Genomic DNA, 57,671 nt, shown 5'->3' with positions numbered 1-57,671 from the left:
TCCCACAATGTTTCGATAAGTCCTATTCGAGAATTGTTTATCAAAACATTTTCAATGGTGATATCAGAATCTTCTACAACAAGGGCTGCAACAATTGGAAAAGCAGCAGAAGAAGGATCTCCGGGAATATGAATCGTTTGTCCAGTAAGATGAGGAAAACCATTAAGATGAATCAAACGCGCACCTTCTTTATCTCTTTCTATTTCAAGTTTAGCACCGAATGCTTTTAACATTTTTTCCGTATGATCACGTGTGAGAACTGGTTCAATAACCGTTGTAATGCCAGCGGTATTCAGTCCAGCGAGGAGAACCGCTGATTTAACTTGAGAGGAAGCTATTGGAACACGATAGCGAATCGGATTAGCCATTTTGGGACCATAAAGCGTTAAAGGAAGGTGATCGCCATCTGTTGCTTCAATTTCCACCCCCATAAGACGCAGTGGATCGAGGATACGTCGCATGGGACGTTTAGAGAGAGAAGCATCACCCGTAAAAGTTGTTTTCATATGATAGGGACCAACCATTCCCATAATCAAGCGAGCACCTGTTCCAGAGTTTCCAAAGTCTAAAGGTTTTTGTGCGGCTAAGAGACAACCATTCCCTGTTCCTCGTATGATCCAGAAGTCGTCTTTCTTAATCATACAGGCGCCCATAGCCTTCATAGCAGCAGCTGTATTGAGTACATCAGCGCTTTCAAGTAATCCGTGGATATATGTTTCACCATTTGCTAACCCTCCCAGTATAAGAGAGCGGTGAGAGATTGATTTATCTCCTGGTATTCGAATTTTTCCAGAGAGACTACTCGATTTATAGGCCGTTATAGGGATTGCTTTTTGCATGGAAATTCTATTTAATTCTATCTAACCTTTATGAAATTATGCATCCTTTAGCACATGCTTTAAAGGGCGTCATGAAAAAATCTGCGTGGAACAGTGTATTTATCTTTGACAAAGGCATTATTTTTCGATTAAGCACCATAAAATTTATCTTTTAATGGAATAGAATTAATCAAAGAGGCACGGTTTATGGCAAAACAGGAACTTGGAACGAAACGTGTTGATCCAGAAACAGGAAAAAAATTTTACGATCTAAATCGCGACCCTATTGTGTCACCTTATACAGGAATCTCTTATCCGCGTTCTTATTTTGAGGTTGCGGCAGCTGAAGCAAACAATGAAGAAGAAGTAGATACTGAAGAGCTTGATACAGCACTTGAAAAGTCTGCTTTTATGCTTCTTGAAGAGGATGATGACGGTTCTAAAGATGACGATCTTCCTGATTTAGAAGATAGTGATGTGGATCTTGGTGATGACGATGATACATTTTTATCTCACGATGAGGACGATGAGGATGATGACGTTACCGATATTCTCGGAGGCGGCGTTTCTAATGATGACGATGCTTAAAAGAAGTAAAAGAAAATATCTTTTCTGTTAAATGCAAATTCTTCTTGATCTTCAATTTTTATCGTTTTAAAAAAATTGAAATTATAGGCTGTCTTTTGGGGAAAAATTTGTTTTTAGGGGCTATAGCTCAGCTGGGAGAGCGCTTGCATGGCATGCAAGAGGTCAGCGGTTCGATCCCGCTTAGCTCCACCAAAAGAACCAACTCTTCTATCAAGAAGAATCAATTTGGGAAGTTTATGTGCTTTGTAACCTTTCCTGTGGTGTTGTATAGCCTGTGTTTTAACGCTCTTATAATGCCCTTTTAATTGTTCGTTGGATTGTAAATTTTACTTTCATGACAATAAAAAGCGATATTATATTTTAGAATTTTTCTTCAGCGCTCTCTAGTATTTCGCCCAGAGTCAAAAGCGAGTGCCAAATGGAGGATTGTGTTCATTGTAAATTTTTCGAACAAAGGGGAACAAAAATATCGAGAGTATCTTCAAATGTATTGTATACTGCAAAAGTGTTCTGTCATTTTAGTTTATTAAAAAAATAACAACTTATTTCATTTCGACAATTGGACAAACGATACAACCTTATCACCCTATAAGAAATTTTGCTCTCAAATTAATTTTATCCCATCAATTCCTTAATTGGGATTTTCAAAAATCTTCCCTAATGCCATCCACATCTCCTTAATTGCTGTTCATAGAGCCTCGATATTCTTGCCATGCGCTGTGCTGCCTGTGAAAGCGCAGCATTAACATTTCCACCACTCCGCGCATAAGCGCCATGCCCCATATGATAATTTAGATAAAGGCTATAGGCATCATCAAACCTCACTCCATTGCGTTGAACACTTTGACGATGATACCAAGCAACAAAATCAGCAGCATCTGCAAAATTAGTACGCCATGCAAAAGACTTTCCTGTAGAGCGCAGATACATTGCCCATGTACTGTCAAGCGCTTGAGAATAACCATAAGCTGTCGATCGACGCTTCCATGGAATAAAACCAAGTAGTTTTTTGCGTGGAGGACGTGCATTACGACGAAAGCCCGATTCCATATTAATGGTCGCAAGAATAATAGGCATAGGAATTCCATAGCGCCTTTCTGCTCTTTGAGATGCCCTACCCCAATTGTCAAAAAAACCATTTTTTTGTGCTAGAATAGCACAAGCATTGTTTGTGTGGAGGGGAGTAGTTGTTGCACACCCCCCTAGCAGAAACACCAGTGCCCCTAAAAACAAAAGGTGTCGCATATTCCCTATTCCTCTCATTTAAGAAATAAAACAAGATAGAGATACTAAAAAATTATTACCAATCAATAAAGAACATGATCCTAACTTGTGATCGTTGAGAAGCTTGATTTACTTTATTCTTCATCAACCAAACGCAATATTTGCGACTGAGTTGATGTTGTCATTTTTGCTGGTTCAGAATAATTTTCTTTTAATTCGACAGTTTCAATGCGATTTGCCCGTTTCATAATTTTAGAGGACGATATTAAAATTCCCTCTATATCTTCTCCTGCTTTGTGAAAGTGCTTCTGTAGTGCGCGAACACGGCTATCCATTCGTCCAAAATCTTCCATCAATTTTGCTACTTCTGATTGAATTAAATGCGCTTGTTCACGCATCCGCGCATCTTTCATAATGGTTTGTACAACTTGGACAGAGAGCATCAACAAAGACGGTGAAACAATAATCACATGGGCTCTATTGGCTTTTTGTACCAATGGCTCAAAATCCTCATAAATTGTCGCAAAAATCGATTCCGATGGTACAAAGAGAAAAGCGGTGTCATGGGTTTCTCCAGGAATTAAATATTTTTGCGCAATATCACGGATATGGACTTCCATATCCGTGCGAAATTGGCGTTCTGCCTCTTGACGTTCTTGAGCTGTTGTTGCTTTACGCATGGTATTCCAAGCTTCCAGAGGAAATTTAGCATCCACAACAAGAGAAGGCGCTTTATTTGGCATGTGAATGAGACAATCTGGCCGCTTTCCATTTGAAAGAACAGCTTGAAAAGCATAAGAATTTAGTGGTAGAGCATCAGCAATAATTGCTTCCATCCGCCCTTGACCAAAAGTACCACGCGTCTGCTTATTGCTTAAAATGGATTGCAGTTGAACAACTTGTCCCGTAAGTGACTGAATATTATTTTGCGCTGCATCAATGACCGCTAAACGCTCTTGCAAACGATTTAAATTCTCATAAGTTGATTTTGTCTGTACCTGAAGTGTTTGACCTATATTGGCTGTCATGCCATTGAGTTGCTCACTGAGTGACTTATTCAATTCAGCCTGTCTTTGACCGAAAATTTCAGCCATCGTTTGCATTCGCCCTTGCATTTCAGCTTGTGTTTTGAGCAATGTAGCCATCTGCTCTTGTGCCTCACGCGCACGCTTGGCAACTTCACTTTCCAAAAATGCCTTTTTTCGATGAGAATAAATCAACATAAAAAATGCTAAGCAAAGGAGTATCAATAAAAGCAGGGCGCTCAGTTTCGTAAACGACTCATCAGCAAGTATAAAAGAAAAAAACGAATCAAACATGAGAAGTAATATAACGCCCTCATCATAAAAAAGCGCAAGAATTTGTTATTCAATATTGACCCATAACAAAGCATTGATTAATCTATTCCGCATGCCAATAAAATCTTTAGTGACTTTACCAGATCCGATTTTACGGGAAGTATCCAAACCCATCGACCAAGTCGATACAGCTCTCCAGAAGCTCGCGGATGATATGCTCGAAACTATGTATAATGCTAAAGGTATTGGTCTTGCTGCTATTCAAATTGGCATACCACTACGCATGTTGGTTATAGATGTCTCTGGAAATTCTGAAGATAAGCAGAAAAAGCCCTTTGTTATTATCAACCCTGAGATTTTATGGCTTTCAGATGAGCGCAATATTTATAAAGAAGGTTGTCTTTCTATTCCTGACTATTTTGCGGAAGTTGAACGCCCTAAACGCCTGCGTATTCGCTATCAAAACCGTGAAGGAAAACAGACAGAAATTGAAGCAGATGACCTCTTGGCAACTTGCTTACAGCATGAAATGGATCATTTAGATGGGCGTCTTTTTATTGATTATATCTCAAAAATCAAACGCGATATGGTGATACGAAAATTTAAAAAACGCGCAAAAGAAAAAAATACTCAGGAAGCAATTTTGTAATGGCATTACGGTTGAGTTTTATGGGAACACCGAATTTTTCTGTTCCCATTTTGCATGCTTTATTGGATGCGGGGCATGATGTTGTTGCTGTTTATAGTCAACCTCCTCGCCCAGCAGGGCGTCGTGGTCTTAAACTCATCCCCTCACCCGTGCAAAATGCAGCAGAAGAAAAATCTATTCCTATCTTTACGCCTCAAACACTCAAAACAGCCGAACAGCAAGCCCAATTTGCAGCATTTTGTGTTGATGCTGCTGTTGTGGTTGCCTATGGACTCCTCTTACCGAAAGCTATTCTTGAAACACCGCGTTTTGGATGTTTTAATGCCCATGCTTCGCTTTTACCACGGTGGCGTGGTGCTGCACCTCTCCAGCGTGCGATTATGGCTGGAGATAAGGAAACGGGGATAATGATCATGAAAATGGATGAAGGGCTTGATACAGGGCCTATTGCCCTCTCACGCTCTATTCCCATCACTGATACCACCACCACAGATGAACTTTCAAATAAGCTTTCATATATCGGTGCAGAACTTATGATAGAAGCTCTATCAACTCTGGAAAAAGGACAACTCAAACTGACTCCCCAATCAGAGGAAGGCATAACCTATGCTGCCAAAATTAAAAAAGAAGAAACCCGTATTGATTGGACAAAACCTGCAGAAGTTATTCATAGGCATATTCGTGCGCTCTCTCCCTCTCCTGGCTGCTGGTGCAATATGAATATCGGTGGACGAGAAGAACGCGTAAAAATTCTTGGAAGTTGTTTAATAAAAGGTCCTTCTCTTGAAATTGGGCGGATAGAACCAAATTCTTTGATTGTCCATTGTGGACAAGGGCGCCTTGAAATAACCCATCTACAAAGATCTGGTGGTAAAGTCCTTGAGAGCGCAACTTTTTTACGAGGCGCTCATATTTCTGCTGTTTTTTAATATGCCCCGTTTTAAACTTACTCTTGAATATGATGGATCAAATTATGCTGGCTGGCAGCGTCAAACAAAGCTTCACACGATACAAGGAGCTCTTGAACAAGCGATTTTTCGCTTTAGTGGAGAACAATTAACCATAACAACAGCAGGACGAACAGATGCAGGGGTGCATGCGACAGGACAAGTTGCGCATGTTGATTTCATAAAAAACTGGCCTTCATATACTGTACGGGATGCGCTCAATGCTCTTTTGCGTCAACAGAGAGAAGCCATTTCAATTTTAAACGTAGAAAATGTCCCTGATGACTTTGATGCACGATTTTCTGCTATCAAACGCCATTATCTTTTTAAAATTCTCAATCGTCGCTCTCCACCAGCCTTAAATGCCAAACGTGTGTGGTGGTTGCCAAAGCCTCTTGATGCTGAAGCGATGCATGAAGCCGCTCAAAAGCTTGTAGGACAACATGATTTTACAACTTTCCGTTCAGCACATTGCCAAGCCAAAAGCCCTATTCGAACCCTTGAACGCCTCGATGTGCAAAGAGAAGGTGAAAAAATCTTCCTTTATGCGCAAGCCCGCTCTTTTCTTCATCATCAAATTCGTTCATTTGCAGGAAGCCTCATGGAAGTGGGGATTGGACGTTGGACAGCTCAAGATCTTGAAGCAGCTCTTCATGCTAAAGATCGTAAACGTTGTGGTGTTGTTGCTCCCCCTTCAGGACTTTATTTAACCAAAGTAGAATATTAACTGTCTCACAAAAATGGCTTTTTCAAAAGAAATTAAGGCAATTTATAAAAAGAACGAATTTCTTTGAAAGCTTCTGCTGCTGTATTGACAAATTTCACCAAATTAACATCCGTAGGAGCGATTGTACCTTGCGAAGCCAAATATTCAAGATTGATCGCATTGCTCCAAAATTCTTTGCCAAACAATAAAATTGGTACCTGTTTCATACGTCCTGTTTGTATTAAAGTTAACGTCTCAAACAACTCATCCAAAGTCCCAAATCCTCCAGGAAAAATAGCTAATGCTTTTGCCCGTACTAAAAAATGCATTTTTCGCATCCCCAAATAGTGAAAATTGAAACACAAATGCGGAGAAATATATGAATTAGGCTCTTGCTCATGCGGTAAAATAATATTCAAGCCAACCGTTGGCGCACCAACATCACAAGCACCACGATTTCCTGCTTCCATAATCCCTGGTCCGCCTCCTGTGACAACCACAAATTCACGGTATTCTGTTTTTGCCGAATAGAGGGAACACAAACGTGCAAATTCTCTTGCTTCATCGTAATAATGTGACATAGCGCACAAATTTTTCTTTTGTGTTTCATTTTTTGCAGCCCACGCTGCTTGCCCAGGTTCAGGAATACGTGCACCACCGAACAAAACAACTGTTGATTGAATATTATATTCTTTAAGTGTTATTTCCGGCTTTAAAAATTCAAGACCAATACGTTGTGAACGCAGCTCTGGACGCATCATAAAATCTTGATCGATATAGGCTAAACGATAAGTCGGAGAACACATTTGCGCTGAATTAGAGACTTTATGGATCTGTTGTAGAGCTTCCTTCGTATGAAGAAGGGGAGTCCAATTTTCTCGTTCTTCTTTTCTTTTTTCTTTACAGCCCTTTTTCATGCACCTGTCCTACTTTCTCATCGTTTTATTGACTGAAAACATTTCTTCGCGTAGGTCATAGAGAATAAATCTTGAAGCTTTCAACTTGTTTAACGGAACTTTCGTCATGACCCATCTCACACAACTTGAAATCATTATCGAAAAAGCATTTGATGATCGCGATTCTATTAATACTACCACAAAAGGTGAAATTCGTGAGAGTGTCGAACACACATTGAACCTTCTTGATAAAGGTGAAATCCGTGTTGCAGAACGGCAAAAAAATGGACAATGGCATGTTCATCAATGGTTGAAAAAAGCTGTTCTGCTCTCTTTTCGCCTCAATACCATGCAAATTATTGCTGGTGGAATCAATGGAACACATTGGTGGGATAAAGTTCCCTCAAAATTTTCTGGTTGGAAAGAAGATGATTTTCAAAAAGCGGGGTTTCGTTCTGTTCCTGGAGCGATTGTACGCCATTCTGCCTATGTTGCACCAAACGTCATACTCATGCCATCCTTTGTTAATCTTGGTGCCTTTATTGATGAAGGAACAATGATTGATACATGGACAACCGTTGGTTCTTGTGCACAAATTGGTAAACATGTTCATCTTTCTGGTGGTGTTGGGATTGGAGGTGTTTTGGAACCTCTGCAAGCAAATCCAACAATCATTGAAGATCATTGCTTTATTGGTGCACGCTCTGAAATTGTTGAAGGCTGTATTATTCGTGAAGGGACTGTTTTAGGAATGGGAGTCTTTATTGGGAAGTCTACAAAGATTATTGATCGTACAACAGGGGAAATTTTTATCGGTGAAGTACCAGCCTATTCGGTTGTTGTTCCAGGATCTCTCCCTGGAAAACCACTCCCAAATGGTGAAGCAGGCCCAAATCTTTATTGTGCTGTTATCGTAAAACGGGTTGATCAAAAAACACGAGAGAAAACATCCATTAATGAGCTTTTACGTGATTAGACACACTGTTAATTTATAATGATCATTCATTGTTTTTCAACTTGAATAACACTATAAAATACAAGGATTCTCTTATTTTAAATCCTTTCATGATGAATCTAGTCATTCTCATTTCCTTGCACGTTACAAATGCCGTTAGTGTAGGGGAAAAAATACTTTAAGAAAAAAGCAAAAATGCCTTTAATGAATTCTCTCAAGTGCCAAGGATTATCATAACATTTTGCACTGGAAAAAAGTATGATGGGTGAACCTTGTGTCTTTATGAGGCGGAAAGAAAGTGATGCCAAATGGTGGGTTTTATATCATTCACAATCGATTTTGCATTATACCTTTCACGGTCCCCATTATAAAACGGAGTTTGATACAGTGAGAGATGATTCTTTAAAACAAGAACGTAAACGTGCAACACAAATGTATTTTGTTTAAAATATTCTGTTTTACGTGAGAAACATGACACTATCACGCAAGACACAAAAGTGTGAAACACTTTACAATCTCCATTTAAAAGTGTTCTTAAAAAACTGAACTCATCGACAAAAGCAAGAGCGCGATCAATGAGAGAAAATGTTTCTTTTTTCATCATTTATTCATTTTAAGCGCTTGAATAAAGGCCGACTGAGGAATTTCTACCTTTCCAAATTGGCGCATCCGCTTTTTACCTTCTTTTTGCTTTTCCAAAAGTTTGCGCTTACGCGTTACATCGCCTCCGTAACATTTCGCTGTTACATCTTTACGCAAAGCACGAATCGTTTCGCGCGCTATAACTTTACCACCAATAGCTGCTTGAATTGGAATCTGAAACATATGCTGGGGAATAAGATCTTTCAGTTTTTCACACATGGAACGCCCGCGCTTTTCTGCAATCGTGCGGTGCACAAGCATCGACAATGCATCTATAGACTCTCCATTCACCAAGATAGACATTTTAACTAAATCCCCCTCTGCATAATCCGTCATCTGATAATCAAAAGAAGCATACCCCTTTGAGATTGATTTTAGGCGATCATAAAAATCAAAAACCACTTCATTGAGTGGTAAATCATACGTCACCATAGCACGCGTTCCAACATAGGATAAACCAACCTGTATTCCACGCCGCTCTTGGCACAGCTCTAAAATTGACCCAAGATAACTATCAGGAGTCATGATTGTCGCTCGGATCCACGGTTCTTCGATAGAAGAAATTTTAACCACATCAGGCATATCCGCTGGATTGTGCAACTCTTTAACAGAACCATCATTCATATTCATGCGATAAACAACTGAAGGTGCCGTCGCGATTAAATCCAAATTAAACTCACGCTCTAATCGCTCTTGAATAATTTCAAGATGAAGAAGTCCCAAAAAACCACACCGAAAACCAAACCCCAAAGCTGCAGATGTTTCCATTTCAAAAGAAAAACTCGCATCATTTAAGCGTAATTTTCCCATGGCTGCACGCAAATCATCAAAATCGGCAGCATCAATTGGAAAAAGTCCACAAAAGACAACGGGTTGCGCAGGCTTAAAACCTGGCAAAGCATTTTCACAGGGACGACGCTCTTCAGTAATCGTATCGCCAACCCGTGTATCGGCTACCTCTTTGATAGAAGCAGTGATAAAGCCAATCTCGCCTGGGCCTAATTCATCAATCTGCACCATTTTAGGTGTAAAAACCCCAACGCGCTCAACAGGATATTTTGCCCCTGTCCCCATCATACGAATGGTTTGGCCTTTTTTTAACACTCCATCAATGACTCGTACCAAAACGATTACACCAAGATATGCATCATACCAGCTATCAACCAACATTGCTTTCAAGGGATTTGCACCATCGCCTGTACGTGGAGGTGGTAATTGTGTAACAATTGCCTCCAAAACATCAGGAACACCCAAACCTGTTTTTGCTGATATTTCTACCGCTTGAGATGTATCAATACCTATCACATCTTCAATTTGTTCTTTAACACGCTCAGGTTCTGCTGCTGGAAGATCAACTTTATTGAGTACAACAACCAATTCATGCGAATTATCAATAGCTTGATAAACATTTGCTAATGTCTGTGCCTCCACCCCTTGACTCGCATCTACCACCAACAGAGAACCTTCACACGCTGCCAGTGACCGCGAAACTTCATAAGCAAAATCCACATGACCTGGTGTATCCATAAGATTTAAAATATAGGTTTCACCATTCTTTGCTTTATAGTGCAAACGTACCGTTTGTGCCTTAATGGTAATCCCACGTTCACGCTCAATATCCATGGAATCAAGCACTTGTTCTTTCATCTCACGTGTGTCAAGCCCCCCTGTTATTTGAATCAAACGATCCGCTAAAGTGGACTTGCCGTGATCAATATGCGCCACGATGGAAAAATTACGAATATAATTACGATCTATTGTCATATAAGGCGATTTAGCAAAGAATAATACAAAACGCAAAGACCAATTATGTCTTATCTAGAACCTTTCAAAAGAATATTAACCAAAAGAGCTTCTCAAAACATGAACTTCTCATAACCTAAAAAATAAGGCTTTTATCTACTAAATTAAATACCAAAGGGACCTAAAATGATCTTTTTGCACCTTGTTTGATGACTCATCGGCTGGATAAGCCGGTATGTGTTCCATCACACACTTTGCCAACCTCCAATGTTGCGATAGTCCTTAATATTTGAAAGAATTTATAGAAGGCATGCCGTTTTTATGCAATTTTAACCACATGGTTCCCGTTTATGACATGTAAGCAAATGATTTGGATTAATTTAATATGAAAAACATTTGAAATGAGAAAATTTTAACAGTCTTCAGAGTTCTAACTCAATATGAATAATGTTATATTATCATTATAAATCAATATGTTGCATGAACATCGGGTGAACGCGTATATCACTTAAACTTTCGATAAAATTTGCGAGAAATGCTTTTTATTTGTATGCAATAATTTGCCTTTTTAGCAATCTTATATAAAATAAGTGTGTGTTGAAAGGGATCGTCTTCTTTTTAACGTTTAAAACTGTAGAAATAAGCTCTATTGTATAGAGTTTTTATGTATTTTTTGTACAACTCCTTTCTTCCTCCATTAAAGATAAAAACATCAACTCTCTTCGATCAATTGGATAATACATTGATTTATAATGAATTAATTATTGTTTTGCAATTTAAATGAAAACGCTGCAAGCAAAAAACGCATGCAATAAAATCATGATAGAAAAGGTGCATCGCTAATCAATTTTTTCAATTGCTTTATTTTTTTTACGCCATTGTGAAGGTTGTAATTCAGCCACAATGATCCCAATCAAAATCAGTAAGCCGCCTAATAAAGCTAAAGGAGATAAATGCTCTCCAGCCAAACGCCCAACAATACCAGCCCATACCGGTTCACCTGCATAAATGAGTGTCGCACGCGTAGGGGAAATAGACTTTTGTGCCCAATTCATAGCCAATTGAATAATAGCACTCATTAATGCCAATCCCATACCAACACTAAACCATACCCACGAAAATGCAGGAATGCTTTCACCCATCAAAGGCATACAAGCAAATGAAAAAAAACCACTAAAGAATAACTGAATAATGGTCACACGCCGACTATCAACCTTGTTGGCAAAAATTCCGATGAGTATGACTTCTCCAGCAATCGCTAAAGCGCCCAACAAAGTCAAAATTTCACCTTTTGAAAAATCAAAACTTCCCGGCTTTTGTCCTGAAACAAGGACAAGCCCAATAAAAGCGAAAATAATACCAACCCAACAGGCAAAACGGGGAGGTTTTTTAAAAACAATCCATTGCAAGATTGGAACCATCGGAACATAAAGCGCTGTGATAAAAGCCGACTGACTACTAATAATCGTTTGAAGTCCAGCTGCTTGAAAAGCATAACCAAAAAACATGGATAAACCAATTGCCATCCCAGCGAAAACTTCATAAACAGTTATACCTTTTATAGAGCGCCAAAAAATTGCTCCACATATGAGAGATGCAACAATAAAACGAAATCCAACAAAAAACAGAGGACCGCTATAGCGTACCGCAATGTGAATGACTAAAAATGTAATCCCCCACAATATTGTTGCAGCAAATATTGCCAATTCTGGTTTACTTAATAAAGGATATTTAAACTGTTTTATATTCGTCATGAAAGGCCTTCTTCTCCAATTTTCCGCACAATTTATGAAACAATAAGCGTTCCAACTCCCTGTTCGGTAAACAGCTCTAGTAAAACAGAATGAGGGGTTTTTCCATTTAAAATGACAACACCTTCCACACCATTTTGAAGGGCTTTCACACAAGTTTCTACTTTTGGAATCATGCCTCCTGAAATTGTTCCATTTTTGATAAGTTTCTCAGCTTCAGAAACCGTCAATTCTTTTAAAAGTTTGCCCTGTTTATCCAAAACACCAGGAACATCCGTGAGGAATAAAAGACGTTTTGCCTCTAATGCACCAGCAATAGCTCCAGCAAAAATATCAGCATTAATATTATAGGTTTTACCATCCCGACCTGGAGCCACAGGAGCAAGAACTGGTATCATTTCAGAACATGCTAAAAGATCCAGCAATGTACGATCCACTTCAACAGGCTCACCAACAAAACCCAAATCTAAAACACGTTCAATATGCGAATCAGGATCAATGACAGTTCTATAAGCCTTTTCGGCAAAAACCATATTGCCATCCTTACCGCACAGCCCTATTGCCCATTCACCCTCAGCATTGATGAGAGCAACAATTTCCTTATTGATGGAACCCGCTAAAACCATTTCAACCACTTCAACGATCCGCTCATCGGTTACCCGTAAACCGTTTTCAAATCGTGATTCAATCCCCATTTTCATTAAAATTTCAGCAATCTGAGGCCCTCCACCATGAACTACAACAGGATTAATCCCCGATTGCTTTAATAGAGCAATATCACGCGCAAATGCTCGTCCCAAAGCAGGATCACCCATAGCATGACCGCCATATTTTACTACAACCGTTTCATTTTCGTATTTTTGCATATAAGGTAAAGCAGACGATAAAAATGCTGCTTGTTTTTCCAAAACATCTACAGCCCCGTTTTTAGCATCATCCATTAATAGAGCCTCCTCATCATTTTTTACCCTCTCTTAAGTAGAATTTAGGAAAAATGAAAACAATAAAACAAAGCTTTATTCTATCTTTCCCCCTGAAAATCATCAATTTCCCTGTAAATTACGAAAAAGTAATAACGAGATGAAACAAGAAAACAACTTCCTCAAATAAAATTAATAGCAAAAAATTAAACAAAATAAGCGCAAAAAAAACGCCACTATTTTATGATCTTATGTATAAAGTTGAAAAGCAAAACTTTTAAGCTACGCTGTACATTCAACTCACGAGTTTACCCTTATCGGTAATTAACAATGAATAGAAGTATATACAAGCATTGATTTTATAAGATAAAATTAAAATTTTCTTATAATAATAAAATCAATAAATTACCGACATAGAAATCGCTCAATTGCTTTATTTATATCTTATCTAAAATAGAACCTATAAAATCAATCATGAGAAATTACATTATTCGAAATAAGATAGATTGCCTAACAGCTTTTTTAGCCTTACTTGATAAGATTTTGCCATTTTAAAATTTCTTATTATGGAGCTTTTAAAAAGAGTTTTGAGTAAAAAATCACAGACAAGAAAGATAAACACAAAATTTGGGACCTTTCCTTTAAAGAAAAAGGTTCTTAAGAGGTTTTGCCTGTAAAAAAATCTGGATTCTTACTGGATTGGTTCCACCTGATAGTCGCTCATGTGATTTATTCACATAAGACTCTACGAACAAGCCTCATAACCTCCCACTTCTAAAAAAACACTTCATGTGCACAAGAGGCTTACATAGCTTGTATTACCCCCTGAAATGATGATTTTTTATGGCACAAAAAGATAAATGCCGTTAACACTGGAAATATTTCAGTCATTCAATGCATCCTTCTATGGATAAGCCCTTTTTAAAATGTTATAGACATTCAAAAGAAAGACTTATCCATAAAATGTAAAAAACTCTGCGCAGCAGGAGCTTACACTTAAATTAATTGTTTCTCTTTTTTCTTTTCAAACCAAAAGAATGCTTCTCAAAGATGATAAGACAATCGAAAGTTTAATGAAAATAACCTTCCTAAAATGTTTTCTCATTTACTCTGAAAACATTCACCTATTTTAACCAGAAATATTTTCAAAAAATTCTTTCATCCGTGAAAAAAAACCATGTGATTGTGGTGAATTCTCATGATTGGAAAGCTTTTCAAATTTTTGCAATAGTTCACGTTGTTCTTGCGTAAGTTTCTGCGGTGTCTCAATCGTGATATGGATATAAAGGTCACCCCTTGCTTGCTGACGACGCAACATGGGCATGCCTTTGCCTTTAAGGCGGAATTGACGTCCATTTTGTGTCCCTTCTGGGATCTTAACACGTGCTTTAACACCATCAAGGTCAGAAACTTCAAACTCTCCTCCTAAAGCCGCTGTTACCATCGAAATAGGAACGCGACAGTGAAGATCTGCTCCTTCTCTCTGAAAAAATTCATGCGGTTTAACGGAAAGAAAAATATAAAGATCACCATTGGGACCGCCACGAATACCAGCATCACCCTCACCAGAAAGACGAATACGTGTTCCATCTTCAATACCAGCTGGAACATTCACGCTTAATGAACGTTTTTTCTCTACGCGTCGTGTCCCCTGACATTTGGGGCATGGATCCGTAATCGTTTCACCACGTCCATGACATGAAGGACATGTTCGCTCAATAGAAAAGAAGCCTTGTGCAGCACGCACTCGACCAGATCCATGACATGTCCCACAAACTTGCGGACTAGAGCCCTTTCTCGCTCCTGAACCTTCACAAACATCGCACGTAACGGAACTAGGAATATTAATTTCTGCAGTTTTTCCTGAAAATGCCTCTTCTAAAGTCACTTCCATATTATAACTCAGATCTGCACCACGCTCGCGACCATCACCACGCTTACGGTGTGCACTTCCCATCATCTCACCAAAAAAATCCTCAAAAATATCAGCAAATCCACTACCGGCAGCAAAACCGCTAAAAGGATTGCCTCCCCCTTGACCACCGCTATTTTCAAAAGCCGCATGACCAAATCGGTCATAAGCAGCACGCTTTTGGGGATCTTTAAGAACTTCATAGGCTTCGCCAATTTCTTTGAATTTTCGCTCTGCCTCTTTATCCCCGGCGTTGCGATCAGGATGATATTGCATTGCCAACTTACGAAAAGCAGATTTCAATTTTTTATCATCACATTCACGAGTTACGCCAAGAATTTCATAATAGTCAACCTTCATCATGTATTCCTGATAGTTTTTCTATCATCCATCTTTATGGATAATATCGCTTTTAATTTATATTTTTAGCAACAAACTTGCAACTTATCTCAAATAATAAAGCCCAGCCTTATATTTCAAAGGCCGGGTTTATAAATTAATCAACACATATGCTGACACTATTTCTTCTTATCATTAACTTCTTCAAAATCAGCATCGACAACATCATCATTCTTTGTCTCTGTTTCAGTGTCAGTGCTCGCTGTTTGTGACGCTTCATACATCGCCTGCCCAAGCTTCATACTGACTTCTGCTAATTTTTGCATCTTTGTTGTTACTTCTTCCGTATCACTGCCTTCAAGCGCAGATTTCAAATCAGATATTGCTGTTTCAATCTGTCCCTTTTCTTCAGCTGATACTTTATCGCCATATTCATTGAGTGACTTTTCCGTTGAATGAATAAGAGCTTCCGCTTGATTTCTGGCTTCAACACCTTCACGGCGTTTTTTATCCTCAGCTGCGTGCTCTTCCGCATCCTGCACCATTTTTTCAATATCAGCATCACTTAAACCACCCGATGCCTGAATACGAATTTGATGCTCTTTACCAGTTCCTTTATCTTTGGCCGAAACATTAACAATACCATTCGCGTCAATATCAAAAGTAACTTCAATTTGAGGTATACCACGCGGTGCTGGGGGAATACCAACAAGATCAAATTGAGCCAATAACTTATTATCACTGGCCATTTCCCGTTCACCTTGGAAAACACGAATTGTTACAGCACTCTGGTTATCATCAGCTGTTGAAAAAACTTGCGATTTTTTCGTCGGGATCGTGGTATTGCGCTCAATGAGACGTGTGAAAACACCCCCCAATGTTTCAATCCCCAAGGATAAAGGGGTTACATCTAGCAGCAACACGTCCTTAACATCGCCTTGTAAAACGCCCCCTTGGATGGCAGCACCCATCGCAACCACTTCATCAGGATTAACACCTTTGTGTGGATCCTTGCCAAAGAAGTTCTGCACAACTTGCTGAATCTTAGGCATACGTGTCATACCGCCCACTAAAACAACTTCGTCAATCTCACCAGCCTTTAATCCAGCATCTTTCAACGCAGCTTTACAAGGCTCGATGGTACGCTGCACTAAATCGTCAACGAGAGATTCAAATTTTGCCCGAGTTAGCTTCATTGTTAAGTGCTTGGGACCTGATTGATCTGCCGTGATAAATGGCAAATTGATTTCTGTTTGCTGTGATGAAGAAAGCTCAATCTTTGCTTTTTCTGCCGCTTCTTTTAAGCGCTGTAAAGCAAGTTTATCATTCTTTAGATCAATTCCTTGCTCTTTTTTGAATTCATCGGCAAAATAGCCAACCAAGCGCATGTCAAAGTCTTCACCCCCTAAGAATGTATCTCCATTGGTTGATTTAACTTCAAAAACGCCATCTCCAATTTCAAGGACTGAAATATCAAATGTACCACCACCAAGATCGTAAACAGCAATTGTTTTGCCGTCCTTTTTGTCCAAACCATAAGCTAAAGCAGCAGCAGTCGGCTCATTAATAATCCGTAAAACTTCAAGTCCAGCAATTTTACCCGCATCTTTAGTTGCTTGACGTTGTGCATCATTAAAATAAGCAGGAACAGTAATAACTGCTTGCTCAACTTTTTCACCAAGATAAGATTCAGCTGTTTCCTTCATCTTTTGCAAAATCATCGCTGAAATTTGCGATGGAGAATATTTCTTACCTGCTTCTTCAACCCATGCATCGCCATTGTCACCTTTAACGATTTTATAAGGCACAAGTGCTTTATCCTTTTCAACCATAGGGTCATCAAAACGGCGCCCTATCAAACGCTTCACTGCAAAAACTGTCCCTTCAGGATTTGTTACCGCCTGACGTTTAGCAGGCTGTCCAACAAGCCGCTCTCCCCCATCCGTAAAGGCAACAACGGAAGGTGTTGTCCGCGCTCCTTCTGAGTTTTCGATAACTTTTGCGTTTTTGCCATCCATAACAGCCACACAAGAGTTCGTCGTCCCCAAATCAATACCAATTACTTTTGCCATATTATAATCTCCATTCAGCAAGCTACCTCAACCTTCATAAAGCATCTTTTTAAGATAGCTCCTCATAACACTCAAAGCCCGTATTCTGCTTCAAGCAACATAAATAATAACAAACCGCAAGTCACAACAAGCCTCGCTGTCTCGTATATAAGAACAGGATTTTATTGCTACAAGAGAATAATGAGAGAAACATCTCCAAAATAAAAAATTTCTTTTAAAATAGGCACTCTAATAACTCATAAATACCATATTTATGAAAGACTCGAAATCATAATACATTTTCCCCGCAATTCTCAACAAACATATCTGTCTATAAAAATAAAAAGAATCATTGAACACGCGCTCTTGATCTCTCATTATGAATTAAAAAATACTGACACAAAAGCTTTTAAAAAATATCACTTAAAAGCGAATAACTTATATCATAAAATAGTATAAACCTTCCTTAAGACTATATAAAATAGCCGTCATATCTTATGAACCTATTTTTTTATGAGCACCCTTCAAGTATTAAACGGTGCTTTTCCAAATGCTCATATTGATGACGGTATCATTGATCGATCTCCTTTCAAAAATTCTTCTTCTAATAGCCTCATCGTTCATTGCTATTTGAAAGCTGTGCTTTAAATGCACCGAAAAAGCTTTTTCTTGAATGTATCCTTCTAAAATTCGACAGTAATATAATAATGTCTCTGTATAAACGCTTTAAAGGACCAAGAGCTGTCGTAATATTAAGAGTTGAGCAAGTGTATGATCTTTGTTTATTGTATCTTTATTCAGTAAAATAATGGTGGATCGTAAATTTTTATCATTTACAAATACTTTTGTGAGATGAACACAGAAATGTTGAGAGGTGTTTTGTCTTTGTAAACATGACTCTCTTTATTTAAAATGCAAGAGTTCTATGATTTTTGTTCTCATATTATATCAATTTTATTTTAGTAATTCTTTGCTTTTATTTTAAATAAAAAATCTGCTAAAATAAAAAAACAATTTAAATTGTGAGTCTTGTGAAGGAGGGTAAATCAATGTTGACATCTATTATCAAGAAAATAACAAATCCCATCTTTAAGAATACAATACATGCAAAATATTCATACAAAAAGGTTATCGCAAATATCATATGTGCTCTTCTCTTTGCGGGTATAACCCTACCAGCAAGTGCCCAGCAATATAAACTTGGTGACATAGAAATTCTCAATCCTTGGGCACGCGAAACACCTAAAGGTGTAAAAGTTAGTAGCGGTTATTTCTATATTATTAATCACAGTAATACACCAGACCGTTTAGTGTCTATTTCCACAAACGGCGTAAAAACAACGGAAATGCACACTATGGCCGTCGTTAATGATATTATGAAAATGGAAAAATTGCATAATGGCATTGAAATTCCGGGAAATGGTGAAATAACCCTTAAGCCAGGCGGTGACCATGTTATGTTTATGGGGCTTTCACAACCCTTCAAGCTAGGTGATAAAATTAGTGCAAAATTGACATTTGAAAATGCAGGAACCATTGATGTTGATTTCTCTGTAAATGCTATGAAAACAACCTCTCCTTCTAAATCCACTCCTGCTCACTAATTATTATAAACACACATTTTACAAAATGAAGAAGCGTGAAATTTTTCACGCTTCTTCATTTTATTTAATGCCATAACATAAGCAAAAAACTATCCTCTTTTATGCGTTAAATATGGTCAACTTCAGGAATACGCAAAACTTGTCCAGGATAAATTTTATCAGGAGATTTTAGCATTGGTTTATTGGCTTCAAAAATAAATGTGTTTTTATTCCCTTGCCCTTTTCCATAAACCTCTTCAGCAATTTTCCAAAGATTATCACCAGACTTAACCTCATAAAAACGAGACGTTTTTTTAGGCGTCGTATCGATAACCTTTAATTGCTCAACATCCACAGAAGAAATACCTTGTGAATTGCCAACAACCAGAAGAGCTTTTTCAAGTGTTTCCCTATCTGGAACCTCACCGCTTAAAATAGCTTTACCATCTTCAACTTGAATATTGACTTTTTCTGTATCGAGTTGAAAATGATCAAACGCGGACTTAAAGTCTTTTTCTTTTGGCTCATGGTCCCCTATACCTAACTTTTCCCCTACAGTTTTAACGAAATTAAAAAATCCCATTATGACCTCCTTTCGTGTAGCAGAAACAAATTTTTGTGCATATATTGCCACATTCTTGTCTTTGCTCTTAAAACACATAGGCGGATTTTCTAAACTTCAACAATCAAAACTAAATCTGTTCAATTTTGGGACAAATACAAGAATAAACTTTGCAATAAATTTTAATAAAAAAAGCCTTTATACAAATTTTCTCTCAAACGAAGGGATCTTAATAGACGAAGAAACATTATAAATTATGAAAGCAAAACAAGATTTTACAGGAATGATAAAAGGTTTTTTACTTTGCTACAATTTGTATCATATTTGTTTTGCAAAAAAAATGTGAACTCCCATATAAATAAGTGTGGGTAATTTGCTACCGCAGCAATAGAAAGGTCTAAGAAACCATGAAAGATACACCAACAATCACACAAACGATTGTACTTGTTGATGATGATCGCAATATTTTGACATCTCTATCTTTTGCGCTTGAGACAGAAGGATATCGGGTTGAAAGCTATACAGATGGAGCATCTGCACTCAAAGGTCTCACACTTCATCCCCCACATTTAGCTATTTTTGATATTAAAATGCCCCGAATGGATGGGATGGAGCTCTTGCGTCGTTTACGTCAAAAATCTGATCTTCCCGTTATTTTTCTTACCTCTAAAGATGACGAAATTGATGAATTATTTGGTCTCAAAATGGGCGCTGATGATTTTATTACGAAACCTTTCTCCCAACGCCTTCTCATTGAGCGTGTAAAGGCTATTTTGCGCCGTTCCAATGCACGTAACCAACCACTTTCTACGGGAACTTCTTCCACCTCTTCTCTTAAACGTGGAGATCTTGTCATGGATCAAGAACGTCATACCTGTACATGGAAAGATAAACCTGTTATTTTAACTGTTACGGAATTTTTGATTCTGCAAACTCTCGCACAAAGACCAGGCGTTGTAAAAAGTCGTGATGCCTTAATGGATGCTGCCTATAGTGATCAGGTCTATGTAGATGATCGTACCATTGATAGTCATATTAAACGTCTGCGTAAAAAATTTAAACAAGTGGATGATGATTTTGCAATGATTGAAACTCTTTATGGTGTAGGTTATCGTTTTCACGAGGTGTAAGACTGCTTTGTCGAAAAAATTTGAACGGCAATCAAATCGATGACAGACAATTCTCAACTGGAAACTCTAAAAAAAACAGCTCCTAACAGTATACCCTCAACGCCATTTCTTATGTTTGCTCGTTTACACCTTCGAATACAACGTCTCTTTAGACAATTGCTTTTTTCCAGTCTCACACGCCGCATTGTTATCTTAAACATTGCTGCCCTTGCCGTTCTAGTTACAGGCATTTTATACCTTAACCAATTTCGCGATGGTTTGATTGAAGCAAAAATTAAAAGTTTATGTACCCAAGGAAAAATTATTGCTGGAGCCATTGCTGCTTCTGCAACAGTAGATACAAACTCTATCCTTATTGACCCCCAAAAACTCTTAGAGTTACAGGCTGGTGAAAGCGTTACACCCGCCCCTCAATCAACCGACTCTTGGGATTTTCCCATTAACCCTGAACAAGTTGCCCCTCTTTTACGACGTCTCATCACACCTAAAACGACACGAGCACGTATCTATGATCGTGATGCTACTCTCCTTCTTGATTCGCGGGTTCTTTATTCGAGTGGAGAAGTTTTTAGCTATGATTTACCCCCCCTTAAAACAGAACAAAACATGTGGGATCGTCTTACTTCATGGTATTCAAACACATTTTATGGCAAAGGTATTGCTCTTGATAGAGAACAAACTAAAAACCGTGGAATTGCTTATCCAGAAGTATACCGAGCATTAAACGGATCTCTTTCTACCGCCAAAAGACGCAATAGACAAGGTCAACTCATCGTTTCTGTTGCCGTGCCTGTTCAACGCTATCGCGCAGTGGTTGGTGCTCTTCTTCTTTCAACCACTGGATCGGATATTGATAACATTGTAAAAGCCGAAAGACTGGTTATATTTAAAGTTTTTGCCGTTGTGGGCAGTGTACTTTTGGTTCTTTCGCTCTTTTTAGCCCATACGATTGCCCATCCCTTAAGCAAATTATCTGCCTCTGCTAACCGAGTGCGGAATGGCAATAATCAGCGTGTAGAAATTCCTGATTTTTCAATGCGTGAAGATGAAATTGGCCATCTCTCAACCTCTATTCGTGACATGACCAATGCCCTTTATATGCGTATTGAAGCCATTGAACGCTTTGCGGCTGATGTAAGTCACGAATTAAAAAATCCCCTTACGTCTCTCCGCAGTGCTGTTGAAACCCTCCCTCTGGCTAAAAATGAAGAAGCACAAGAAAAATTGCTTGAAATTATTCAACATGATGTGCGCCGTCTTGATCGGTTGATTACAGATATTTCTGATGCATCGCGGCTCGATGCAGAGCTTGCACGAGAAACCGCAGAGATCGTTGATATGACACCGCTTTTGGAAAGTCTTGTTCATGCCGTTCAGGAAGTATATCGCAATGCACAAACCATCGATGTAAGCCTTAATATTATCCCACGTCCTTATGGAAAAGCTTATCTTGTGTTGGGACATGAGCTCCGTTTAGGACAAGTGATTTCCAATCTTCTCGAAAACGCACGTTCCTTTATTCCTCGTAATCGTGGCAAAATTTGCATTACGATGAAAAGCCATGCTTCAACTCTTATTTTAACCATTGAAGACAATGGCCCTGGTATTCGTTCAGAGAATATTGAACGTATTTTTGAACGTTTCTATACTGATCGCCCCAACGAAGATGCTTTTGGACAAAACTCTGGACTTGGCCTTTCTATTAGTCGGCAAATCATCGAAGCCCACAATGGAACAATTACAGCTGAAAATATTATTGATCCGTCACTTGGAAAATGTAAAACTGGTGCACGTTTTATTATTATGCTTCCCCTCGTTAAATAATCTTTTACCCAAAGTAAAGGACATGAAAACAAAATGTGAAATACTCCACGCAAATTGCCTTCAATTGGGTGGAAAGGGACTGTTAATTACAGGTCCCTCGGGATCAGGAAAATCGACCCTCACCCTTGCTTTGCTTGACCGCGCTGAATGGTCAAAACGTGAAGCAAAACTGATCAGTGATGATTATACAATGCTGCGTGTGGAAAATGGAAAACTTCACGGATACACGCCTGACAACTTACAGGGCGGTATTGAGATTCGTGGTGCTGGTCTTTATATGATAGAATTTCAAAAGCACACACCTATCGACTGTGTTATTTTTCTCGGCCCCGAATATGAACGTTTTTCCACAAATAAAACTTTTCAATTTGAAGATTTGCACATTCCTCTTTTAAAACTTCCTTCTCTTCGTGAAGCCGATTGTACCGCCATTTGTCAAGCTATTGAAGCATTTTTGTTTAGAAAATTATGGCGCAAACCTGTTTAATTTTTTTCTAAAGATAAAAAAATCACACTTTTTGCCTTTTTTTTGCAAATTTTTCTTGGCAGCAAGACAAAGCCTTGTAAAATATCTTTTCCACCAATATGGTCGGATCTTATTAGTTAACAGGAGTTTGCGTAAATGATTGGACTCGTGCTTGTAACGCACGGTGAGCTGGCTGTTGAATTTTTACATGCCGTGGAACACGTTGTTGGAACACAAGAAAAGTTCGCAACAATATGCGTTCATCCCGATGACGATATAGATCAGCGCCGAGGTGATATTATAGCCGCAGTAACCGATACAAATACAGATCATGGCGTCATCATATTAACAGATGTGTTCGGAGGAACACCATCAAATATAGCTATTCCTGCTATTGAAAAAGGACGCGTTGAAATGATTGCAGGGGTTAATTTGCCCATGCTTATTAAATTGATTTCTATTCGAAAATGCCCTGATATTTCATTATCAGATGCGTTAAGAATAGCACAAGAAGCAGGGCGTAAATATATTAATGTACCAAGTATGGTTTTATAGCGGATGATACAATACTGATGCTTTCCAAAGATGCCCTCCCCTCTCAAATAAGCCGTCATTTCAATATCTGTAATAAACGTGGGTTGCATGCAAGGGCTTCTGCAAAATTTGTACAAACTGTTGATAATTTTAATGCCACTGTTGAAGTTGAAAAGGATGGAAAAATCGTTGGTGGATCATCAATTATGGGACTCATGATGCTAGCAGCTTCAGCCGGTTGTAACCTTACCATTCGTGTTTGGGGACCAGAAGCAACAGACGCCATTAATGCTCTTGAAAAGCTCATCAATAACAACTTTGGAGAGGAAAATTAGCACTTTCTCACAATAAACAAGGATGATGATTCTTAGAGAATAAAAAATTTCCATCATTATGAATTTTGATTGCTTTTTCCGTTTTTATGCCAATTTTTTTCACTTTTTTTCTAACATTATTTCGCCAATTTAAATAGTTGTTGCGTATCATGGCTGTTAGATATCTTAATCGTATGATTTACATCTTTATAGAAAAAAGAATTTTGACTTGGACTGAATATGTTGGCTTTTAGGCAAAAGAAAAAGATCAAGATAATTTCACAAATCAGAAATCAGAAATCAATCAACTTTCGTTATTTTCTACTCAATTTGCAGATTTTTATAACACACAAGCAATCCCAGACTTCAAATCATTGTGATGTGGATCATGAAAACGCAATTTTTATCGATATCATAACCATTTTCTTACAACAAATAAGCTTTGTACATTTATAATTATGCTAAGCATTTTTTAGACATGCTTTTTCTATACTATTGCCTTATCTTTTCTAGCATTCTTCCCTTTTAATTTATCTTTCACTGCACTTTATATGATATCTTTTCATTATAAGGAGATAATATTATGGGTCGTCTATTTAGTGCTCTTCAGATTCCTCAACAAACAACACAACAACTTGTATCGTTGCAAAAGGGCTTACCAAATGCGCAGTGGATTAATCCGCAAAATTTTCACATCACTTTGTCTTTTTTCGGTGAAGTTGAAAATGCTACAGCAGATGCACTTAGACATGCCTTTGATACAATAAAGCTCTCTCCTTTTATGCTACAAATAGATGGTTTTGATATTTTTGGTTCAGAAAATACTTCTCCCTCTCTTGTTATTCGCATTAAACCTTGTGAAGCTCTCAATCTTTTACACAAAAAAATGCAATCTATTCGTAGCCATTTAGGTCTAACGCCTGATAAAAGAGAATTTACGCCGCACATTACTATTGCGCGACTGCGCGATACTAAACCTGAAGATCTTGTTCCTTATCTGCTCTTTCGAAGAAATCTTTCATTTTCTCCTTTTGAGGTCGATCACTTTGTTTTATTTTCATCGCCATTTCCCTCAAGCGATGCCGTGTATCTTGTCAAAGGAAATTGGTCACTTCAAAAATAAAAGGGTGTTTGTAACACCCTTTAAAAACTCTTTGAGAAAAGTCCCCAATACATGCAAAATTGTAGGGAATGCTGCATTTACGTTAGAAGCTTTTATTGATGTGAAGCCGAATCAATTTCAACAGAAGCTTCTTTTGTTCCTCCTTTAGCCACACCCACTATCGCTGGACGTAGTACCCTTTCCCCGATAATATAACCGGCCTGAACCACTTGTTGAACAGTGTTATCGGGAACGTCGGCATTAGGAATTTCAAACATCGCTTGATGAAAGTGAGGATCAAATTTTTGCCCCTCTGGATGAATTTTCTGCACCCCATGACGCTCTAATGCTGCCATCATAGCACGTTCAGTCATTTCAACACCTTCTGCCAATGATTTCAAACCAGCATCACTTTCCCGTGCACCTTCTGGAATCGCTTCCAAAGCGCGATTGAGATTGTCAGAAACAGATAACATATCCCGCGCAAAATTAGCAATGGAATAAGCCTTCGCATCCGCTACATCACGCGCAGTACGGCGTCGAAGATTTTCCATATCTGCAGCAAGACGTAAAAGCTGATCTTTCAACTCTTTGTTTTCATCCTGTAAAGACACTAAAGGATCAACCTCTTTACTTTCTTCTTCAACCTCTCCATGTGCTTCTGTTTTATGTGTTTTTAAAAATTCATCCGCGGCTTGTTTAAGTGTATTACGATCAGCTGGATTTTTTAAATCGCAATTTTCAAATGAAGCGTCAGTAAATTTGTTTTTTTCATCAGACATAAAAATTCTATTCCTTCATAAGATTTGTTATTCTCGATATCGAAATTTTACAGACAAAAATCAAGGGGTACAGATGTATATTAATACAATGAGCTTTTATAGTACAAATACTTACCTACATCATTTTAACGCAATAACTGTGACACAAGTTGAGCTGTATAATCAACCATAGGCACAATCCTTGCATAATTAAGCCGTGTAGGCCCAATAACGCCTAAAGCACCAATGACTCTTTGTTGTGAATCTCGATAAGGTGCTACGACTAAAGAAGAACCAGAAAGTGAAAATAACTTATTTTCTGAACCAATAAAAATTCGAACCCCTGACCCTTCATCCGTTAAATCGAGAAGCTGTGCCATACTTTCACGGGTTTCAAGATCATCAAATAAATGACGTAACCGTTCTAAATCTTCTTCTGCTTTCACATCTTCAAGCAAATTACTGCGTCCACGAACAATAAGATGTATTTTATGATCAGCACCTTCTCCCCCCCAAAGAGCTAATCCCGTTTCAACAAGATGATGTGATAAATCATCAAGTGCAGCCCGTGTTTCTGTGCATAGGCAAGCAATTTCCCCTTTAGCTTCACTCAATGTGCGCCCTTGAATATGGGCATTGAGAAAATTCGTTGCTTCTGTCAATTGTGCATGAGTAACCCCTTCTGGCAAATGAACAATACGATTTTCAACCTCACCTTGTTGAGTCACTAAAACAGCAAGAGCATGTTCTCTATCAAGGCGCACAAATTCAATATGTTTCAATGTTCCTTCTTGTTTTGTTGCGAGAACAAGCCCTGCTCCACGGGAGAGATCTGAAAGAACTCGGCTTGCTTGAACAAGAAAATGTTCAACCGATTGTGCATGACCTGCCTCTTTGACTTGCATTTCAATATTTTCTCGCTCTTCGTTTGGCAAATCACCCGCTTCCATAAATGCATCAACAAAAAAACGTAAACCCGATTGAGTTGGCATTCGCCCTGCCGAAACATGCGGTGCATAAATCAAACCGAGATGTTCAAGATCACTCATCACATTGCGAATCGTCGCAGGTGATAAGGTCTGTTGCAAAAGTCGCGAAAGATTGCGTGATCCTACAGGTTCACCATCATTAAGATAAGCTTCAACAATATGGCGGAAAATATCACGCGAACGTTCATCAAGATATTTTAGTTCATTATCAATAGGTTTGTGTTTCATCACAATTGTTTCACTACTTAAAAAACTCTCTTCATCTTATATAAGTTTTGCCAAGGTTTGGTCAAATAATCTAAAGTAGTATCAAAATATATTATCCTATTGAGCCATAAAACACCATCTTTTAGAGTGATGATATAAGGCATATAATTATGCATGATATGTTTTTTATTAGAGTGTGTGATTAGGGTATTTAAGACAGGAATTGGTCTCTTTAAGGGCTTACCAAGAAAAGCTCGATTGTTTATAAACCACGGGAAATAGAAAATTGGATTTTTACCATAAAAAGGCTTTCATAAAAAATCGTTAAAAATCGTTTCTCATATCTTTTCAATCATTGTCATTGTCTTCACAAAATACGAAAAATTTTATTTGAATAAAATATCATAAAACGTGTAAAATAACCCTATCATGTAAAAGCAAGCAGAATGTGTGTGTATAAGCATTTAAGCTGGTTTTTAGCGCAAAAATAGTTCCCCCTTTCATTTTTGGAGAAATCTATATGAGAAGCATAGCAGATAAAAAACTTGTCATTGCGACGCATAACGCCAGCAAATTACATGAAATTACTACTTTGGTTGCACCTTTCGGTTTAATAATACAATCAGCCAAAGAGCTTGGCTTGCCAGAACCAAAAGAAACAGGAACAACATTTGAAGAAAATGCTTATATTAAAGCTTTTGCAGCAGCAAAAAAGACAGGACTTCCTGCTCTCTCTGATGATTCAGGCTTAGAAGTAGATGCATTGGATGGTGCACCGGGCGTTTATACAGCTGATTGGGCAATTCAAGCCGATGGTACACGTGATTTTCCAAAAGCGATGCAAAAAATAGAAAATGAACTTCAAAAAGTCGGAGCACGAGAAAAAAGCCAACGAAAATGCCGTTTTGTATCCGTCATTTGTATTGCGTGGACTGATACTCATACAGATTATTTCCGCGGATACGTTGAAGGAACATTCATTTGGCCTCCACGGGGAGATAAGGGGTTTGGCTTTGATCCTATTTTTTTACCAGATGGATATGAAAATACCTTTGGAGAAATGTCAACAGAGCAAAAACACGGCTGGCAACACAATGATATTCCCCCTCTTTCACATCGCGCACGTGCTTTTAAACTTTTAGCAGAAAACCTTTTGGCATTCTCATGAATGAACCTTTTGGCATTTATATTCATTGGCCCTTTTGTGCTGCTAAATGTCCCTATTGTGACTTTAATTCGCATGTTCGTATCCACGGTGTTGATCAGCTACGTTTTGTCACCGCCTTTGAGCGCGAAATAGAAACACAATACCACAAAATAGGTCCACGCCATATTACGAGTATTTTTATTGGTGGGGGAACCCCCTCTCTTATGGAGCCGAAAACTGTTGATGCCCTCTTGCAAGCACTTGCAAAAAAGTGGATACTTGATGATAAAGTTGAAATTACATTGGAAGCTAATCCATCCAGTGTGGAAGCAGAGCGTTTTCGCGGATACCGTGCTGCAGGTATTAATCGCTTATCTCTAGGGATACAAGCGCTTAATGATAAAGCATTGCGCAAACTTGGTCGCCTCCATAATGTAGAACAAGCTCTTTATGCCATTGATTTAGCAAGGAAAATTTTTCCACGCTTATCCTTTGATCTCATTTATGCTCGCCCCGAACAAACCTTTGAACAATGGAAATCTGAACTTGTACAAGCTATTGATTTGGCAGCAGACCATCTTTCTCTTTATCAATTGACAATCGAAGAAGGAACCGCCTTTAAACGACTTCATGATGCAGGAAGGCTTATCCTTCCCTCATCAGAGCTCGCAGCAGATCTGTATCATCTTACCCAAGAAATAACAGCTCTGTATGGACTTCCTGCCTATGAAATCTCAAACCATGCCATGCCTGGTGCTGAATCAGCACACAACCTTCTTTATTGGCGATATCACCAATATGCAGGCTTTGGTCCAGGAGCACATGGTCGTTTTATTGAGAACATACCAAATCATTCTTCCACCTTTTCAAAAACATCTTTATCACACCTTGAAAACCATGAACGTTATGTCACTATCAATGAAAAGAATCCCGAACAGTGGCTTGAATTAGTCGAAAAAAAAGGGCATGGCTGTATTGAAACAGAACGATTAACTCTTCAGCAACAGGCAAATGAAATGCTTCTTATGGGATTACGCCTTTGTGAAGGCTTGGAACTTACACGCTATGAAACCTTAAGTCCCAAACGTATCCCAATAGAAAAACTTATCGATTTACAAAACCAAGAATTGGTCGAAATGGTGAATAACAAACGCTTAAAAGCAACAACCAAAGGACGTATTGTTCTTGATTACGTCATCAGCCAACTTGCAAATTAAAGTTTTTATAACATTGATTTTATTGATCATAATTATTTGTCATAGCAAAAATAAAACTAAAGTGTCGTAAGATTTTTTCATTTCAAAACTATTTACAATACATTAATGACAACCATTCACTTACCCCTTAAAGGTAAGGGAATTTTTGGATAAAAATGACTTTTATGAACACTTTCAAATGCTAAAAGCTATCGTCATATTTTGAGCTAGAGATGGTCTGATTTTCTTTTTTAGAAGCGATAAAAGTGATGATTCACAAAACTAAAGGCTTTACGAACAAAAATTCCAGCTTTAAAATGCGCACCACGTACTCTAAAACCACTTAATATATTAACACCTCAAATGACAATATTTTATGGGAACAAAAGGGTTCTATGGCAAAATAAGATAAAGATATTATTGGACCAAACAATTATTTCTTTATGCAAAAAAATCAACAATAAAACGCTCATAAATAGCCGTAAGTGTTTCCACTGCATCAAGGGCGACACATTCATCTACCATATGCATCGTTTGTCCTGGTAAGCCAAATTCAACCACGGGGCAATAATCCTTAATAAATCGTGCATCTGAAGTTCCCCCAGACGTCGAGCATTCTGGTGCACTCCCTGTTACACTTTTAATAGCATTGGATAAAATTTGAATAAGTTTATCATTTTTGGTCAAAAAAACATCTCCTAAACTCGGAATCCATTCAAGCTGATAAGAGGGATATTGACCACTATTATTTTTTGAGTGCACCAAAGCAAGACACTTTTCAATTTCCTCCATCAAGGTTTCTTTTGTCCAAAGATCATTGTAGCGTATATTAAAACGAATCGTTGTCTGCGCTGGAATAACATTGACTGCCAAATTACCGGTATCGATGGTTGTTAGTTCTAAATTACTGGGTTGAAAATTCTCTGTCCCTTGATCTAAAGCCGTTTGTGTCAATGCTTGAATAAGCTTACTTGCCAAAGGCAAAGGATTAGCAGCCCGCTCTGGAAAAGCAACATGACCTTGGCGACCTTTCACAGTAATAATCCCAGAAATCGATCCGCGACGACCAATTTTGATAACATCACCAACAGCCTTTACGCTTGTTGGTTCTCCTACAAGAGCAGCAGTCCATTTTTCGCCTTTTTCTTCTGCCCATTGGAGAAGTTTTACCGTACCATTAACAGCAGGCCCCTCTTCATCACCAGTAATCAAAAGGCTTATCGTTCCTTTAATAGATTGTTTCTCAAGAACGCGCGCGAGAGCCGCAATAAAACAAGCGATACCGCCTTTCATATCAACAGCACCCCGCCCATATAATTTCCCCTGATCTATAACAGCTCCAAAAGGTGGATAAGTCCAATCTTCTAATGCACCTGGCGGTACAACATCCGTATGACCTGCAAACATCAGATGGGGTCCTGCCCTTCCCATTTTTGCATAAAGATTTTCAACATTAGCTGTATTTTTATCCGTAAAAATAGGGCGCTCAACATGAAATCCCATTTTTTCCAAAAATTGTTCCAACGCTGATAAAGCCCCCGCTTCATGCGGTGTAACAGAAGGACAACGAATCAGAGCCTGTAATAGCTGAAGTGGATCTGTAAGAACAGACATAAAAACCCCTTCCCATTTATTATAAATTATCGGAACTTAAGGTTATTACGCTGAATGGCAAAAAAGATAAAGTAAAAACATTGAAGACACTCAGCAAACCAAGCAGGGGAGGACAATCGTGCTGAGAGCTTCAATGGCTTCCTCATCATGCATGACGAAGCACACACACAACGAAACACTCAACAAAAAGTTCCGTTAAATATTGCTCTCATTTGCAAATTTTTTACGCCTCTCATTTATACGCTTCTCATTTGTTATATGAATCAAAATTAATGCCGTGCAGTCTATGAGCATTTTCTTTCAACCAAGCACGATGCGTTTTACTATCAGGGCAAAGTTTCTCACAAAGAGCCCAAAATCTTGGTCCGTGATTCATTTCAACAAGATGAGCAACTTCATGGGCGACAACATATTCAACAACTGCTTTTGGAGCCATAATAAGACGCCAAGAAAAAGAAAGACGCTTATCAATTGAACAAGATCCCCAACGACTTCTCGTATCTTTATAACAAATGGATTTGACTTTACGATCTACCTGATGAGCATAATGTGCCACCAAAGGTGTTATAATAAGCGCTGCTTGTTTTTTTAAAACGTCAGCAATGCGTCTTGGGAGATATTCTAATTGACCATAAACAATAATTTGAGGCCCTTGCTCTGCATCTGCTGTAACAATTTCTGTTACTCCACGTCCTTGCTCATGCTTTATGGTATGGGAAACACCTAGAAAAGGAATTGTTGCGCCCTCTTTGAGATAGGTATTTTCATGAGAAATTTGTATACGCTTAAGGCGCGTCTCAATCCAAGACCGATGTTTTTCAATAAAACTTTCAACCGTACAGAGATTTATCGCTGGTGGTGTTGTTACACAAATCTCCCGACTGCTGGCATCAATACGTAAAGTAAGACGGCGCGCGTGCTTATTTTCCCGCAGGCGTATAGGGATAGCGCGATCAGAAAAAATAAAATGCTTTTCAGAAATGCTCATATATTTATCTTCATCATCAATAAATAGCCCCCTTATTTTGCATTAATCTGATTAATTAAAGATCTCAAGGCTGTTTCTAGACAATCTAAATCCTGTGGACGAGAAAAACGGTGATCTGCATCACGCACAAGTGTCAATGTTACGTCATGAAGAGGTAAATGATCAAGTAAAGTCAATGTATGCTGATAGGGTATCTTATCATCTTCCATTCCTTGGAGAATATGAATTGGACAGCCAACATCAATACATCCTCTCATGACACAATTTTCGCGTCCATCTTCAATCAATTTTTTTGTAAAAGGCATCGGCTCCTCATCACCAACAGCAGGTCGTTCAATATAGCCTTTTTCTTCCAAAATTTTCCATTCTTCAGGGCCTAATTCTGGTTCCACCAATGTTTGTGTAAAATCAGGCGCTGGAGCAATTAATATCATACCAGCGAGCTTCTTATTTTTCTGCGCTAGCATCATAGCAAGCCTTAAAGCAATCCACCCCCCCATAGAGGAACCAACCAAAATTTGCGGCCCCTCGCAATAGGTTTCAAAAGCTGCTAAACTTTCGCTCACCCACCGTGAAATCGTTCCTTGAAAAAAATCTCCTTCAGATTCTCCATGGCCAGAGTAATCAAAACGTAAACAAGACAAATCATGCTTTTGAGCAAACTGATCAATCAACATCGCCTTACTTCCCAACATATCGGATTGATAGCCATGAAGCCAAACTAAACCTGGAGAGTGGCGTCCTTTGCGACGGCGTACTGCAAGAGCAGTGTCCTCAAACGAAAAAAACTGGCAAGGAATATTTTGATTCATGATTCTTCTCCTCCATAAAACAATTTCTTTAAATTAAGGGAAAAACTTTTATAATCTAAATTACTTAAAAAAGTAACAAATCAAATAATGAAACAGACACGAATTATAGTTGTTTTTATGTGCATAATTGTATATTAAATTAACTGTAGTTGAATCAAAATTAAGGAGCATAAACCATTCGTAAACCGTTTAAAATGACATCTACCCAAAAAGACGGACCACGTTCAAATCAGGATATTCGGGTGCCTCATGTGCAACTTATCAATGATGAGGGACAACATCAGGGAGTTGTTGCGATACAAGAGGCTCTTGCTATAGCCGCAGAAGCTGGGCTTGATCTGGTTGAAATTGTCCCAAATGCGGAACCGCCCGTATGTAAAATTATCGATTTGGGCAAATTAAAGTATCAAACTCAAAAAAAAGCCGCAGAGACACGTAAAAAACAAAAAGTCATCGAAATCAAAGAGATTAAGATGCGTCCGAATGTTGATGTCCATGATTATGGAGTCAAACTGAGGGCTGTTCATCGCTTTATTGATAATGGTGATAAAGTAAAGATTACTTTGCGTTTTCGTGGTCGTGAGATGGCTCACCAAGATCTTGGATTAAAGCTTCTTCAGCGTGTAAAAGAAGATACAAGTGAAATTGCCAAGATTGAATTGGAACCAAAATTTGAAGGACGGCAAATAATGATGGTGATAGCACCTAAATAGCTTTTCATTCGAATAGTGTCTGTGTGCAACTCATCAATATGAGCATATAAGTATATCGTTTAGAAGCACCATGTCGTAGGATTGTATGGTGCTTTTAAGGTTTTATAAATGTGTATAGATCCTTTTAAGAGTTTAATAGTGCTTTCTCGATTTATAAGAAGAATTTGTTATTTTGCATATTAAATGAGAAAGTGTCAGCACCGTAAGATCTTCTTCATTTTCAGCTCTCTTATTCATAGAATTTAGCAAAAAATCATTTTCTTGTACATCACAAACAGAGATAATGTATAAAATATAAAAAAGTAGAAATATCTTTTGTGAACCATTTCAAATGCCAAAATCTGTAACAATATAGAAACTGGTAAAGAAATGATAGGTGTTGGCTTGAACTTTCATAATTATAAAGATAATGGCGCCCTTTAGCACTACCACCATCATCTGTTACTTGCAATGGCAACTTATTGGTTTATAAAGAGTGTTCACTATTTTGCATGTTGAATGAGAGTCCCGAATATCGTGAGATTCTTTCATTTCGGATCTGTTTCATGTTGAATCAATCAAAATCACTTTCTTGCACATAACAAACAAAAAGAATCGTGTGGATAAAAATTGTATGAGAAAGGTCGTAAAAATACCTCTTATGAATCACTCTAGAAACACACCCACGAGCTGACAAAGTATGAGACGACACCCGCTTTTCCCTTCATAGCTTAAAAGATGGGAGGCTTAATAGCAACACTTTACCAAACAGTATTCAATAAGCCAGAGAATAAACCCGTACTTACTTTTCAAAATAAGAGATCATCTGCTCATTACAACTTTCCCCTTATTATCAACTCTATTGTCAGTATTCTCAGAAACTTTAGCCACTATCCCTTTTAAAGATAGATCGCTTTTTGTTGGTTCATCACCAAAGCCTTTAAAAATTTTTTATTTCTTTGATTTTAATCTAATCTTCTGAATGTCGTAGGATAAAGCAGATACGCAATGTTATAGAATGTCAATAATGTATTTTAAAATGCTCAAAGCACGAAAAATTCCTTGCGCAATATTTTACATAGAGTGGAATGGAATAACACATTAATTAACAATGGATAATTTATATTTCCTCTCCTCGAATAAGAGAAATAAATATTGTAGGATTCTCTCATTTCAAATTTTTTAATATTGGAATCAAACAAAAATGCTCGCTTGTGCATCATAGGGAATATGATGTGCATAGAAAAAGATCATTATCCTCTTATGAAACTTTTCAAGCGTCTAGAGGAGACTGTTGCAATATGCGAATGCCAATAGAGTGACGCACATTGAAAGAAGAAGGCTCTTTTTGTAAAAAAGATTAAGGGGCTTTTTAATTAAGAGCGCTTCAATCTTGCATAAAACAACAAGAAAATATAGAAGCACTTCATGGCCAAAAAACAACTTTCCTCTTTTGATAAACATCTCATTATCCGCCTTTTACGAGAAAATTTTCATAAACATGCGCGTTGGTACAGTGCAGCGATTATTTCAATGATCATCATTTCCTGTACAACTGCAACCAGTGCGTGGATTATGCGTGATGTTGTTAATTATATTGTTGATGCGCAAAATTTTGCTATGATCGTTTTGATTTCTAGCTTCATTGCTTTTATCTTTATTCTTAAAGGGATTGCAACTTTTGCCCAAACTTACTTTTTAAGCAAAGCAGGCAACAGTATCATTGCTGAACAACAGCGCAAAATTTATGCGCGCCTTATGGAACAAGGTGTCTCTTTTTATCACAATAACACGTCATCTGATCTGCTTGTTCGCGTAACCCATAATGCAACAGCTGTGCGTAATATCATTGATACGATTATCACAACTTTTGTGCGTGATTTGCTCTCCGTTAGTGGTTTGTTGCTTGTCATGTTCATTCAAAACTTTATGTTAATCTCCATTACTTTAATCGTAGGACCACTGGCTTTTTTAGGTGTTCGAATGGCTTTAAAACGTGTTCGCCGCCTTATGGAAAAAGAACTTCTTTCACTTGGTGAAATTATCAAAATCGTACAGGAAACGGCTGTTGGTATTCGAGTCATCAAGGCTTTTTCACTAGAAGAAGTTATGAAAAAAAGGATGGACAAAGCCATTTGTGATGTTGAAAAGCAAACAAACAATATTGCAACACTTGAAGCGATTACCAATCCTATTATGGAAACACTTACAGGTGTCGCCATTGCCGGTATTATCTGTTTTTCTGGATACCTTGCAACCCAACGCGCAGGTGTTCAAGGTGAATTTATGTCCTTTATTGTTGCTTTACTTTTAGCTTATGAACCCGCAAAAAGACTAGCAAATGTCCGTGTCAAAATTGAATCTGGCTTGGTCAATATCCGTACGATGTTTGAAATACTCGACCGTCCCCTTACAGTTATAGAACATAAAGAAGCTAAAGATCTGAATAAAACGCAAGGAGCTATTTGTTTCGAGAATGTTTCTTTTGCATACACTGATAACAAAATGGTATTGAAAGACATTAATCTAGAAATAGAAGCTGGAAAAATGACAGCGTTGGTAGGACCATCCGGCTCAGGAAAATCAACCCTTATCAATCTTATTATGCGCCTTTATGACCCCACAAAAGGACGCATATTGATTAATGATCAAGACATCCGCTACACAACATTTCGTTCTCTGAGAAACCTGATGTCCTATGTAGGGCAAGATACTTTTCTCTTTCAAGGAACCGTTAAATATAATATTGGGCTTGGAAAAGATGGCGCTTGTGATGACGAAATTATTGCAGCAGCAAAAGCAGCAAATGCTCATGACTTTATTATGAATTTGCCAAATGGTTATGATACACAGATAGGCGATAATGGCTGTAATCTTTCAGGGGGGCAAAAACAGCGACTCGCTATTGCTAGAGCAATGATTCATGATAGTGAAATTCTCATTCTTGATGAAGCAACAAGCGCGCTCGATTCACATACCGAAGCACAAATTAATGAAGCCATTCACCACCTCACCAAAGGGCGCACAACGATCATTATTGCTCATCGCCTTTCAACAATTGCTCGTGCTCATAAAATTGTGGTCATACAAAATGGGCAACTGATTGAACAAGGAACTCAGAAAGAATTACTCGCAAAAGAACATGGGTTTTATAAAAAACTTCATAATATCCAGTTCAAAAAACACACGTCCTAATTTCTAGGTATTTAAATTAAGGCTTAGAGTAAAAAATGGATAGAAGCTAACGCCCTATTTGCAAAAACAGAATTACTAAAGAAAAATATTATTTCCATTAAGAATTGGCAAAGAATTTATGGTCTAAAGAACAAAAATTCCTACTCAATCTAATTTATAGACAATCCAGATTCTTATTGAATTTATTCCACCCGATAATGACTAATGTGATTCACGTATACAAGGCTCAACGAATAAGACCATTCCTAAATATTGATTACATACTTTCAAAGCATTTGGTCAAAGGCGCTATACGCCTTACTATCACTCCACCTTAAATGACAGTTTTCTATAGCACAACAAGATAAGCTGCCAATTACAAAAAGTGTGCTGTAAATTACAGATACACTCAGTGTAAAAGAAAAGATTTATTCTAAGACCTTTGACTATTGTAGATTGCTTTAATATGAGAAAGATTTGCAATGAGAGTAGCTTACAGCATTCAACGTTCTAATTCAAGGTGAATAAAGATAAATTAACTTTATAAATCAATATATTGCATACAATACACTCTTTAGTCAACAGCATGAAATGGGCTTGAGAATAAGGTTTAAATATTCTTTTAAAATAAATATAAATCAGCAAAATAATATGTTCTCTTTCATGAATATTTTGTCTCTTTAGAGACTGTCATAAACAAAAAATAAACTATTTTAGATCGTTCCCTTAACATCGCAATAAAATACTTCTCCTTTGAGTATATTTCTAGCCTAAGCTTCCTTCCCAGCCCGAGAAATGAGAAAAAAAAATAAAGAACTTGTTTTTTAAACTTCAATCTTTAGTAGTCTCTTTCATAAAAGAGGCCAATACTCGAATTTTGTTCATTTCCTACAGAACCTTTAGCTTTGAGGTGACGCGATATGTCCAAATTAATTGTCCCTTTCGTCGTTCCATCAGATCCTGCTTCAAAGCCTAAATAAATGTTATTGTGTATGTAGCGTCCAATGCGTAAACCTGTATTACCTTTTTCATTAACAATAACATCAAGATCATCAAGCCCAATTTTAGTTCGTAAAGTGTTCAACAAAGATGTATTAGAACCACCCGCAAGATCAGCGGCGGCTGCCGCAAGTTGAGCAATCTGAAATGGTGATAGTTCATTAAGAGAGCGATTAAAAATCAAACGCGCCAAAATCTCATCCTGTGGCAAATTCGGTTGTGAAGAAAAATTAATATTAAGATTATCAATCGTTCCACTTACGGTTACAGTGACGCGAATGTCACCACTGGTATTGTTGGTTACAAAATAAACCGTAGGATTAAGATTACCGCTAAAACTCGCTTGTCCTTGATCAAAATTAAGACGTTGTGAAAGAATATCAAAACGTCCACGAATCATTCTAAATTCACCCACTGGATGCACATCATTTAATGGACCTGCTAAATTAATGCGCCCTCCCAGTTCGGCATCTAACCCTTTTCCCCGTACAAAAAATTGATTGCGTGCTGTAACACGCATATTTGATAACACAACAGATGATGATTCTTCTGTGGCACTAGGACTTTTATTCGTGCTCTTAACATCAGCACGTTCAAGTGTTGTTTGAATTGGCTTTGTTAAATTCTTATTTTTGACATCAAGAAACTTAGCATTTTGAAAATGATCAGGAACCAAAATTTCAGCCTTTTCAACAATGATATCTCCACCAATAACAAGATCATTTAGAAAATGACCCGTCATTGTCATCTCACCTGACAATGTTGCAAGAATCATAGAACCATCATTATAATTGGCATTATCAAGATGAAAGATCAAATCTGTCTCTAGATCATTAGAAATACGGCCTGAAGCAGAAATTCCCCCTCCCTCAGACGAAGAAGCTGAAGCTTTTTCTATAAGAATATGATCGCCATTTAATTTGCCTTCAAGCGTTATATTATTCAATCCTACATGGGTTTTTGAATCCAAAAAATTACCATCGGCTATAGAAATATTTCCAATAAATTGCGGCTTTGATAGCGCACCATTAAGAACTGTATCAACTCTTGCTGTACCCGTTATATACGCACCACGCTTAGCTAATAAGAGATTAACAAAATCAAGAGGCATTATCCCTTTAACATTTAATTTTGCCTCTGAACCATTAAGAGAAACAGGCCCATGAATGGAAAGATCTAATCCTTTATCTCCAGTTGCTATCATATTTTCAATATGCAATGTCGATTTTTTATAAGAACCACGAGTATTTATATTGATTGACATCGGTCCTTTATGCGTCATAGTAGTTAGGCTTTGACTAGAAAGCTCAAAATGAGCCGATGGGTCCTTCATTGTCCCACCAATATCAATTTTGCCTATCACCGTCCCATCAAGCGCTTGTCCTGCAATAAAGCTATTTGCCAAACGTGCAGATAAATTTTGCAAATTAATATGGAGATCAAGTTGGTCTTTCTCTAAAGATACCAGCCCTTGAGCTTGTGCTTGTACTCCTTCTCCTGTTAAACTTGCATTCAAAGTAAGGTTTTGATCTAAGATTTTCCCCGTAGTAGAAAGCGAAAAAGGCATAATTTTTTTATCTTGAAGAGCAATGGTTGTCAGTTCCTCACCTTTTATATCGTAGGTTATATCAGGTTTTTTAAAATGACCACGAATCATAACCTTTCCTGTTACACTCCCTGCTGCTCCAAGATCGGATTTCCACAGATTGGCTAAAGTAGCAGGGAGAGAATCCACGGTAAGTTGCAAATTCAGGGTATCTTGAATATTCCCCGCAAGGGTAATTTTACCGCCATTTATTGCAATTCCTAATTCATTGATTGTCATTCCATCTTTATCAAAAACAATTATCGATGGTTTTGGCAATGTTGCATGAAAATGGTGTTGTTTTAAGTCTACGGTTTCAATTTGCACTTCTCGTTTCATGCCTTTTGGAAGTTCTAAACTCATTACACGACCAGAAAGCTGAGCATTAAGAGCATCATGCACCATCGCTTGAACAGTAAAAACCGTCTGTTCATTATTTCTATTGGCGTGAGCATTTAAACGATTGATCATTATCAAAGGAGTTTGGATATGCTCTGCATTGATAACGCCTTCAAACTGTGTCGTACCAAAAGGATCGAATATGTCGGCATCTATTGCCAGTTTTTTTATTTTATTCTTGGCAAAATTCAAATGATTAACAAGTGCCTTTACATGGGCTTTTTGCCTACCATTTTGTTCATCAAAAATAAAATCTCCTTTTACTTTTCCACTACCATCCTGTAAAAATAACGCTGAAAGCACTGAAATATCATCGGCATCAATATGCAGCGCTCCTTTCAAAAAACCTCCAAGTTGTTGAGAAAGATCACCCGTTATTTTTGCACTTCCTCCTTTAATATCAATATTTTCAAGTTTTCGAATTTTATGAGAATCTTTAAAAGAAGCAGATAAATGTAGAGGTTTATGAGCAAAAACTCCTTCACCCTTTACCCCCCCCGTTAAAGAAGTAACGGGTGCTGTATTATCTACAAGTGCCTTTATGTTAAGTGTTGTGTTTTGAAGTTTCTTCCCCATAACGAACGCTTCAGCAATATGAGCACTTGTATTGAGCTTTATATGGCTATTGCGCCCTCTTGCTGTTCCTTGAATCGTAAGAGCACCACTTATCTTTGAATCTAATTTGGCGAGATCAGATATTTGAGCAGATAAATCCATTTTAGCGCTTTCATCCGAAAAATAACCATTCGCTTTTATGTTTGTATATTGATTTTTCAAATTCAAATGACGTAAAATGAAGCCCATCGTATTGTGAGCAATACCACCTGAAAGAGTGATATTTCCTTTGAATAAACGATTAAAAGGCTGCACGCCTATTTTCATATTATCAGCCATTCCTGATAATTTCAGATCAAAAATGCCACTCAATAAACCAATTGTTCCTTTGGCTTTAATATCTGCACTACCAGAGAGGGGTTGTTTACTGAATACTTCCAAAGGAGCTAGTGTTTGGGCTTTTAACCCAAGATCGCCTTTAAAAATAAAATTCTCCATTGTCCCTTTTAACCAAGAAGAAAAACCCTGAGCCGTAACACTAAGATCATGAATCAAAATTGGTTTATTCGAAACAATATCCGTATCTAAATACATATGAACCGCTTGGCTTAAATCTTCTACGACCCCTCCCTTAATCTTTTTAACCCCTTGAAGCGTTCCATTAACCTGAACACCAACATGACGAGAAGCCGCATTATCAAGATTTTCGCTTACTCCCCCCATATCAAAAACCGCATCGCGAATATAAATATTTTTATTGCTAAAATGATGGACAACCAACCGCCCATTCCAAGATTGTTGTCCTTCGCGACCATAGTCAATGTTCAAAGCAAGAGTATTCGCAGGTTTTGGCGCCTCTGATATAGGCAAATGAACAGACTCCTTTTCGTTATCAAAAGCCATTTTACCATCAATAAAAAGCTGCCGCAAAAATCCATCGGCTGTTATTTCAGCATTGGCGATAACATTCATTGCTTTGCCCTGAAAAACCATCTGATCAAGGTGGGTCACCCCCTCTCTTGTCCTTCTTGCCTCTGCTTTTAATATTATATCAGATGCGAAGAGATGACGATATTGAGAAGGTATTAAAGGATCCAATCTACCCTCTAGCTTCGTAGAAAAACTGTGTCCTTCTGAGACACTTGCAAGAATAACATGACCATCTAAAATAGAATGATGATCGGATTCTAAAGAAAGTTTGATAACCAAATCATCAAAAGTACCATCACCTTTAATCGCGAGATTCAATGCTGGGCGTTTTTCCATGTTAAAAACATTCGCCAAAATGCCATTTTGCGGTTCATCAGCAGAGATATCAATTTGAGCTGTACGATTGTTCTCTGATATCTTGGTAAGAACGGAAAAAGACCCTGGTGCATCTAAACGATGCGCCACCATATCAACATCAAAATGACCACTCGCCAAAGTGACGTTGCCTTCTAAGGACATATCAGCAAAAAAACCAAAAAGATTCTGTTCAAACGTCACATGTTGAACTGTGAGCCTATTGATCGAAAGAGCAAGCGGCAATTTTGGTAAAGAAAACCTACCCGTCTCAAGAGAAGAAATAAGAGAAGAATTGCCTTGTGGTTTGCGCAAAAACGTAACCTGTTCTGCCGAAAGCTGATTAATATCCATCCGACCTTTTAGCAAAGCTAGACGATTCCAATCCATTTTGGCATTGGTAATTTTAAGCCAAATCCCCTTTTTATCACTGACAGTAATAGCATCAATTGATGTTTGAGAAGACAGCGCTCCTTGCATATTGTGTAAGCGAACTTGACGATTAGGTGCTGAAAGCTTGCTTTCAATTAAAGAAATAAACCATGAACGATTGTCTGCTATCTCTTCGTTAGAAGCAAGACGGTCTTCTCTTTGCGCAAAAACAAAACCACCAACCAAAAAAAATACAAATCCAAAGAAGAAAGCTAATAAACATACACTTTTTTTCATTAAAATGCTTGTCCTATACCCACATAAAAACCAATGCGAGGGTCACCCTGCTCTCTTTTTAAAGGAAAGGCTAAATCAACGCGTAAAGGACCAAGACCTGTCATATAACGACCTCCTATACCGGCTCCCCATTTAATTTTTTTAGAAAAATCAAAATTCGCCTTTTCCCCTACGAGACCTCCATCAAGAAAACTGACAAATCCTATTTTATCATTTAAAGAAACACGCAATTCTGCCGATCCCTCAATAAGCGCCCGTCCGCCAACAATCGCATCATTTTCTGTTTTGATACCAATATTACGATAAGCATAACCACGAACAGAGCCCCCACCACCAGCAAAAAAGAGCGTATCTGCAGGAACTTGTGCTGTATTATTTCCAAGAATTGTACCAAGCTTTGCCCGCGCAGCAAAAACAAAACGATCCCCTTCATCCAATGCCCAATAAGAACGGCCTTCTGCCGTTACTTTTGCAACAAAATTGCTAAAACGCATCTCATAAAAGGGCTCAATGAGAACTTCACCATATAGACCTTTTGTTGCATTAAACTTATTATTACGACTATCATAAATCAAACCAGTAGGAAAACTAATTGTTGTAAAATTACGGTTTCCAAAATAAATATCACGTGAGTAACCATTTGAAACTTCTATAGCAGCCTGTCCCGATAGATTACTATTGAAAATATGCGTAATACCTAATTTCCCTTTGATAGCTTTCGTTGTATAATTTTCCAGAACATCTTGCTGTATTTTTAATTCTGACCTGAGATCTGTATCAGGTGTGAGGACACCCGGCTTTATAAACGTACCACCGAAAAGATAATCAAAATTTTTAAAATTATATGATCGTTTTTTGTTGCTGCCAACACCACTTATTTTTGTTTCAATTTTAAGGACTTCTGCATGACCAAAAAGATTGTTATGCATCCAATAAGCTTCAAAACCAGCACCATCTAATGTTGAATAACTACCCCCTACACCAAAACGACGCGGTTTACGTTCTTGTACAATAAGCATAAGCGGTAAACTGCCATCTGGGTTAATGGTATCAGCCTCACAGATATTGATCGCACGAAAAACACCAAGGCGTGCAAGACGTTCATTTGCCTTAGCTAACGCATCGGAATCGTATTTCTGACCGGGTTTCAATCCGGTCATCCATGCGATATAAGCTGAATCGACACGTGGTTTCTTACTTATATTACGGACACTTAAAGGACCATAATGAGCCTTTTGTCCAGGATCAACAACAATCCTTCCTTCAATATGCAACGCAGCATGATCAGCCACGATCTCACTTTTTATAATTTTAGCTTTCGCATAACCTTGTTGACGCCATCCTTCTACTGCCCATTTTTCTGCTTTCAAAATGATGTCAGATTTGGCAATAGCGCCAACTTTATAGCCCAATTCTTCAATTGTGGGCATTTTATGCGCTTTACGCTTTTCAGGAGGCGCTACTTTATCAATATCTGCAATACTAAAAACATATTGTGGTCCAGCATTAATCGTAATAACGATATTGGATTGTGCTGGAAGTTGCGTTAACGGACTTAAATCAGCGGCTTCTAAACCATTAATTTTAATACTAATAATACCCCCGTAGCGCCCATCAGCATAAAGAGCAGAAAGAATAGCCCGATAATCTGAACGCGCTTTGGCTAACAAACCAGAAGAACTCGCAGATGCTTTCTCTTTATCTGCAAAAAGAGAAGAGACAGATTTAACTATTTTTATACCTTCCAGTGGCGCCCCTGGTGGTGTAACAATATCAACTTTATAAAATCTCTCTGTACTTTTGACATACTGTGAAGAAGAATTTTTTTTCTTTTGACCAAAAAGAGGGATGCCGAAAAAATCAAATGCAGCAAGCGGCTGTGGAAAAGCAAAAACGAAACACAAGCCTATAAATACACAGCGTACAGTTCCTGATTTTAACAAAATTCTTGTTTTGGATACCATAAATCAGATACCTTTAATACACTTGCATTTACTACACTTTAAATAATATAAAATAAGAAAGGTAAATATGACTACTTTGCATGCTTTATACGTTTTATCACATCAAATAACACTCTGCGATACATAACGTCATCCTCCCCTCATATCTTAACAACATTCTGCTCTGTTGTATCACACAAACAGCCTTATTCCTTTTTCTTAACATATTCATTTAGCTTATTATAAGTGTTTTATTGCGCTCCATATTATCATGGTTAAATTTGTACAAATAACTTACCATGAGAACGCCACGAAAACCTGCGTACGTATATAGATCTCTCCATTCAAAAAACCATAGAGATGCTGCTTGATTTTTATGCGTAGATATGATTGTCTCTCCCAAGTCTGAAGGGGGAAGATAAATGATCGCACGTATTACAACTGTTGCTTTTCGCGGTCTAGAAGCAGTTCCTGTTGATGTACAGGTTATGATTTCATCCGGTAAAATAGGAATGGCTATTGTTGGGTTAGCCGATAAGGCCGTTGCAGAAAGCCGTGAACGTGTGCAAGCAGCCCTCCATGCTTGTGGGCTTTCTATGCCAACCAAACGAATTACGATTAATCTTGCACCAGCTGATTTGCCTAAAGAGGGCTCACATTATGATTTGCCAATTGCCGTAGGCTTAATGCTTGCTATGGGAATCCTCCCTCCCGAAGTAGCGCAAGATTATGTCATTTTAGGTGAATTGTCACTGGATGGTTCACTGACTTCCGTCAACGGGGTTTTACCAGCTGCCATGACAGCTGTATCTCTCGATAAAGGACTGATTTGTCCCTTTCAATGTGGACCTGAAGCAGCATGGGCAAATGCAGAAATAAATATTCTTGCCCCAGAAACTCTTCTCACGATAGTCAATCATTTTAAAGGAACCCAAATTCAAAAACGTCCACAACCGCGCCAATATACAATCGAAACTGAACTTCCAGATCTTTGCGAAATCAAAGGACAGAAAACAGCAAAACGTGCCTTAGAAGTTTGTGCTGCTGGACGCCATAACCTTTTGTTTGTCGGTCCTCCTGGTGCTGGAAAATCTATGTTAGCGCAACGCTTACCTTCTATTTTACCCCCTCTTGATAGTCGTGAGCTTTTAGATGTCTGTCTGATTGCATCTATTACAGGAGAAACGATTCATAATACCATTTCACTTCATTGCCCCTTTCGTTCCCCACATCATTCTGCTTCCATGGCCGCAATGATTGGTGGAGGGCTTAAAGGACGACCGGGAGAAATCTCTCTTGCTCATAACGGTGTGTTATTTCTTGATGAATTACCTGAATTTTCTCCGCAAGTTCTTGATTCCCTTCGTCAACCTTTAGAAAGTGGAGAAGCGGTTATCGCTAGGGCCAATCATCATATCAGCTATCCTGCTCGCTTCCAACTCATTGCCGCAATGAATCCTTGCCGATGTGGTATGGCAGGTGAAAAAGGCCATGTTTGTGCTAAAGGAATACGCTGTCAAATCGATTATCAATCCCGTATTTCTGGTCCGCTTCTCGATCGAATTGATTTACGGATTGATGTTCCTGCTTTGACAGCGATGGACCTTATGCAACCAGAGCAATCAGAAAAAAGCTGCGATGTTGCAAAACGCGTCGCACGGTGTCGTACCATTCAAGCCAAACGTTTTTCAATACTAGGGTTGGATCATATCCGAACCAATGGCGATTGCCCTGCCAAAATCATAGAACAAATTGCCATTCCTGATAAAAATGCCGCCACACTCTTACGAGAGGTGAGTGAAAAAATGCATCTTTCTGCCCGTGCTTATCATCGCATTCTCAAAGTTGCGCGTACGATTGCTGATCTTGATGAATCCGATAATCTTTCGCGCCATCATCTCGCAGAAGCTATCTCCTATCGACTCGGTACGGAAAGATTAACAGCTCTTAACTAAAAAACTGTTCATCAGTAAAAACTTATTGGAAAATAACGTAAATAAAGCTCTGTCAGTTTACCATCCTCTTCTAAAGATTTTAGAGCATAATTGAGGATCTCAATCAATTTTTCGTTCTTTTTTGCAACAGCAAGCTGCATTCCTTGACCCAATAACTGTGGAGCCATATATGCTCCCCCAACAAAATGGTAGCAATCAATAGATTTTTGATTTTTGAACCATAACGATAAAGAAAATCCATCATCAAAAATAAGGTCAATTTTATGTTCTTGTAAGGCTTTATAGAGCTCTTCCCTCTCTTTAAATCCTTGCCATTTTGCTTTAGGAAAATAATCATGAAAAAGCTTTTCGTGAATACTTTTAGACAAAACACCACTGGTTAAATGGACCAATTGATCGCTTATTGTTTCCTCAAGATTTAACTGTCGAGAAGCAACAAATCGTGCTGGAAAGCGCAAATATGACTTTGTAAAAACAAGATCTTGTTGGGTTTGACTTGTTTCTTTTAAACCTGCAATAATGACTTCTGCACCACCATTTTTGACATGCTCGACAAGCTCTTTCCAAGGAACCACTTCTACTTCACAAAGTTTCTCTAATTTTAATTTTGAGCAAAGAGCACGCAACAAATCGATATTATAACCTGCAAGATGCCCTGTTTTATCAAGAAAATTAAAAGGAGGAAAATCAAAAGTTGTTACAAAACGCAAACGCATGATATCCTTGGTATCAGGTTGTACAAAATGTTCATGCGAATCAAAAAAAGAAGGCAATCTTCCAGCTATTTCAGCTTCTGCGTAAGAGAAAAATAAAAATCCCCCTGCTACAAATAAAATACGAATAAAAAGAATGTATAAATTATGGCGTAAAAAATACCGTAAACGCCATTGAAGCTGTTTTACATGTATAGGCTTTCTTATTTTCAAACTCTCTTCCCCATTTTTCAAAGATAATATGCAACGCCGCTTCATTATTATCTAACGCACTTCACCAAAATATCTTCCGTTTCATCAATAAAATTCTTGCTCTTTTTTTAACTGTGAAAAACTTTAACCGTTTTCGTATATTTTTTGAAATCCGTTGAAAATGCTTAAACTTTTGATCTCAAATATTCTCAAACAAGTATATAAAAAGAAATTAACCTTATAGAATTATCAAGGTATTTGACTTTGTACTCTTCAAACTCAGCTTCTCTCGATAAATTACGTTTTTAAGTTCTTTTGTCTTTCCATTCATACTACTCACTTAACGAAAGGCTAGACAGATAAACCCTGCGTTAAATATTCACCACGCACTGTAAAAATACTTAAATATATCAAAGAAGCGCTTAGTTATCTTATATGACTGGCCTAAATAACGTTGTTTTACTGTATAATAGTGTAATATCGTTTCATCATTCTCTCCATTATATATCGACAGATATTGAATCTAGAGCTGATATACGGTAAATGTTTAATGTGGTTATTCCATAAATAACTGATCAGAACATTAAGCTTTAAAAAAGCAGATAAAATATTGTAAATTGAACACAGGAATGGATTAACTTATGAGTGATGAAATAACCTCACCGACACAAGGCGATGAATATGGCGCCGCCTCTATCAAAGTTCTCAAAGGTCTTGATGCTGTACGCAAACGTCCTGGTATGTATATCGGTGATACTGATGATGGATCAGGGTTACATCATATGGTCTATGAAGTTGTAGACAACGCTATCGATGAAGCGTTAGCTGGTCATGCAACTCTTGTAAATGTTACTCTCCATGCGGATGGTTCTTGTTCCGTTCGTGATAATGGACGTGGAATTCCAACGGATATCCATCCAACAGAAGGTATTTCTGCCGCTGAAGTTATTATGACACAGCTTCATGCCGGTGGAAAATTTGATCAAAACTCTTATAAAGTTTCAGGTGGATTGCACGGTGTTGGTGTTTCTGTTGTGAATGCTCTGTCCGTTTGGTTGCGGATGAAAATCAAGCGTAACGGCAAAATTCATGAAATGTCGTTTACACATGGAGTTGCTGATTCTCCACTCAAAATTGTTGGTGATTGCAATACAGAAACTGGAACAGAGATCAGATTTTTACCAAGCTCTGAAACCTTTACTATGGTTGAGTTTGATTTTGAAACATTGGAGCGTCGTTTACGGGAATTGGCCTTTCTAAATTCTGGAGTCTATATTCTTCTTGTTGACGAGCGTCATGCTGATATTCAATCCGTTGAATTGCATTATGAAGGTGGCTTAACAGAATTTGTCAAATATATTGACCAATCAAAAAAAGCCCTGCTTGATAATCCTATTTACATTGCAAGTGAAAAGGATGGTATGAGCGTTGATGTTGCCCTATGGTGGAATGATTCCTATCATGAAAAGGTCTTGTGTTTTACCAATAATATTCCTCAACGGGATGGTGGAACGCATTTAATCGGTTTTAGAAGTGCTCTTACACGCCAAATTAATGGTTATGCTGAATCTTCAGGGATTGCCAAAAAAGAAAAAGTGAATTTAACCGGTGATGATTGCCGTGAAGGACTAACAGCTATTCTTTCCGTCAAAGTTCCTGATCCTAAATTTTCTTCACAAACAAAGGATAAATTGGTTTCTTCTGAAGTGCGCCCTATTGTTGAAAATTTGGTCAACGAAGGTCTTTCAATATGGCTGGAAGAACATCCTAATGAAGCAAAGCTTCTCATTAGTAAAGTGGTGGAAGCTGCAACAGCACGTGAAGCAGCACGTAAAGCACGTGAACTCACAAGGCGAAAAGGAGCGCTTGATATCACTTCTCTGCCGGGAAAACTTGCTGATTGCCAAGAGCGTGATCCTGCAAAATCAGAAATCTTTATTGTCGAAGGAGATTCAGCAGGTGGATCAGCAAAAAGTGGGCGTTCACGTCAAAATCAGGCAATTTTACCTCTCCGCGGTAAAATCCTCAATGTTGAACGAGCCCGCTTCGACCGTATGCTCTCATCTGATATGATCGGAACCCTTATTACAGCTCTTGGAACATCTATTGGTAAAGATGAATTTTCACCCGATAAATTACGGTATCATAAGATTATTATCATGACAGATGCGGATGTTGATGGAGCCCATATCCGTACTCTGCTGCTCACTTTCTTTTTTAGACAAATGCCCGAGTTGATTGAACGGGGACATCTTTATATTGCGCAACCACCTCTTTATAAAGTATCGCGTGGAAAATCTTCTCAATATATTAAAAATGAAGCAGCCTTTGAAGAATTCTTGATCGACACGGGACTAGAAGAAACAACTCTCGAGCTTTCAACCGGAGAAGTTCGTGCAGGGGCTGATTTATATCAAATCGCTAAAGATGCCCGTATATTCCGTCAACTTTTAAATGGCCTTCATACCCGTTATGACCGCAATGTTGTTGAGCAAGCAGCCATTGTTGGAGCTTTTAACCCTGAAGCCTTTGCAACACAAGAAAAAGCACAAAAAATAGCAGATGCCGTCGCGCAGCGTCTTAATCTGATTGCTGATGATATGGAACAGGGATGGAGTGGGCAATATACAGAAAATAGGAGTTTATGTTTTGAGCGTGTTTTGCGTGGTGTTAAAGATGTTATCACGCTTGATATGGGACTTATAAACTCAACAGATGCACGTCAAATTGATCGCATTTCCCAAAATTTTAGCGACCTATATCATCCTCCTCTTCTTTTACGACGCAAAGATAAAACAGAGCGTATTTTTGGACCTATGAGCCTTTTAGAGAGCATTTTTATAAACGGTAAAAAGGGTATTACTCTTCAACGCTATAAAGGTCTTGGAGAAATGAATGCTGAACAGCTTTGGGAAACAACCCTTGATCCCAATGCGCGTTCTCTTTTACAAGTAAAAATTAATGATGCAACCGATGCAGATTCACTCTTTTCTCGTCTCATGGGTGATGAAGTTGAACCTAGACGTATTTTTATTCAAGACAATGCCTTAAGCGTTGCTAATCTTGACATCTAAAGGTACTCTTCTGTTTTTGGCTGTATAAACGTCGTAGTTTTACACGTTGTTTTTTCGTATTTGAACATTACCTCTCTCTTTCATTTACGATAAAAGAAAAATAAGAAAGGTCATAGATATGGCAACTGAAACAGAACGTGTAGGCGTCAAAGGGGGTATGGAACACTCCTTTGGTTTCACAAGAGTTGATGAAACACAAAAACAATCCATGGTGGATGGCGTGTTTCATTCTGTTGCTGAAAATTATGACAAGATGAATGATATCTTATCCTTAGGGCTACACCGTGTGTGGAAAAATTCTATGGTTGCATGGCTTTCTCCACCAGCACTTTCTCACTGGAAAGTTCTTGATGTCGCTGGTGGTACAGGTGATATTGCTTTTCGCATCCTTAATGCTTCACGCCAAAAAGCCCATGCTACGGTTCTTGATATTAATGGCTCTATGCTCAACATTGGCAAACAACGCGCACAAAAAAATGGTCTTACTCCTCTGATTGATTTTGTTGAAGCCAATGCAGAACATCTCCCTTTTGAAGATCAAAGCTTTGACGCTTACACAATTGCTTTTGGAATTCGCAATGTTCCTCATATTGATCAAGCTCTTAGAGAAGCTTTTCGTGTTTTAAAGCCCGGTGGACGTTTCTTATGTCTAGAATTTTCAAATGTCGAGATGCCTTGGCTCGATAAAATTTATGATCTTTGGTCTTTCTATGCTATCCCTAAGCTGGGTCAATTTATTGCAAATGATGGCGATGCTTATCGTTATTTGGTTGAGTCTATTCGCAAATTTCCTAAACAAGATGATTTTGCCCATATGATCAAGCAAGCGGGATTTTCACGCGTATCGTACCGCAATCTCACCGGTGCGATTGCAGCACTGCATTCAGGTTGGAAACTTTAAAAATGGTGCAAATTTCTCCTTACTTTCAATTGATGCGTGCAGGATGGGTTTTAGCACGTGAAGGTGTTTTAAGTGCTCTTCCTCATGATGATCTTCAAGGATTTCCAGCGTTATGTCATCGTATAGCGCGTGCATTAGCACGACGCAAAACAAAAAAGAAACAGCGATCTGAAAATATTTCATATGCTATCAATAAGCTTGGACCCTCTTACATAAAACTTGGTCAATTTCTTGCCACAAGACCTGATATTGTCGGACGGAATATTGCAGACGATTTGTCACAACTCCAAGATCGTGTTGAAACATTTTCTTGTACCGCCGCTATTGCTCAAATTGAAAGTTCGCTTGGTCGCTCTATTGATGATTTATTCATCAATTTTTATCCCCCCATTGCCGCTGCTTCTATCGCTCAGGTTCATCCTGCTGAATATAATGATGAAACCGGTCATAAGAAAAAATGTGCCGTAAAAGTTATCCGTCCTAATATTCGAGCGCGTTTTTCTAAAGATCTTAGAGGTTTTTATCTCATTGCGCATTTACAAGAGCATTATATCCCTGCCTCCCGAAGGCTGCGCCCTGTTCGTGTGGTGGATACTTTAGCACAAACAACACGCCTTGAAATGGATCTACGCTTAGAAGCAGCCGCCATATCTGAAATGGCTGAAAATATTCAACAGGATACCGGTTTCCGAGTGCCAAAAATTGATTGGGAACGGACAGGGCGTAATGTTCTCACCATGGAATGGATTGATGGTATAAGAATATCCGAAATTTCCAAGCTTAAAGAAGCAGGTTTTGATCTACAGGCGCTTGCCATTACGCTTATTCAATCTTTTCTACGCCACACATTACGTGATGGTTTTTTTCATGCCGATATGCATCCTGGTAATTTATTTGTAGACTCAGATGGATGTATTGTTGCTGTTGATCTGGGAATTACAGGAAGGCTTGGGAAAAAAGAAAAACATTTCCTTGCTGAAATTCTTTATGGCTTTATTACACGCGATTACCATCGGGTAGCCCGCGCTCACTTTGAAGCAGGCTATGTCCCTTCACACCATAATATTGAAAGCTTTGCGCAAGCCAATCGCGCGATTGGTGAACCAATTCACGGACAATCAGCACAAAGCATTTCCATGGCTAAGTTGCTCACATTGTTGTTTGAAGTCACTGAATTGTTTGACATGCAAACGCGACCCGAACTTCTCTTACTGCAAAAAACAATGGTTGTCGTGGAGGGTGTTGCTCGCACATTAGACCCCAGTTTTAACATGTGGAAAGCTTCTGAACCCGTTGTCAGAGAATGGATTAGTAAAAATTTAGGGCCCGTAGGTGTTGCAAAAGACTTTAGTGAAGGAGTGCAAGCTCTTCTTTCGCTGGCACGCAAAACACCACAATTGATACAAAATTTCCAGCGTATAGAAGAAGATTTCAATCAAATGAGAAAAACAGGTTTTAATCTTTCTCCTACTACTCTGAAACAACTTTCTATCGAACAAAGTCGTAGAAATCGTTATGGTCGTTATAGCTTATTTATCATTGCACTTTGTTGCGTTTTTTTCACTTTTTACTTTTTTCATCTTTTCTAATCTCCTTAATGTGCTAAAAATATCAACAATGAAATCATTGAAATCATTTTGTTTCTTGGAGGTATTTTATGGCCAGCATTACTATTCGTAACCTCTCTCCTGAAATTAAAGAAGCTTTGCGCATACGCGCCGCGCAAAATGGCATTTCTATGGAAGAAGAAGCACGCCGTCTTCTAAGTAATCCTACCGCTCTTACCACGCCCCTCTCTCATGCAAGTGCCATTGAGGTGCAATCATTGCAATCGAAATCACTCCTTCTTATTATTGGTGGAAGTATTGCGGCCTATAAAGCGCTTGATCTTATTCGTCGTTTAAAAGAACGTGGAGCACACTTAAATGTCATAATGACAAAAGCAGCGCAAAAATTTATTACGCCTTTAGCCGCTGAAGTTTTAAGGGGTGGTAGGGTATATACTGATTTATTTTCACGCGAAGAAGAACATGATATCGGACATATCCGACTAGCTCGTGATGCTGACCTTATCATTTTAGCCCCTGCTACAGCCAATCGCATTGCAAAAATAGCCCATGGTATAGGAGATGATCTCGCCGATTGCGTCCTTTTAGCAGCACGCTGTCCACTCTTAATTGCCCCCGCTATGAATCCAGCCATGTGGGCGCATCCAGCAACTATTCGCAATGTTGCACAATTGCGCGCAGATGGCGTTCATATTATCGGACCAGAAATCGGAAATATGGCTGAACGTGACGAAACAGGCTATGGACGCATGAGCGAACCTTTAACCATTGTCTCTGCCATAGAGGCTCTTTTAGATGTACATGAAAAACCTCTCTCTGGTCGCCATTTCATCGTTACCTCTGGTCCTACCCATGAATCCATTGATCCAGTGCGTTATCTTGCTAATCGGTCTTCGGGTAAACAAGGTCATGCCATTGCAACCGCTCTTGCGCATTTGGGAGCAAAAGTAACACTTATTTGTGGACCCGTTAATCTTGCAGATCCGCAAAAAGTAAAAACTATTCACGTTGAAACAGCACAACAAATGTTACAAGCTGTTCAAGAATCATTGCCTGCGGATGGTGCTATCTTTGTTGCCGCAGTTTGTGACTGGCGCAGTCAAACGCAATATTTACACAAAATTAAAAAGAATGCTCATAAAACACCACCACCCCTCCATATGGTTGAAAATCCCGATATTTTAGCAACAATTGGACATGCTCCAAACCGCCCTTCCTTGGTTATTGGTTTTGCTGCTGAAACTTGTGATATCATTACCAATGCGCAAAAAAAATGCATCGAAAAAGGCGCTGATTTCATTCTTGCTAATGATATTTCTCTTCAACAAGATGGTACAAGTGTTATGGGTGCTGATACAAATCAAGTTTATCTTGTGAGTAAAGAAAATGTTGAACAATGGCCCCCTATGCGTAAACAAAACGTAGCGCAAAAATTAGCAAACATGATCGTATCATTTTTTGCCCTCCAAATGCCTACACCTCATGAGAAAAAAGCACCTCATTTCAAATAATAACTTTTTAAATACGTTGATATAAAAACGAAAAACTCTCTTTTTTGCAAAAAAAACATCGATGTATTTCTTTAGTGTTATTGAAAATAGATCTTGTAATTCAAGAAATACAATATATTCTTTAAATGTGTTTCTTGTTTTTTTGCTTCTTTCCTTAATTTATTAATCTATGATTTTTACTGCTGCCTATCGTGCTTTACAACGTTTGCTGACTTCGCAATATAGCATTATGATCCTAAAAGCATTGGGGATTACTTTTTTTGTTCTCGCCATTTTATGGTTATGTGTGCACCAACTTTTTGTGTCTTACTTTTGGCCTTGGGTTTCTCAGTTTCTTCCTGGACTCCCGAGTTGGGCAGGATGGTTGGGATTTAGCATGCTTATCATCTTTAATCTTGGTTTGGCTCTTTTGTTGGCTTTTTTGATTGCCCCTATAACAGCCATGATTGGTAGTTTTTTCATTGACGCTGCTGCTGAAATCATTGAAAAGGAAGATTATCCAAATGAACCTATTGGACAAGCGATGCCATTTGGGCGTTCTCTTATCCTCTCCTTTAAATTTGTTATTTTAAGCCTTCTTGGTAATGGAATTGCTTTTATTTTATTCTTCATACCAGGTGTTAATTTCATTGCTTTTTATATTATTAATGGTTATTTGCTTGGGCACGAATATTTCTTGTTTGCTGCTTATCGTTTTCGAACAGAGCAAGATGCGCGTGCTTTTTTACATACTCATTATACAACGGTTTTTGGTGCTGGATTATTGATCGCGGTTTTTGTTTCGATTCCCATTCTTAATTTAGCTACACCACTTTTTGCAGCTGCTTTTATGACACATTTACACAAAATGCTTTCCCAAAAAACCATGGCACGCATCACTCAAAAATAATATTCTTTAAACTTCACAAAACTTACCAGCCAAAGGAAACATACTATAAAATTTTATGCTAACCTTTTTAAAGTCAACATATTGATTTATAATGATAGTCTTTTTATGACATACGTAAAAAACTTAAATATTATAAAGCTTTCTTATTTTAATCCTATTCATATTGAATCAATTATAATCGTTTGTTGAAATGTTATAAACGGAGGCAATGCGTGGATAAAAGCACTTTTCAAAAGGCATAAAAGACCTCTCCATCCCCCCTCTCAAAGCAAGAATTATTGTGACATTGGAAACTGCCAAGCTTATGAAGATATTGGTTTGTACCTTCTATTTCAGTAAAAATAGGGGAGCATCATGAATTTTATGCCTTTCATGGAGGGAATGGTATACTCTTCATGGGCACCATCATGAGATGAATTTTTGGAATATGTGAGACTTTTAAACCTACCAACGCGTGAATACACAATAAAAATGATATTTTTGGGGGTGCTTTATTTTATGTGAAATGCCTGCTCTTTAAGAAAACCATTTGAAAAAAATCTTGCTCTGGTGTTAGCGTTTCGCTAACATGACGTTGTCATGTCCACTATTTTCAATGGATTATTCTAACCCTGTTAACTTCTTATATTATAAGGTTTCTTTTCTTCAAGACTGTTGATATGAATGATTAATTGGATGTTCATTTTTATTAAAAAATAAGGCATTTGTTAACCATCGCGCAAGGAGTGAATTTTAATCCAAAAGTCAAAGAATAAAAACATGTAAGTTATTAAAACTTATGAGAAATTTGTTATAGGGAATACTCTTCATGTATATGATTGTTATGATATTGGAAAAATTAAAAAACAAACTATACGTACAGTGATAAAAGTATTAAATAGACTCGTTTGTTTCACCGGAAAAGCAGATGTAACTGCTTAAGTTCTATATTCTTTCAATTCATGTAAAAGATGTATAATATTTAAAGGAAGGCTATAAAGATGAACTGGATTACAAATTATGTTCGTCCTAAAATTAACTCTATATTAGGACGCCGTGAAATTCCAGAAAATCTATGGATTAAAGATCCTACCAGTGGTGAAATGATTTTCCATAAAGATTTGGAAGCCAATCAATTTGTGGCTCCCAATTCTGGCTATCATATGCGTATCAGTGCCAAAAATCGTCTCATGCATTTTTTTGATGATGGTGTCTATACAGCTCTTGAAAATCCAAAAGTTGTAACAGATCCTTTAAAGTTTCGCGATGAAAAACGCTATATTGACCGGTTAAAAGATTATCGTTCTAAACTTGGCGTTGATGACAATATTTTAAGTGCACGTGGTACGATTGAAGGCTTACCCATTATTGCAACCGTTCAAGATTTCGCTTTTATGGGTGGATCCCTCGGTATGGCTTCAGGAGAAGCTATTATCAAAGCTTTTGATACTGCCATTGCTGAAAGGTGTCCTTTGGTTCTTTTTGCTGCTTCTGGTGGTGCACGCATGCAAGAAGGAACACTCTCATTGATGCAAATGCCCCGTACAACCGTAGCGATTGAAATGCTGAAAGAAGCAAAACTTCCGTATATTGTTGTTCTGACCAATCCAACCACCGGTGGTGTTACTGCTTCTTACGCCATGCTTGGTGATATTCACATTGCCGAACCTGGCGCTATGATTGGTTTTGCTGGTCCACGTGTGATTCAACAAACGATACGCGAAACCCTACCAGAAGGTTTTCAAAGTAGTGAATATCTTCTCGAACATGGTATGGTTGATATGGTTGTATCGCGTTTAGAAATGAAAACAACCATTGCACGTCTTTTACGCTTAATGATGAAACATCCTGTTGTTGTTAACCCTTCCACCCCATCTCCAACAGATCCTGAAATGTCGCTTTCTAAAACAAAAGCAGCTTAAATTTATGCAACAAAATCAAGTACAAAGGGTGGTGGATGATTTACTCAAGAATTATCCGAAAAAATTTGATCTTTCTTTAGAGCGTATTGTCCGACTTTTAGAACGTCTTGGCAATCCACATTTAAAACTTGGCCCTGTTATTCACATTGCTGGAACAAATGGCAAAGGATCTGCTTCAGCAATTTGCCGTGCTCTTTTAGAAAGTGCAGGCTACAACGTTCATATGTACAGCTCACCTCATCTCGTCAACTGGAATGAACGCTGCCGGTTAGGCCAAAAAGGAGGTGGTCAATTCGTTACAGAGACCCTATTGGCTGAAACAATCCATGAAATCATAAAAGTCAATCATCAAGAGCCGATTACTATTTTTGAAATTTTTACAGCCGCTGCCTTTATGCTGTTTCGTATCCATCCAGCTGATGTTGTCATTTTAGAAGTTGGGCTGGGAGGACGTTTTGATGCTACCAATGTCATTAACAAACCAGCTGTATCGCTTATTATGCCCATTGATTATGATCATGAGAGCTTTCTTGGAAACACAATTTCTCAAATCGCCTTTCAAAAAGGGGGGATTATCAAACCAAAGGTTCCTGTGGTCATCGGGAAGCAAAATTATGAAGAAACTCTTGCTACTTTAATATCCCTTGCCGATAAAAATAAAGCACCTTATTCTCTATTTGATCAAGATTATCAAAGCTATAAAGAACATGGACGTATGGTTTTTCAAAACAATCAAGGTCTTATGGATCTTCCCCTTCCTAATCTTATTGGAGACTACCAAATTGCCAATGCTGGCGCTTCTCTTGAAGCAGTCTATCAAGCAGGTTTTCACCTTTCAGAACAAGTCATAATTGATGCTTTGAAAAATATCTATTGGCCCGCGCGGATGCAACATCTTACCCACGGATATTTGGTTGATCAATTATCTCCTAAATTTGATTTATGGTTAGACGGTGGTCACAATCCTGCTGCTGGAAAAGTTATTGCGGCTGAACTTAC

Annotated in this window: 43 protein-coding genes and 1 tRNA gene (1 of these 44 running past the window's edge); 26 read left to right on the top strand and 18 right to left on the bottom strand. The window is 38.2% G+C overall.

What is annotated here, in order from left to right:
* A protein-coding gene (aroA, locus tag PVV70_RS02415; RefSeq protein ID WP_273757438.1) for a 3-phosphoshikimate 1-carboxyvinyltransferase crosses the window boundary here: on the bottom strand, positions 1-839 show its 5' portion. The gene continues 490 nt to the left of window position 1, outside the view; the window shows 839 of its 1,329 coding nt (coding positions 1-839); its start codon is at positions 837-839; its stop codon lies beyond the left edge, outside the window.
* A gap of 186 nt (positions 840-1,025) precedes the next feature.
* On the opposite strand from aroA, the gene PVV70_RS02410 reads away from it, so the two are divergent.
* Positions 1,026-1,406, top strand: a complete 381-nt coding sequence (locus PVV70_RS02410) for a TIGR02300 family protein (protein ID WP_273757439.1) — start codon at positions 1,026-1,028, stop codon at positions 1,404-1,406.
* A 116-nt stretch (positions 1,407-1,522) separates the two neighbouring features.
* A tRNA-Ala gene (locus PVV70_RS02405) sits at positions 1,523-1,598 on the top strand.
* Positions 1,599-2,063: 465 nt separating this feature from the next.
* Here the strand turns inward: PVV70_RS02405 and PVV70_RS02400 are convergent.
* Entirely contained in the window at positions 2,064-2,651 is a 588-nt protein-coding gene (locus PVV70_RS02400; RefSeq protein WP_273757440.1) for a hypothetical protein, read from the bottom strand.
* 113 nt (positions 2,652-2,764) lie between these two features.
* Positions 2,765-3,949 carry a DNA recombination protein RmuC gene (locus PVV70_RS02395; protein ID WP_273717475.1) on the bottom strand — a complete coding sequence of 395 codons (1,185 nt, stop codon included), beginning with the start codon at positions 3,947-3,949 and terminating at the stop codon, positions 2,765-2,767.
* A 91-nt stretch (positions 3,950-4,040) separates the two neighbouring features.
* On the opposite strand from PVV70_RS02395, the gene def reads away from it, so the two are divergent.
* The 3 genes from def to truA are packed head-to-tail and all read left to right on the top strand — an operon-like array spanning position 4,041 to position 6,251.
* The gene (gene def, locus PVV70_RS02390; protein ID WP_273757441.1) at positions 4,041-4,577 is read left to right on the top strand and encodes a peptide deformylase; all 537 of its coding nucleotides are present in this window, start codon (positions 4,041-4,043) and stop codon (positions 4,575-4,577) included.
* Positions 4,577-5,506: a methionyl-tRNA formyltransferase gene (gene fmt / locus PVV70_RS02385; RefSeq protein WP_273757442.1), complete on the top strand. Its 930-nt coding sequence runs from the start codon at positions 4,577-4,579 to the stop codon at positions 5,504-5,506. Before def ends, fmt begins: the two co-directional genes overlap by 1 nt.
* Position 5,507: 1 nt before the next feature.
* Positions 5,508-6,251: a tRNA pseudouridine(38-40) synthase TruA gene (gene truA, locus PVV70_RS02380; protein WP_273757443.1), complete on the top strand. Its 744-nt coding sequence runs from the start codon at positions 5,508-5,510 to the stop codon at positions 6,249-6,251.
* A 32-nt stretch (positions 6,252-6,283) separates the two neighbouring features.
* Here truA and PVV70_RS02375 read toward each other — a convergent pair whose 3' ends face one another.
* Positions 6,284-7,147 carry an LOG family protein gene (locus PVV70_RS02375; RefSeq protein WP_273757444.1) on the bottom strand — a complete coding sequence of 288 codons (864 nt, stop codon included), beginning with the start codon at positions 7,145-7,147 and terminating at the stop codon, positions 6,284-6,286.
* A gap of 106 nt (positions 7,148-7,253) precedes the next feature.
* Here PVV70_RS02375 and dapD point away from each other — a divergent pair, with 106 nt between their 5' ends.
* Positions 7,254-8,102 (top strand): 2,3,4,5-tetrahydropyridine-2,6-dicarboxylate N-succinyltransferase, encoded by an 849-nt coding sequence (gene dapD, locus PVV70_RS02370; protein WP_273757445.1) that lies wholly within the window; start codon positions 7,254-7,256, stop codon positions 8,100-8,102.
* 237 nt (positions 8,103-8,339) lie between these two features.
* On the top strand, positions 8,340-8,528 hold the full coding sequence (locus PVV70_RS02365) for a hypothetical protein (protein ID WP_273757446.1): 189 nt from the start codon (positions 8,340-8,342) through the stop codon (positions 8,526-8,528).
* A gap of 153 nt (positions 8,529-8,681) precedes the next feature.
* On the opposite strand, the gene lepA is transcribed toward PVV70_RS02365, so the two are convergent.
* The 5 genes from lepA to dnaK form a co-directional block, all read right to left on the bottom strand.
* Positions 8,682-10,487, bottom strand: a complete 1,806-nt coding sequence (gene lepA, locus PVV70_RS02360; protein ID WP_273757447.1) for a translation elongation factor 4 — start codon at positions 10,485-10,487, stop codon at positions 8,682-8,684.
* Positions 10,488-11,305: 818 nt separating this feature from the next.
* Positions 11,306-12,220 (bottom strand): DMT family transporter, encoded by a 915-nt coding sequence (locus tag PVV70_RS02355; RefSeq protein ID WP_273757448.1) that lies wholly within the window; start codon positions 12,218-12,220, stop codon positions 11,306-11,308.
* A 32-nt stretch (positions 12,221-12,252) separates the two neighbouring features.
* Complete coding sequence (gene argB, locus PVV70_RS02350; RefSeq protein ID WP_273757449.1) at positions 12,253-13,158, bottom strand: acetylglutamate kinase; 906 nt, start codon at positions 13,156-13,158, stop codon at positions 12,253-12,255.
* Between the two features lie 1,108 nt (positions 13,159-14,266).
* Positions 14,267-15,409 (bottom strand): molecular chaperone DnaJ, encoded by a 1,143-nt coding sequence (dnaJ, locus tag PVV70_RS02345; RefSeq protein WP_273757598.1) that lies wholly within the window; start codon positions 15,407-15,409, stop codon positions 14,267-14,269.
* A 158-nt stretch (positions 15,410-15,567) separates the two neighbouring features.
* Positions 15,568-17,460, bottom strand: coding sequence for a molecular chaperone DnaK (gene dnaK / locus PVV70_RS02340; RefSeq protein WP_273757450.1), 1,893 nt, complete (start codon positions 17,458-17,460; stop codon positions 15,568-15,570).
* A gap of 1,028 nt (positions 17,461-18,488) precedes the next feature.
* Here dnaK and PVV70_RS02335 point away from each other — a divergent pair.
* Positions 18,489-19,043: a copper chaperone PCu(A)C gene (locus tag PVV70_RS02335; protein WP_273757451.1), complete on the top strand. Its 555-nt coding sequence runs from the start codon at positions 18,489-18,491 to the stop codon at positions 19,041-19,043.
* Between the two features lie 106 nt (positions 19,044-19,149).
* Here PVV70_RS02335 and lysM read toward each other — a convergent pair whose 3' ends face one another.
* On the bottom strand, positions 19,150-19,605 hold the full coding sequence (gene lysM, locus PVV70_RS02330) for a peptidoglycan-binding protein LysM (protein WP_273757452.1): 456 nt from the start codon (positions 19,603-19,605) through the stop codon (positions 19,150-19,152).
* Between the two features lie 386 nt (positions 19,606-19,991).
* Here lysM and PVV70_RS02325 point away from each other — a divergent pair, with 386 nt between their 5' ends.
* From PVV70_RS02325 to thpR, 6 genes are all read left to right on the top strand, one after another.
* Positions 19,992-20,714, top strand: a complete 723-nt coding sequence (locus PVV70_RS02325) for a response regulator transcription factor (RefSeq protein WP_005774392.1) — start codon at positions 19,992-19,994, stop codon at positions 20,712-20,714.
* A 39-nt stretch (positions 20,715-20,753) separates the two neighbouring features.
* Positions 20,754-22,538, top strand: coding sequence for a sensor histidine kinase (locus tag PVV70_RS02320; protein WP_273757453.1), 1,785 nt, complete (start codon positions 20,754-20,756; stop codon positions 22,536-22,538).
* Between the two features lie 22 nt (positions 22,539-22,560).
* Complete coding sequence (locus PVV70_RS02315; RefSeq protein ID WP_273757454.1) at positions 22,561-23,025, top strand: HPr kinase/phosphatase C-terminal domain-containing protein; 465 nt, start codon at positions 22,561-22,563, stop codon at positions 23,023-23,025.
* Between the two features lie 135 nt (positions 23,026-23,160).
* On the top strand, positions 23,161-23,559 hold the full coding sequence (locus tag PVV70_RS02310; protein ID WP_273757455.1) for a PTS sugar transporter subunit IIA: 399 nt from the start codon (positions 23,161-23,163) through the stop codon (positions 23,557-23,559).
* Positions 23,560-23,576: 17 nt separating this feature from the next.
* Positions 23,577-23,873 (top strand): HPr family phosphocarrier protein, encoded by a 297-nt coding sequence (locus tag PVV70_RS02305; RefSeq protein ID WP_273757457.1) that lies wholly within the window; start codon positions 23,577-23,579, stop codon positions 23,871-23,873.
* Positions 23,874-24,435: 562 nt separating this feature from the next.
* Positions 24,436-24,975, top strand: coding sequence for an RNA 2',3'-cyclic phosphodiesterase (gene thpR, locus PVV70_RS02300; protein ID WP_273757459.1), 540 nt, complete (start codon positions 24,436-24,438; stop codon positions 24,973-24,975).
* Positions 24,976-25,067: 92 nt separating this feature from the next.
* Here the strand turns inward: thpR and grpE are convergent, their stop codons facing one another.
* Positions 25,068-25,736, bottom strand: coding sequence for a nucleotide exchange factor GrpE (gene grpE, locus PVV70_RS02295; protein WP_273757460.1), 669 nt, complete (start codon positions 25,734-25,736; stop codon positions 25,068-25,070).
* A 125-nt stretch (positions 25,737-25,861) separates the two neighbouring features.
* Positions 25,862-26,932 (bottom strand): heat-inducible transcriptional repressor HrcA, encoded by a 1,071-nt coding sequence (gene hrcA / locus PVV70_RS02290; protein ID WP_273757461.1) that lies wholly within the window; start codon positions 26,930-26,932, stop codon positions 25,862-25,864.
* Between the two features lie 499 nt (positions 26,933-27,431).
* On the opposite strand from hrcA, the gene rdgB reads away from it, so the two are divergent.
* Together rdgB and hemW are read left to right on the top strand one after the other, a co-directional pair.
* Positions 27,432-28,079 (top strand): RdgB/HAM1 family non-canonical purine NTP pyrophosphatase, encoded by a 648-nt coding sequence (rdgB, locus tag PVV70_RS02285; protein ID WP_273757462.1) that lies wholly within the window; start codon positions 27,432-27,434, stop codon positions 28,077-28,079.
* Positions 28,076-29,275 carry a radical SAM family heme chaperone HemW gene (gene hemW / locus PVV70_RS02280; RefSeq protein ID WP_273757463.1) on the top strand — a complete coding sequence of 400 codons (1,200 nt, stop codon included), beginning with the start codon at positions 28,076-28,078 and terminating at the stop codon, positions 29,273-29,275. The genes rdgB and hemW overlap by 4 nt, the downstream gene beginning before the upstream one ends.
* Positions 29,276-29,695: 420 nt before the next feature.
* Here hemW and dapE read toward each other — a convergent pair whose 3' ends face one another.
* The 3 genes from dapE to PVV70_RS02265 form a co-directional block, all read right to left on the bottom strand.
* Positions 29,696-30,868 (bottom strand): succinyl-diaminopimelate desuccinylase, encoded by a 1,173-nt coding sequence (gene dapE / locus PVV70_RS02275; RefSeq protein WP_273757464.1) that lies wholly within the window; start codon positions 30,866-30,868, stop codon positions 29,696-29,698.
* Between the two features lie 247 nt (positions 30,869-31,115).
* Complete coding sequence (locus PVV70_RS02270; RefSeq protein ID WP_273757465.1) at positions 31,116-31,856, bottom strand: M48 family metallopeptidase; 741 nt, start codon at positions 31,854-31,856, stop codon at positions 31,116-31,118.
* Positions 31,857-31,888: 32 nt separating this feature from the next.
* Complete coding sequence (locus PVV70_RS02265; protein WP_273757466.1) at positions 31,889-32,668, bottom strand: carboxylesterase; 780 nt, start codon at positions 32,666-32,668, stop codon at positions 31,889-31,891.
* Between the two features lie 194 nt (positions 32,669-32,862).
* Here PVV70_RS02265 and infC point away from each other — a divergent pair, with 194 nt between their 5' ends.
* Together infC and PVV70_RS02255 are read left to right on the top strand one after the other, a co-directional pair.
* Entirely contained in the window at positions 32,863-33,381 is a 519-nt protein-coding gene (infC, locus tag PVV70_RS02260) for a translation initiation factor IF-3 (protein ID WP_273757467.1), read from the top strand.
* Positions 33,382-34,788: 1,407 nt separating this feature from the next.
* Positions 34,789-36,555, top strand: coding sequence for an ABC transporter ATP-binding protein (locus tag PVV70_RS02255; RefSeq protein ID WP_273757468.1), 1,767 nt, complete (start codon positions 34,789-34,791; stop codon positions 36,553-36,555).
* An 817-nt stretch (positions 36,556-37,372) separates the two neighbouring features.
* Here the strand turns inward: PVV70_RS02255 and PVV70_RS02250 are convergent.
* Both PVV70_RS02250 and PVV70_RS02245 read right to left on the bottom strand, forming a co-directional pair.
* On the bottom strand, positions 37,373-42,025 hold the full coding sequence (locus PVV70_RS02250) for a translocation/assembly module TamB domain-containing protein (protein WP_273757469.1): 4,653 nt from the start codon (positions 42,023-42,025) through the stop codon (positions 37,373-37,375).
* The gene (locus PVV70_RS02245) at positions 42,025-43,989 is read right to left on the bottom strand and encodes an autotransporter assembly complex family protein (protein WP_273757470.1); all 1,965 of its coding nucleotides are present in this window, start codon (positions 43,987-43,989) and stop codon (positions 42,025-42,027) included. The genes PVV70_RS02250 and PVV70_RS02245 overlap by 1 nt, the downstream gene beginning before the upstream one ends.
* Positions 43,990-44,390: 401 nt before the next feature.
* Here PVV70_RS02245 and PVV70_RS02240 point away from each other — a divergent pair, with 401 nt between their 5' ends.
* The gene (locus PVV70_RS02240) at positions 44,391-45,923 is read left to right on the top strand and encodes a YifB family Mg chelatase-like AAA ATPase (RefSeq protein WP_273757471.1); all 1,533 of its coding nucleotides are present in this window, start codon (positions 44,391-44,393) and stop codon (positions 45,921-45,923) included.
* An 11-nt stretch (positions 45,924-45,934) separates the two neighbouring features.
* Here the strand turns inward: PVV70_RS02240 and PVV70_RS02235 are convergent, their stop codons facing one another.
* On the bottom strand, positions 45,935-46,894 hold the full coding sequence (locus PVV70_RS02235; protein ID WP_273757472.1) for a transporter substrate-binding domain-containing protein: 960 nt from the start codon (positions 46,892-46,894) through the stop codon (positions 45,935-45,937).
* Between the two features lie 575 nt (positions 46,895-47,469).
* Between PVV70_RS02235 and gyrB the strand changes: the two genes are divergently transcribed.
* From gyrB to PVV70_RS02200, 7 genes are all read left to right on the top strand, one after another.
* Entirely contained in the window at positions 47,470-49,902 is a 2,433-nt protein-coding gene (gyrB, locus tag PVV70_RS02230) for a DNA topoisomerase (ATP-hydrolyzing) subunit B (RefSeq protein ID WP_273757473.1), read from the top strand.
* A 118-nt stretch (positions 49,903-50,020) separates the two neighbouring features.
* Positions 50,021-50,803 (top strand): bifunctional demethylmenaquinone methyltransferase/2-methoxy-6-polyprenyl-1,4-benzoquinol methylase UbiE, encoded by a 783-nt coding sequence (gene ubiE / locus PVV70_RS02225; RefSeq protein ID WP_273757474.1) that lies wholly within the window; start codon positions 50,021-50,023, stop codon positions 50,801-50,803.
* 2 nt (positions 50,804-50,805) lie between these two features.
* Positions 50,806-52,392 (top strand): 2-polyprenylphenol 6-hydroxylase, encoded by a 1,587-nt coding sequence (gene ubiB / locus PVV70_RS02220; RefSeq protein ID WP_273757476.1) that lies wholly within the window; start codon positions 50,806-50,808, stop codon positions 52,390-52,392.
* A gap of 68 nt (positions 52,393-52,460) precedes the next feature.
* Positions 52,461-53,882 carry a bifunctional phosphopantothenoylcysteine decarboxylase/phosphopantothenate--cysteine ligase CoaBC gene (gene coaBC / locus PVV70_RS02215; RefSeq protein WP_273757477.1) on the top strand — a complete coding sequence of 474 codons (1,422 nt, stop codon included), beginning with the start codon at positions 52,461-52,463 and terminating at the stop codon, positions 53,880-53,882.
* A 169-nt stretch (positions 53,883-54,051) separates the two neighbouring features.
* Positions 54,052-54,771 (top strand): sulfate transporter family protein, encoded by a 720-nt coding sequence (locus tag PVV70_RS02210; protein ID WP_273757478.1) that lies wholly within the window; start codon positions 54,052-54,054, stop codon positions 54,769-54,771.
* A gap of 980 nt (positions 54,772-55,751) precedes the next feature.
* The gene (gene accD / locus PVV70_RS02205) at positions 55,752-56,672 is read left to right on the top strand and encodes an acetyl-CoA carboxylase, carboxyltransferase subunit beta (RefSeq protein WP_273757479.1); all 921 of its coding nucleotides are present in this window, start codon (positions 55,752-55,754) and stop codon (positions 56,670-56,672) included.
* A gap of 4 nt (positions 56,673-56,676) precedes the next feature.
* Positions 56,677-57,671 (top strand): folylpolyglutamate synthase/dihydrofolate synthase family protein (locus tag PVV70_RS02200; RefSeq protein WP_273757776.1); only part of this gene is annotated, 995 nt, incomplete at its 3' end.

The sequence above is a fragment of the Bartonella sp. AU55XJBT genome (assembly GCF_028618525.1).
The sequence above is the reverse complement of the archived record's forward strand: the minus strand, read 5'-3'. Positions and strand labels throughout refer to the sequence as shown.

What these genes read in the sequence shown, in the direction of transcription:
- PVV70_RS02305 (WP_273757457.1), top strand. Translation starts at nt 23,577, where the DNA reads ATGCTTTCCAAAGATGCCCTCCCCTCTCAAATAAGCCGTCATTTCAAT.
- grpE (WP_273757460.1), bottom strand. Translation starts at nt 25,736, where the DNA reads ATGTCTGATGAAAAAAACAAATTTACTGACGCTTCATTTGAAAATTGC.
- PVV70_RS02240 (WP_273757471.1), top strand. Translation starts at nt 44,391, where the DNA reads ATGATCGCACGTATTACAACTGTTGCTTTTCGCGGTCTAGAAGCAGTT.
- dapD (WP_273757445.1), top strand. Translation starts at nt 7,254, where the DNA reads ATGACCCATCTCACACAACTTGAAATCATTATCGAAAAAGCATTTGAT.
- argB (WP_273757449.1), bottom strand. Translation starts at nt 13,158, where the DNA reads ATGGATGATGCTAAAAACGGGGCTGTAGATGTTTTGGAAAAACAAGCA.
- PVV70_RS02250 (WP_273757469.1), bottom strand. Translation starts at nt 42,025, where the DNA reads ATGAAAAAAAGTGTATGTTTATTAGCTTTCTTCTTTGGATTTGTATTT.
- def (WP_273757441.1), top strand. Translation starts at nt 4,041, where the DNA reads ATGCCAATAAAATCTTTAGTGACTTTACCAGATCCGATTTTACGGGAA.
- PVV70_RS02400 (WP_273757440.1), bottom strand. Translation starts at nt 2,651, where the DNA reads ATGCGACACCTTTTGTTTTTAGGGGCACTGGTGTTTCTGCTAGGGGGG.
- PVV70_RS02410 (WP_273757439.1), top strand. Translation starts at nt 1,026, where the DNA reads ATGGCAAAACAGGAACTTGGAACGAAACGTGTTGATCCAGAAACAGGA.
- rdgB (WP_273757462.1), top strand. Translation starts at nt 27,432, where the DNA reads ATGAGAAGCATAGCAGATAAAAAACTTGTCATTGCGACGCATAACGCC.
- PVV70_RS02210 (WP_273757478.1), top strand. Translation starts at nt 54,052, where the DNA reads ATGATTTTTACTGCTGCCTATCGTGCTTTACAACGTTTGCTGACTTCG.
- PVV70_RS02395 (WP_273717475.1), bottom strand. Translation starts at nt 3,949, where the DNA reads ATGTTTGATTCGTTTTTTTCTTTTATACTTGCTGATGAGTCGTTTACG.
- PVV70_RS02315 (WP_273757454.1), top strand. Translation starts at nt 22,561, where the DNA reads ATGAAAACAAAATGTGAAATACTCCACGCAAATTGCCTTCAATTGGGT.
- accD (WP_273757479.1), top strand. Translation starts at nt 55,752, where the DNA reads ATGAACTGGATTACAAATTATGTTCGTCCTAAAATTAACTCTATATTA.
- gyrB (WP_273757473.1), top strand. Translation starts at nt 47,470, where the DNA reads ATGAGTGATGAAATAACCTCACCGACACAAGGCGATGAATATGGCGCC.
- PVV70_RS02235 (WP_273757472.1), bottom strand. Translation starts at nt 46,894, where the DNA reads ATGAAGCGGCGTTGCATATTATCTTTGAAAAATGGGGAAGAGAGTTTG.
- dnaK (WP_273757450.1), bottom strand. Translation starts at nt 17,460, where the DNA reads ATGGCAAAAGTAATTGGTATTGATTTGGGGACGACGAACTCTTGTGTG.
- PVV70_RS02375 (WP_273757444.1), bottom strand. Translation starts at nt 7,147, where the DNA reads ATGAAAAAGGGCTGTAAAGAAAAAAGAAAAGAAGAACGAGAAAATTGG.
- PVV70_RS02255 (WP_273757468.1), top strand. Translation starts at nt 34,789, where the DNA reads ATGGCCAAAAAACAACTTTCCTCTTTTGATAAACATCTCATTATCCGC.
- dapE (WP_273757464.1), bottom strand. Translation starts at nt 30,868, where the DNA reads ATGTCTGTTCTTACAGATCCACTTCAGCTATTACAGGCTCTGATTCGT.
- PVV70_RS02335 (WP_273757451.1), top strand. Translation starts at nt 18,489, where the DNA reads ATGTTGACATCTATTATCAAGAAAATAACAAATCCCATCTTTAAGAAT.
- truA (WP_273757443.1), top strand. Translation starts at nt 5,508, where the DNA reads ATGCCCCGTTTTAAACTTACTCTTGAATATGATGGATCAAATTATGCT.
- lepA (WP_273757447.1), bottom strand. Translation starts at nt 10,487, where the DNA reads ATGACAATAGATCGTAATTATATTCGTAATTTTTCCATCGTGGCGCAT.
- lysM (WP_273757452.1), bottom strand. Translation starts at nt 19,605, where the DNA reads ATGGGATTTTTTAATTTCGTTAAAACTGTAGGGGAAAAGTTAGGTATA.
- PVV70_RS02270 (WP_273757465.1), bottom strand. Translation starts at nt 31,856, where the DNA reads ATGAGCATTTCTGAAAAGCATTTTATTTTTTCTGATCGCGCTATCCCT.
- dnaJ (WP_273757598.1), bottom strand. Translation starts at nt 15,409, where the DNA reads ATGAAGGTTGACTATTATGAAATTCTTGGCGTAACTCGTGAATGTGAT.
- PVV70_RS02320 (WP_273757453.1), top strand. Translation starts at nt 20,754, where the DNA reads ATGACAGACAATTCTCAACTGGAAACTCTAAAAAAAACAGCTCCTAAC.
- ubiE (WP_273757474.1), top strand. Translation starts at nt 50,021, where the DNA reads ATGGCAACTGAAACAGAACGTGTAGGCGTCAAAGGGGGTATGGAACAC.
- PVV70_RS02245 (WP_273757470.1), bottom strand. Translation starts at nt 43,989, where the DNA reads ATGGTATCCAAAACAAGAATTTTGTTAAAATCAGGAACTGTACGCTGT.
- ubiB (WP_273757476.1), top strand. Translation starts at nt 50,806, where the DNA reads ATGGTGCAAATTTCTCCTTACTTTCAATTGATGCGTGCAGGATGGGTT.
- fmt (WP_273757442.1), top strand. Translation starts at nt 4,577, where the DNA reads ATGGCATTACGGTTGAGTTTTATGGGAACACCGAATTTTTCTGTTCCC.
- PVV70_RS02365 (WP_273757446.1), top strand. Translation starts at nt 8,340, where the DNA reads ATGATGGGTGAACCTTGTGTCTTTATGAGGCGGAAAGAAAGTGATGCC.
- PVV70_RS02265 (WP_273757466.1), bottom strand. Translation starts at nt 32,668, where the DNA reads ATGAATCAAAATATTCCTTGCCAGTTTTTTTCGTTTGAGGACACTGCT.
- PVV70_RS02355 (WP_273757448.1), bottom strand. Translation starts at nt 12,220, where the DNA reads ATGACGAATATAAAACAGTTTAAATATCCTTTATTAAGTAAACCAGAA.
- hemW (WP_273757463.1), top strand. Translation starts at nt 28,076, where the DNA reads ATGAATGAACCTTTTGGCATTTATATTCATTGGCCCTTTTGTGCTGCT.
- hrcA (WP_273757461.1), bottom strand. Translation starts at nt 26,932, where the DNA reads ATGAAACACAAACCTATTGATAATGAACTAAAATATCTTGATGAACGT.
- PVV70_RS02310 (WP_273757455.1), top strand. Translation starts at nt 23,161, where the DNA reads ATGATTGGACTCGTGCTTGTAACGCACGGTGAGCTGGCTGTTGAATTT.
- PVV70_RS02325 (WP_005774392.1), top strand. Translation starts at nt 19,992, where the DNA reads ATGAAAGATACACCAACAATCACACAAACGATTGTACTTGTTGATGAT.
- coaBC (WP_273757477.1), top strand. Translation starts at nt 52,461, where the DNA reads ATGGCCAGCATTACTATTCGTAACCTCTCTCCTGAAATTAAAGAAGCT.
- thpR (WP_273757459.1), top strand. Translation starts at nt 24,436, where the DNA reads ATGGGTCGTCTATTTAGTGCTCTTCAGATTCCTCAACAAACAACACAA.
- infC (WP_273757467.1), top strand. Translation starts at nt 32,863, where the DNA reads ATGACATCTACCCAAAAAGACGGACCACGTTCAAATCAGGATATTCGG.